Origin of the sequence: Kocuria sp. LHG3120 (genome assembly GCF_049897445.1) — a bacterium.
GTDB lineage: Bacteria > Actinomycetota > Actinomycetes > Actinomycetales > Micrococcaceae > Kocuria > Kocuria rosea.
This window is the reverse complement of sequence record NZ_JAFCWG010000005.1, coordinates 55,145-112,200: the sequence shown is the minus strand read 5'-3', so window position 1 is coordinate 112,200 and position 57,056 is coordinate 55,145. Positions and strand designations below refer to the sequence as shown.

Genomic DNA, 57,056 nt, shown 5'->3' with positions numbered 1-57,056 from the left:
GGAGAGCAGCGGCCCCCAGGAGTTCAGGTAGCCGTTCGTCCCGTTGGACACGCACCGGACCGCCGAGGACAGCACGCGGCCCGGCGGCACGGCGGGGCCGCGGCCGTGGGCGTGGTTCCTGGGGCTGGTCATCGCCCCGAATTTACCATGACGGCCACCACAGCCCCCGGCGAGGTGCTGCGGTGCCCGTGACTCCTCTGCGCGCGGTCCGGCCGCCCTTCCGGCCGGTGACGGGGTCAGCGCCGCTCCCGCAGGGGGCTCGAACCGGAGTGCGGGACGGTCGGGGTGGCGGCGGTCTCGGCGTCCGGCTCGACGGGCGCGCGGCGTGCCGGCTCCTCCGGCGGGAGCGCGTCCCCGAGGTCCTCGTCCCGGTCCTCGACGAGCTCGCCGCCGCGGTCGCCGTCGTGGGGGGCGAGGGCCGGACGACGGCGCGGGGCGTCGTTGATCTCGGTGACCGACACGGCCATCGCGTTGAGCGCGAGACCGGCGAGCACGAACAGCCACGCCGCGACGGGGTACCACGCCAGACCGAGGACCACTCCGACCACGACGAGGGCGACGGAGGTCAGGTAGGCGGGGGTCAGCACGCGCTGGACGTTGAACTTCATGGTTTCCATTCCACCACGCGCGCGTGCCGATCGACCAACGGGCCCGGGCGTTTCCCCGCACCGGCCCGGGCACCCTGGTCCGGGAGCCTCCGTGCGTATACCGTCGGCGGCATGGACGACCTCGACCCCGAACTGCTCGAGCTGGCGCGCTCCGCGCGCACCGTGACCGTGCTCTCCGGCGCCGGGATGTCGGCCGAGAGCGGGGTGCCCACCTTCCGGGACGCCGGCACCGGACTGTGGGCCCGCTGGTCCCCCGAGGAGCTGGCCACCCCCGAGGCGTGGGACGCCGACCCCGGGCTCGTCTGGTCCTGGTACCTCTGGCGGGCCCGCCAGGTGCGCCGGCTCCGCCCCAACGCCGGACACCGGGCGATCGCCCGGTGGGCGGACCGCGCCCGCGTCCACGTGGTCACCCAGAACGTCGACGACCTCCACGAGCGGGCGGGCTCCGCGGTCCTCGCCCACCTGCACGGCAGCCTGTTCGCGTTCCGCTGCTCGGGCTGCGGCGCCCCGTTCCCGGAGCGTCTCCTCCCGGGCCTGGCAGCGGAGGCCCGTCCGGAGGCACCGCCCGCTCCGCAGGAGCCCGACCGCGAGGAGCCGAGCCGCGAGCGCCCCCCGGTGTGCCCCTCCTGCGGCGGAGCGGTGCGGCCCGCGGTCGTGTGGTTCGGGGAGCAGCTGCCCGAGGGCGCCGTGGAGCGCGCCGCCGCGGCCGTGGCCGAGGCGGAGCTCGTGCTCGTGGTGGGCACGTCCGGGCTCGTGCAGCCCGCCGCCTCCCTGCCGCTGATCGCGGCCGGCCGCGGGACGCCCGTGGTCGAGATCAACCCCGAGGACACCGCGCTCACCCCGCACGCCGACCGGACCGTCCGGGCCGGCGCCGCCGAGGCGCTGCCCCGCCTCCTGCCCCCGTGGGGCGACCGGCGCCCGGCCGCCCGGCGGCCACGCGCCGACGGCTGAGCGCCCGCCGCCGGCTGCGGCCACCGTTCCCCGCCTTCCCGGGGCCTCCCGCTGCGGCTGGGCAGCGGAGGCCGATTGCTGAGAGCAGAAAGCACGCTGTCCTTCTTGTCAGCGCGCGGCGACAGCAGGAGACTGTTCGACGGACACCGGGCCCGGACGAGCTCCTCCCGGCCCTCCCTGTCAGCCCCTGGCTGTCTCCCCACGAAAGGCACGGTCCATGACGCAGTCCACGACGCAGTCCCCGACCCTCACCCTGCACGACGGCAGGACCATCCCCCAGCTCGGCTACGGCGTGTGGCAGGTCGACGCCGACATCGCCGAGGACGTGGTGGGCCAGGCCCTCGAGGCCGGCTACCGCCACATCGACACCGCCATGATCTACGGCAACGAGGAGGGCGTCGGCCGGGCGATCGCGAACAGCGGCATCCCGCGCGACGAGATCTTCGTGACCACCAAGCTGTGGAACGACGACCACGGCCACGACTCCGCGCTGAAGGCCATCGACGCCTCCCTGGAGCGTCTCGGCCTGGAGTACGTCGACCTGTACCTCATCCACTGGCCCACCCCGAAGCGCGGGAAGTACCTGGAGACCTGGAAGGCGTTCCAGGAGATCCGGGAGAGCGGCAAGGCCCGGTCCATCGGCGTCTCGAACTTCCCGCAGGAGGAGCTCCAGGAGATCATCGACGCGACGGGCGTGGTCCCCGTGGTGAACCAGGTGGAGCTGCACCCCTACTTCAACCAGTCCGCGCTGCGGGACTTCAACGCCTCGCACGGCATCCTGACCGAGGCCTGGTCCCCCCTGGGCCAGGGCGGCGACCTGCTGAAGGACCCGGTGATCGACTCGATCGCCCGCAAGCACGGCGCCACCCCGGGACAGGTCATCATCGCGTGGCACCTGGCGATCGGCAACGTGGTCTTCCCCAAGACCGTCACGCCGGAGCGGATCCGCGAGAACTACGCGGCCCTCGACGTCCGGCTCGACGACGAGGACGTCCGGGCGATCAGCGGCCTCGACAACGGCGGGCGGATCGGCTCCGACCCGAAGGACTTCAACTGAGTCCTGGCTCCTTCCCCGGCGACGCCCGGGACCGCGGTGGGTGCACCGCGGTCCCGGGCGTCGCCCGTCCCGCCGCCGGCACCGCCCACCGGGGGGTGAGCGCGACGGGGCCGCCGGCCGCGGGCGCGCACCGATTGGTGCTCGACCGCCCGGCAGGCCGATCATGGTGCGCATGACTTCCCACACCCCCCGCGCGGCGGACGGCGCCACCGGCGCCCCCGACCCGCGCGACCACCACGACAACCGCTCCGACGTCCGGTCCTTCTTCGGCCAGCCGCGCATGCTGGCGAACCTGTTCAGCGTCGAGCTGTGGGAGCGCTTCTCCTTCTACGGCATGCAGGGCATCGTCCTGCTGTACATGTACTTCGCCACCACCGAGGGCGGGCTCGGCATCGACCGCGCCACGGCCGCGGGCATCGTGGGCGCCTACGGCGGCGCCGTCTACCTGTTCGCCATCCTGGGCGGGTGGGTCGCCGACCGGCTCCTCGGCTCCGAGCGGACGATGTTCCTCAGCGGCGTTCTCATCATGGCCGGCCACGTCTCGCTGGCGCTGATCCCCGCCGTCGCGGGCCTCACGATCGGCCTCGTCCTCATCGCGATCGGGTCCGGGGGGCTCAAGGCCACGATCACCAATCTCGTGGGTGCCCTCTACGACCGCCAGGACCCGCGCCGCGACGCCGGCTTCTCGATCTTCTACATGGGCGTGAACATCGGCGGACTCCTCGGGCCGCTCCTGACCGGCTTCGCGCAGAAGACCTGGGGCTTCCACCTCGGCTTCGGCCTGGCCGCGGTGGGCATGGCCTTCGGCCTGGCCCAGTACGCCCTCGGGCGCAGGAGGCTTCCCGCAGACGTCCACCACGTGCCCAACCCCCTGCCGCGCGAGCAGTACGGGAAGTGGGCGGGGATCGCCGCGGCGGCGATCGCCGTCGTCGTGGCCGCCGCCCTCACGGGGGTGCTCAACGCGGCCAACCTCGCCGACGTCGTGGTGGGGGTGATCGTGGTGGCGGCCGTGGCGCTGTTCGTCCTCCTGCTCACCAGCAAGAAGGTCGACGACGACGAGCGCTCCCGCGTGCGGGCGTTCATCCCGCTGTTCATCGGCTCGGCCGCGTTCTGGGCGCTGTTCCAGCAGCAGTTCACGGTCATCACGATCTACTCGGACACCCGGCTGGACCGCGCGCTCGGCGACTGGACCATGCCGATCTCCTGGGTCCAGTCCTTCAACCCCTTCTTCATCATCCTGCTCGCGCCGGTGTTCGCGGTGCTGTGGACGAAGCTGGGCGACCGCCAGCCCGGCACGCCCACCAAGTTCGGCCTCGGCATCGTGCTGATGGGATCGGCGTTCCTGATCTTCCTGCCCATGGTCGGGGTGTCCTCGGTGCCGGTCCTGTGGGCCGCGCTGATCCTGCTGGTCGCCACCCTGGGCGAGCTGATGGTCTCCCCGGTGGGCCTGTCCCTGTCCACCCGGCTGGCCCCGCGGGCCTATCCCGTGCTGATGGTTGCCCTCTTCTACCTGTCGGTGGCCCTGGGCACGGCCCTGTCCGGCGCGCTGGCCGGCTACTACAGCGAGCAGACCGAGGCCGCCTACTTCGGGATCCTGGGCGCCGTGACCATCGTCGTCGGCGCCGCCCTGCTCGTGCTGTCCCCCTGGATCCGGCGGATGATGCGCGGGGTGCGCTGACGGCCGTGCCGGGCACCCGCCGTCAGGGACCGGTCGGTGCGCGGAGGATGCCGCGCACCACCTCGGCGGCGGGGACCTCCTGTGCGGCCGCGAACTGCGGACCGGCCCACAGGGCGATGGCCTCGGGGTCCCCGGCCTGCGCCGCGGCCGCCCGGATGGGCTTGGTCGTCTGATTGACCTGGGGATATGCCGCTGGGGCCATATTCGTGAAGCGGTCGAGGAAACCGTTGCGCACCCCGCGCGCCAGCCGTCCCGAGAACGCGCGGGTCACGGCGGTCTCCGTGTAGCGGCCCGAGCCGAGGGCCTCCCGGTACGCGGCGGACGTCCCCGCCTCGTGCGTGCGCAGCAGCAGCGTGCCGACCTGCACGGCGTCCGCCCCGGCGGTCAGGGCCGCGTCCGCGTCCGCCGCGGAGGCGATGCCGCCCGCGGCCACGAGTGGGACGTCCACGGCGGCGCGGACCGCGGCGACGAGCTCCACCAGGGGCTCCTCGCCCGGGACGTCCTCCGCGCGGTGGGTGCCCCGGTGCCCGCCGGCCGCCGGGCCCTGGACCGTCAGCAGGTGGGCACCGGCCCGCACGGCGGCCTGGGCCTCCGGGACCGAGGTCACCGTGACGGACGTCGTGGTGCCCACCGCCGCGAGCCGCGCCAGCACGGAGACCGCGGGGAGCCCGAAGGTGAACGAGACGACCGGGACCCGCAGCGCCTCGACGAGCTCGAGCTTGGCGGCCCACCCGTCGTCGTCGGCGGGGTCCGTGTCCGGCAGCTCCACCCCGTACCGGCGGGCCGTGTCTTCCAGCGCCTCCCGGTAGGCCGCGACCGACCGGTGCACGGCGGGGTCGACCGCCGTCCCGGGGGCCGCGGTGTTCGCCGCCTGCGGGACGAACAGGTTCACCCCGAACGGGCCGTCCGTGCGCGCCCGGACCTCCTCGACGTCCGCGCGGACGCCCGCCGCGGGACGGTTGCCGGCGGCCAGGAAGCCCAGGCCGCCGGCGGCCGTGACCGCCGCGGCCAGCGCCGGGGTCGAGGGCCCGCCGGCCATCGGGGCGCCCAGGAAGGGGAGGCGGAGTTCGGTCAGCCGGAAGCGGGGCGCTGTGCTCGTCATGGTCCCAGGCTAGGAACACGGCGGCTCGTCGTCACCACCTGGGCCGGGCGCGGGGCGTGGCATAGGCTGTGGCCACGGTCACCGCACGCCGGGGCCCGCCAGCCCGTCACCACCGATTCGAGGCATCCGATGGCCCAGTCAGCCGAATCCGGGACCCGGTCCCGCCCCCAGCCGGAGCTCAAGCGCGTCATGGGCCCCGGCCTGCTCCTGCTGTTCATCGTGGGCGACATCCTCGGCACCGGGGTGTACGCCCTCACCGGGAACATCGCCGGAGAGATCGGCGGCGCCGCCTGGGCCCCGATCCTCGTGGCGTTCCTCGTGGCGACCATCACGGCCTTCTCCTACCTCGAGCTCGTGACCAAGTACCCCGGCGCCTCGGGCGCAGCGCTGTACACGCACAAGGCCTTCGGCATCCACTTCATCACCTTCCTCGTGACGTTCGCGGTGCTCAGCTCGGGCCTGACCTCCGCCTCGACGGCGGCCTCGGCCGTGGCCTCGAACTTCGCCCGCGGCTTCGGGCTGGAGGTGGACACCACGACCATCACCGTGATCGCCGTGATCTTCATCGCGATCCTCGCCGCCATCAACATCCGCGGCGTCACCGAGGGCCTCGCGTTCAACGTGGTGCTGACGTCGATCGAGCTCACCGGCCTGCTCATCGTCATCCTCGTGGGGTTCTGGGCGGCGTTCCAGGGCCAGGCCGACTTCAGCCAGACGATGGTGTTCGAGACCTCGGAGGACAAGGGCATCTTCCTGGCCCTCACCGCGGTGACCTCGCTCGCGTTCTTCTCCTTCGTGGGCTTCGAGGACTCCGTCAACATGGTCGAGGAGACCAAGAACCCCAGCCGCGACTTCCCGCGCGTGATGCTCTTCGGCCTCGGCCTGACGGGCGTGGTCTACATCCTGGTCTCGATCTTCACCGTGGCGGTCGTCCCCATCGGCGTGCTCGGGGAGTCGACCACGCCGCTGCTGGACATGGTCCGGATCGGCGCCCCCAACATCCCCATCGACACGATCTACCCGTTCCTGACGATCTTCGCCGTGGCCAACACCGCCCTGATCAACATGCTCATGGCCTCCCGGCTGCTCTACGGCATGGCCCGCCAGGGCGTGCTGCCGGACTTCCTGGGCCACGTCCTGCAGGGCCGGCGCACCCCCTGGTCGGCCATCGTGTTCACGAGCCTTCTCGCCATGGCGCTGATCGTCGTCATCAACAACATCCTCGGCAGCGGCACGGCGAGCGCCCTCGGCGGCACCACGGCCCTTCTCCTCCTGGGCGTGTTCACCATCGTCAACGTCGCGGCGATCATCCTGCGCAAGGACCACAGCCCCACCCACGACTACTTCCACGCCCCCCGGGTCCTGCCCTACCTGGGCGCGATCACCTGCGCCTACCTCGTGGGGCCCTGGGCACAGGACCTCGTCGAGTACCAGATCGCCGTGGTCCTGCTGCTGATCGGGCTGGGCCTGTGGATCGTCAACTTCGTCTACGACCGCCTGTTCCTCGGCCGCAAGGTGCGGTTCGAGCACCCGGAGGCCCTCGCCCGCATGGAGGACGAGCCCGCGGACCAGGACCCCCACCGCGGTCCCTGACCCGTTCCGCCCCACCGTGCCGCTACCCCAGGAGAACCCGTGACCGTCGTCGTCGGATACATGCCCACCGCCCCCGGACACGCGGCGCTGGACGCCGCCATCCTCGAGGCAGAGCGCCGCGGCACCGACCTGGTGGTGGTGCAGCCGCGGCCGAGGCGCCACCAGCCGCCGGAGATCGAGGCAGACATCGACGTGGAGCGGGAGAGGCTCGCCCGTGCCGGAGTGCGCTACGAGCTGCGGGAGCCCGACCACGACAGCGACCCCGCCGACGTCATCCTCGACACCGCCCGCGAGCACGGGGCCGAGCTCATCGTGCTGGGCATCCGGCGCCGCTCCCCCGTGGGCAAGATCATCATGGCGAGCACCGCCCAGCGCGTCCTGCTCGAGAGCCCCTGCCCGGTGCTGTGCGTCAAGGCCGTCTACGACTGAGCCCGGGATTTTATTTCTGTTTTCGAAATATTAGTCTGATCCCAGACCCCGGCGCCTCCGGTTCCGCGGTGGGGTCCGTCGGTCGCCGCGGCTCCGACCTGCTCCTGCCGCTCGTGAAAGGCACGCCATGACCACCCCGGCCCCCACCGCGTCCCGTCCCGCCCCGTGGGCCGAGGCCCCCGGGTCCCCCGCACCCCCGCGGCGCTCCCGCTGGACCACGCTGCTGCGGATCCTGCTGCCGGCGCTGCTGATCGTCGGGTGGCTCGCGGTGGCCGGCGTGGGCGGGCCGTACTTCGGGAAGATCTCCGAGGTCTCGACCAACGACCAGTCCAGCTTCCTGCCCGAGTCCACCGAGTCCACGCAGGTCACCCGGCTGCTGGGCGAGTTCCGGGACTCGGAGACGATCCCCGCGATCGTCCTCCTCGCCCGGGAGGGCGGGCTGACCGCCGCCGACCGGGCGTGGGCGGAGGACGCCGCCGCGGCGGTGCAGGAGAGCGGCCTTGCCGAGGGGCAGACCTCGCCGCTGATCCCGTCCGAGGACGGGGAGGCCTTCCAGCTCGTCGTCCCCCTGCCCGACGGCGAGGTCGTCGACGACGTCGAGGCGCTCGCGGAACGGTTCGAGACGGACCGGCCGGAGGGCCTGCAGAGCTACGTGACGGGCCCCGCCGGGTTCACGGCCGATCTCGTGGCCGGTTTCGAGGGCATCGACGGGATCCTGCTGGGCGTGGCGCTGGCCGTGGTGTTCGTGATCCTCCTCGTGGTCTACCGCTCCCCCGTGCTGCCCGTCCTGGTGCTGCTGACCTCGGTCTTCGCCCTCAGCGCCGCCATCCTGGTCGTGTACTGGCTGGCGGCCAACGAGCTCGTGACCATCAGCGGCCAGGTGCAGGGCATCCTGTTCATCCTCGTGGTCGGCGCCGCCACCGACTACTCGCTGCTCTACACGGCCCGGTACCGGGACGCCCTCCTGCACCACCGGGGACGGGCGGACGCGACCCGGGCGGCCCTCAAGGGCTCGGTCGAGCCGATCGTCGCCTCCGGCGCCACCGTCATCGCGGGCCTGCTGTGCCTGTTGCTCTCGGACCTCGCCTCGAACAAGGCGCTGGGCCCGGTGGCCTCCGTCGGCATCGTGATGTCCGTCCTGGCGGCCCTGACCTTCCTGCCCGCGGTCCTCTACGCCACGGGACGGGGGGCCTTCTGGCCGTTCCGGCCCCGCTACGACGCCTCGGGCGCGGAGCGCGTGCGCGTGGTCGAGCACGGGGCCGGCACCCGCCCGACCGTCGAGGGGCGAGGCGTGTGGGCCTCGGTGGCCCGGTTCGTGGCCCGCGCCCCGCGGGCGATCTGGGTGGTGACCACTGTGGTGCTCCTCGCCCTCGCCGGGTTCAGCACCCAGTTCGAGGCCTCGGGCGTGGAGCAGAGCGAGCTCGTGCTCGGCGAGTCCCAGGCGCGGGACGGCCAGGAGGCCCTGGCCCAGCACTTCCCCGGCGGCTCCGGCAGCCCAGCGGTCCTGCTGGTCCCGACCCGTTCCCTGGACGCCGCGGTCGAGGCGGTCGAGGGCACGGAGGGCGTGGCCGGCGTCGTCGCCGTCGCCAACGACTCCCCGTCCGGCACCCTGCCCCTCGGGGAGGACGCCCCGCCCCCGGCCGGGCCCTTCGCCGGGGCCGAGCCGACGGAGGCCGAGGGCCTCTATCAGCTCCAGGCCACGCTGTCCGACGCCGCCGACTCCCCCGAGGCGGAGCAGACCGTCCGGGAGCTGCGCGAGAACCTGCGCGCGGCGGACGCGGAGATCCTCGTGGGCGGCACCACAGCGACGAACATCGACACCAACGAGACCTCGATCGCCGACCGCACGCTGATCATCCCGGTGATCCTCGTGGTCATCACCCTGATCCTCATGCTGCTGCTGCGCTCCGTCCTGGCCCCGGTGCTGCTGATCCTCACCACCGTGGTCTCGTTCTTCACGGCCCTGGGCGTCTCCGCCCTCGTGTTCAACAACGTCCTGGACCTGCCCGGTGCGGACCCCTCGGTCCCGCTCTTCGGCTTCGTCTTCCTCGTGGCGCTGGGCATCGACTACAACATCTTCCTGATGTCCCGGGTGCGGGAGGAGTCGCTGGTGCACGGCACCCGGGCTGGCATCCTCCGGGGTCTCACCCTCACCGGCGGGGTGATCACCTCGGCCGGCATCGTGCTCGCGGCCACGTTCGCGGCGCTGGCCGTCATCCCGATCATGTTCCTGGTGCAGCTGGCGTTCATCGTGGCGTTCGGCGTGCTCCTGGACGCGCTGATCGTCCGGTCGCTGCTGGTGCCGGCCCTGACCTACGACATCGGCCGGGCCATCTGGTGGCCCTTCCACCGGCGGATCGAGCCCTGAGACCCGGCGGGGCGCCCGGTGCCACGGCCGCGGGCGGCGTGTCAGGCGGCGTGGTGGTCCGTCCGCCGGGCCACGACCGGCACCCGTGCCGTGTCCGGACGAGCGTCCTCGGCGGGGCTCTCCTCGGCGGCGCGCCCCTGCTCGACGTCGTGCCACGCCGCGTCCTCCTGCTGCCAGCCGAAGCCGTAGGCGAGCGCGGGCACCAGGTGGTTGGCGAGACCGCACCCCACGGCCAGGCCCGCCCAGGCGACGGGGAACGAGGCGAGGACGTCGAGGGGGTAGTGCACGCCCAGGTAGAGCCGGGACAGCCCGACGAGCACGGCCGTGCCCAGTCCCGCGACGAGGACGGCGGAGGCGGACCTCGACCGGCGCATCGCGAGGCAGAACGCCGCCGCGATGGCCAGCGCGGCACCCGCGTGCCCGGAGGGGAAGGACGTGAGGCCGTCCACGAGGACGAGGGGTTCCGGGAACGCCGTGCTGTCCGGCCGGGGGCGGCCGACGGCGACCTTCACCATCCCGACCGCGGCCCAGCCGGAGAGCGCCGTGACGGCGAAGCCGGCGGCGTCCCAGGGCCGCCGGCGCGCCAGGGCGAGCCAGGCGGTGAGGGCGGCGATGATCGCGAACGCCCCCGGGGTGGAGAACGCGTGGTGCAGGACGAGCGCCAGCGCGTCCAGGACGCCGAGGCGCGCCGCGTCGAGCCGGTGCAGGACCTCGATCTCCTGTGCCGCGACTCCCGGGGAGTACACCAGCAGCCGCCCCACGGTCGCCGTGACGAGCACGACGATGAAGGGGACGACCACCCACTGGTGCAGCTGGGGGAGGGACCAGGTGGAGCGGGCCGGCCGGGGGGAAGAGTGCTGCGCCGGAATTGCCATGCCCACCACCATGACACACGCCACGTTCCGGGAGTCCCCGAACGCCCGGCCCGCAAGAGAGTTCGGGAAGAATTCCCCGAATCGGTACAGAGAATGACAAATCATGAAGCTTGGCGGCGGGAACGGTGCCGTCGGGGCCGCTGTGTGACGCTCCGCGTCCCCCGCGCGACACCGGCAACGCGATCAGCCGAAAAAGGCTGATGCTCGAACGAAGCCGCGCAGTTTCACGTGGAACGCCGGACATTTGCGGGAAGATCAAACCTTATTGGGCGTTCTCGAAGACGGACACCGCCACGACGGGCCTCCGCCACCCTCTTGCCATGCTTCTGCCACTTCCAGTCCCTGTCCCCTCATCGGGGGACAGCTCTTGACGTGGAACGGTCCGGATAGACTGGGCCGCCACTCCCACCCTGCCGCCCGACCCGCGAGGAGCCCCCGTGTTCAAGAAGGACAAGTCCCGCAGCCGCCGCCCGGCCGCCTCCCACGCCGAGGCCGTCCAGCACGTGGCGGAGGGCGGGGTCGCCATCTACTGGCGGCCCGGGTGCCCGTTCTGCGGCATGCTCGAGCGCGGACTCGGACCGGACGCCGAGCGCGCCATGTGGACCGACATCTGGGAGGACCGGGACGCCCTTGCCTTCGTGGAGTCCCTCAACGACGGCAACGCCACGGTGCCCACGGTGGTGACCCGCGACGAGCACTTCGTCGCGGCCTCCCCCGCCCAGGTCGCCGCCGCCAGAGGGCTGATCGCCGAGGCCGGCAAGGTCATCTGAGAGCAGGCGGGCGGAACCGCCGGCCCGCCCACCCCTGTCTTCGACCTGTGAACGCTGATTAGGATGACAGTCCTGTTCACGTTCACCGGTGAAAGAGGACGATGATGTCCGAGCCCGCGGGGTCCCCCGTTCCACCCGGTTCGCAGACGTCCCTGCGCAACGCCAACCAGCGCCGGGTGCTCGACGCGGTGCGCCGTGACGGGCACCTGACCCAGGCGCAGATCTCCCGTCGCACCGCACTGGCGCCCTCGACGGTGTCCAGCATCGTCCACCAGCTGATCGGCGCCGGCCTGCTCGTCATGGAGACGGACGGCGCCGGCCGCCGGGGTCAGCGCATCGGCTTCCGGGGCTCCGCCGGCCACGTGGTCGGCATCGACGTGGGACACCGCCACGTCACGGTGGCCGTCGCGGACCTGAACCAGAGGATCCTCGCCCAGCGGCGTCACGAGCTGCCCGCCGAGCACCGCTTCGCCGAGGACCTCGAGCTGGTCGACCGGACCCTCGACGCCCTCCTCCGGGAGCACGGCACGGCACGGTCCGGGCTGCTCGCCGCGGGCCTCACCCTCCCGGCCCCTGTGGACCTCGAGGGCCGGCTGGTCAGTGCGAGCGCGATCCTCCCGGCGTGGAGCGGGATCGACGTGCGCGAGGAGGCCGGCCGCCGGCTCGGACTGCCCGTCGTCGTCGAGAACGACGCCAACGCGGGTGCCCTGGGCGAGCACGCCTGGGGCGCCGGGCGCGGAGCGCAGCACATGGCCTACCTCAAGATCGGCCACGGCGTGGGCGCCGGTCTGATCCTCAACGGGTCCCTCTTCCGCGGCGCCACCGGGTCCGCCGGGGAGCTCGGCCACACGACCGTGGACGAGCACGGCCGGGTGTGCCGGTGCGGAAACCGCGGGTGCCTCGAGACCTACGTGTCCTCCGGGGACGTCACCGGCCTGCTGAGCGCCACGCACGGGACCGACTTGACCGTCCCCGAACTCGTGGCGGCGGCGCTCGCCGGCGACGTCGGCTGCGGGCGGGTCATCGGCGACACCGGCCGCCTGCTCGGCACGGCGGTGGCCAACCTGTGCAACACCATCAACCCGGAGCTCGTGGTCGTCGGCGGCGAGATCGCCCGGGCCGGCGAGCTGCTGCTCGGCCCGCTGCGCGAGGTCGTCTCCCGCCAGGGCGTCCGCGGCAGCGTCCGGGGCCTGCGGATCGAGACCGCCCTGCTGGGGATCGAGGCGCACGTGGCGGGCGCGGTGATCCTCGCCCTGCAGCACGCGGAGCTGCCCGTCGGGGCCCTTCCGGCAGGATGACGCGCCGGACGACACCTGTCTTCGACTAATGGACATTCAGCGCACTGAGTTTTAGTGTGGACCGCGTCACACGAACCCCACGGCGTCGGCGGGTGCGTCCGCCCCGGGGTGCGGCGGACGGCACGTCCCGAGCCCACGCCGCTTCCTCCACCAGCAGCCGATCTCCACCAGCAAGGGAGCTGTCCGATGAGCCAAGACGCCACGACCCCCAGGGTCGCGGAGCACCCGAACACCTCGGCGGTCCTCCGGATCACCATCGTCGCCGCCTTCGGCGGCTTCCTCTTCGGCTACGACTCCGCGGTCATCAACGGCGCGGTCTCGGCCATCCAGGAGGAGTTCGGGGTCGCTCCCGGACCGCTCGGCTTCGCCGTGGCCTCGGCCCTGCTCGGCGCCGCCGCAGGTGCGTTCTTCGGCGGCCGGGTCGCCGACGCCCTGGGCCGCGTCCCGGTGATGAAGATCGCCGCGGTCCTCTTCCTCGTCAGCGCGATCGGCTGCGGTGTGGTGGACAGCTTCGGCTGGCTGATCTTCTGGCGCGTCGTCGGGGGCATCGGCGTGGGTGTCGCCTCCGTCATCGCTCCCGCCTACATCGCCGAGGTCGCCCCGGCTTCCATCCGCGGCCGGCTCGGCTCGCTGCAGCAGATGGGCATCGTGCTCGGCATCTTCATCTCGCTGGCGGTGGACGCCTGGCTCGCCGCCATGGCCGGCGGCTCCACCCAGGAGCTGTGGCTCGGCCTGGAGGCCTGGCGGTGGATGTTCATGGCCGAGGCCATCCCGGCCATCGCCTATCTGATCGGCGCGTTCACGATCCCCGAGTCCCCCCGCTACCTGGTGGAGGACGGTCGCTCCGACGAGGCCGAGGCCGTGCTGGCCAATCTGCAGGGCTCCGCGTCGGCGGCCGAGCGGGTGCGCCTCATCAAGGAGACCCTCCGGATCGAGCACAAGCCCCGGCTGTCCGATCTGAAGGGACGGACGGCCGGTCTCAAGCCGATCGTGTGGGTGGGCATCGGCCTGGCCGCGCTGCAGCAGTTCGTGGGCATCAACGTGATCTTCTACTACTCGAACGTGCTCTGGCAGTCCGTGGGCTTCACCGAGGCCGACTCGTTCACCATCACGGTGATCACGTCCGTGGTCAACGTCGCCGTGACCATCGTGGCGATCGCGCTCGTCGAGAAGGTCGGCCGGCGCCGGCTCCTGCTCATCGGCTCGGCGGGCATGACCCTGTCCCTCGCCACCCTCGCCGTCCTGTTCGCCACGGCCGACGTGGTCGACGGCGCACCGGTGCTCGGCCCCACCGCCGGTCCCCTCGCCCTCGTGGCCGCCAACCTGTTCGTGGTCTTCTTCGGCGTCTCGTGGGGTCCCATGATGTGGGTCCTGCTGGGCGAGATGTTCCCGAACCGGATCCGCGGCGCCGCCCTGGCCGTGGCCGGATTCGTGCAGTGGATCGCCAACTGGCTGGTCACCGTGACCTTCCCGGCCCTGGCGGCCTTCTCCCTGGGCGTCGCGTACGGGCTCTACGCGTTCTTCGGGCTCGTCTCCCTGATCTTCACGATCAAGATGGTCCGCGAGACCACCGGCATCGAGCTCGAGGACATGCAGGACTGAGCACCGCGCAGGATCCACGACGGCGGCGGTGGTCGTCCCCTCCGGGGAGACCACCGCCGCCGTCGTCGTCGTGCCCGGGCCCGGGAGCGCACAGGGCACCGCGGGCGCTGTGCGTCCTTCTTTACTCCTCCGTGACCGCCAGGACACGGATCGCCGCCCGCATCGGGTATTTTCGGATGAACTGCGCCAGGCCCGGACCCCCGAGCCGGTTCCGGCCTGCCCAGCCCCACCGCTCCATTTTCAACGGCGAAAAGGACCCACGTTGACCCAGACCACTGCGGACCCCGCATCCCCCGCACAGACCACTGCCCGCAAGTCGGCGGGCCACGTCATCGTGGACACGCTCGTGGCGCACGGCGTGCAGCGCACCTACGTGGTGCCCGGCGAGTCCTACCTGGACGTGCTCGACGGTCTGCACCACTCGTCGATCGAGACGGTCGTCTGCCGCCACGAGGGCGGTGCGGCCTACATGGCCGAGGCCGACGGCAAGATGGGCCCCGTCCCGGGCGTGGCCATGGTGACCCGCGGCCCCGGCGCGGCCAACGCCCACGTGGGCCTGCACACCTCGTGGCAGGACTCCACCCCGATGGTGCTGTTCGTGGGCCTGATCCCGTTCGAGCACCGCGACAAGGAGGCGTTCCAGGAGTTCGACCCGCACGCGTGGTTCGACTCCGGGGCCAAGCGCGTGATGGTCCTCGACCACGCCGAGCGGGCCTCCGAGATCGTGGCCGAGGCGATGTTCGCCGCCAACTCCGGCCGCCCCGGCCCCGTGGTCGTGGGTCTGCCCGAGGACATCATCCGGGCCGAGATCGACGCGACCCTGCACCCGCCGATCCCCGTGGCCCACGGCGGGATGACGGTCAACGACTGGAAGGCGCTGCGCGACGCGCTCTCGACCGCGGAGAAGCCCCTGTTCGTGACCGGCGGCAACGACTGGACCGTCGAGGGTGCGGCCGGCCTCACGGACTGGCTCGAGGAGCACCACCTCCCGGCCGCGGCCGAGTGGCGCACCGAGGGCACCGTCCCGTTCGACTCGGACTCCTACGTGGGCCCGATCGGCTACGGCCGCCCGAAGGCGACCTTCGAGATGCTCGAGGAGACCGACCTGCTGGTCTTCGTGGGCACCGTCCCCGGCGACGTCATCACCAACGGGTTCCTGGTCCGCCAGGACTGGGAGAAGAAGAACTTCCTGGTCACCATCGACCCGTCCCTGCGCGGGCGCTCCGGGCCGGTGTCCTACCAGATCGTGGCCAAGCCCGACGTGTTCGTGCGCGACCTCGTGCGCATCGACCTGCCGGCCAAGCCGGCGTGGAAGGAGTGGACCGCCCGGCTGCGGGCGCAGCAGGTCGAGTTCTCCACCCCCGTGTCCACGGAGCCGTCCGGGGGCCGGGCCCGGATGGACACCATGATGGCCCACCTCGTGGCGGGTCTGCCCGACGACGCCATGTGCACCTTCGGCGCCGGGGAGCACACCAACTGGGCGCACCGCTACTTCCCCGCCAAGGGGTACGCGGCGATGATCTCCGCCCGCAACGGCTCCATGGGCTACTCGGTGCCCTCCGCCGTCGCGGCCTCTTTGCGCTACCCCGGCCGGCGGGTGGTGACCATCGCCGGTGACGGCGAGTTCCTGATGAACGGCCAGGAGCTGGCCACCGCCGCCCAGTACGGGGCCACGCCGCTGGTCATCGTGATGGACAACCAGGAGTACGGCACGATCCGCACCCACCAGGAGCGGGACTACCCGGACCGCGTCTCGGGCACCCAGCTCAAGAACCCCGACTTCGCCCTCATGGCCCAGGCCTTCGGCGGGTTCGGGGTGCGCGTGGAGACCGACGCCGAGATCCCCGGCGCGCTCGAGGCCGCCCTGAGGGCGATCGACGAGGAAGGGCAGTTCGCCCTGATCCACCTGATCGTGGAGCAGCGCGTCAAGGCCTACTGACCCGCGGGCCGTCCACCGCTCGTGCGGTGAGCGGAGCGGTGCCGCGTCCGGTCGGGACGCGGCACCGCCCCCGGTCCGCACGTCCCCGTCCCTGCGCCCTGTGGGGTGCAACGGCGGCGCTCAGCCGGCCAGCGGGTGCGCCAGCTCGTCCTCGCGCATCCGCCCGGCCCACAGGGCCACCAGCCCCAGCGCCGGGGTCAGCAGGGCCACGATCCAGAAGATCACCGGCAGGGGCACCACCTGGGCCACGGGTCCCGCGACCGCCATCGACACCGGCATGAGGGCGATCGAGACGAAGAAGTCGAGGCTCGAGACCCGCCCCAGCATGTGGCGCGGGACCCGGCGCTGCAGGAGAGTGCCCCACAGCACCATGCCCGCGCCGTCCCCGGCGCCCACGAAGGCCAGGCACAGCGCCATGACCCAGAACGAGTCGGTGGTCGCGACGAGACCGAAGGGCAGCGTCCCGAACCCCCACAGCACGATCATCCAGCTGAGGTAGCGCCGCGGCAGGGGCAGCGACGCGACCACCAGGGAGGCCACCGCGCTGGCCCCGCCGTAGCACGCCAGCAGGTAGCCGAACGTGGAGGCGTCCCCGCCCAGCCGGTCCCGGACCAGGAACGGGACGAGGACCTCCAGGGGACCCAGCAGCAGGAAGACCGCGAGCACCGCCCACAGCAGGGTCCACAGCAGCCACGGGGTCCGCACCGTGTAGCTCACGCCCTCCATGAGGTCCTGCCGCACGGACCGGAGGGCGCCCACCGCCTCCCGCGGCGGGGACGGCTCCCCCGCGCCTGGATCCGTGTCCGCGCCGGCGTCCGCGCCGGCGTCCGAATCGGCGTCGTGGCCGGGCACGTGCAGGCGCAGCAGCAGCACGAGCGCGGCGGCGTGGCAGAGCGCGATCAGGGCGAGCGCGCCGCCCGGGGCGACCAGCCCGATGAGCAGACCCGCCACGGCCGGTCCCGCCGCCTGCTGCAGCAGCGGGCGCGCCGTGCCCTCCACCCCGTTGGCCGCGAGCAGCTGCCGGGCGGGCAGGATCCGGGGCAGCGAGGCCGAGTAGGCCGGATAGAAGAAGCCGAGACCCGCGCCGAACACGAACGCCGCCGCGGCGAGGTGCCCCATGCCCAGCCCGTCCGCCAGGGCCAGGACGGCGAGCGTCCCCGCCGTCAGGAGGTTGGCGGTCTCGACGAGGCGCAGCACCCGGGCCAGGAGGAAGCGGTCGGCCGCGATCCCGCCCACGAGCACGAAGACGAGCATGCCGAGCGCGCCCACCGCAGTCACGGCCGAGAGGTCCACGGCCGTGCCGTCCAGCTGCAGGACCTGGTGCACGAGGGCCACCGCCCACATCCCGGCGCCGAAGACGCTGCTGAACATCGCGAAGGCGAGCACACGGTACCGGCCGAGCCGGAACGGCTCCAGCGCGCGGGGCAGGGGCATGCCCCCAGTGTCCCCCCGCGCGGGCCCCGGCGCACGGGCCGGTGCGGTGGTGGAGGCCGCGGATCCGTAGGACACTGGGGCGGTGCAGACCTTCCTCCCGTACCCGGACTTCGCCCGCTCGGCCCGCGTCCTCGACCGCAAGCGGCTCGGCAAGCAGCGGGTGGAGACCCTGCAGGTGCTGCGCGCGGCCACCGTGCCGGGCTACGGGTGGTACCGCCACCCGGCCACGGCGATGTGGGCCGGGCACGTGCCCGCCCTGGTCGCCTACGGCCGCGCGATGGTCGACGAGTGGACGGCCCGCGGCGGGGCCGACAGCACGGGGTGGCAGATCCGCGAGTTCGCCCCCGAGGCCTGGGACCGCGCCCCCGACGACGACGTGGCGCCGCCGCCGCCCTGGCTGGGCGACGAGGCGTTCCACCGCTCGCACCGGTCGAACCTGCTGCGCAAGGACGAGGAGCTCTACCGCGCGGTCTTCCCCGGCGACCCCGCCGGCCTGGACTACGTGTGGCCCGTGCCCGCGGAGGGCCGCACGCCACCCGCCGAGCCGCCGCACGGCCGGCGGGCGTGGGTCCTGGCGCCGGGCGCGCACGAGGCGGCGGGCGGCGCCGTCGTCGTGCCCTTCCGCGTCCCGGACGGCGTGCGGGAGAGCCACTGGGTGCAGGCGGTGGCCCGCGTCGAGGAGGAGCTGCGGGAGGGTGAGCCGGTGCTGCTGCTGCACGGGCCGCCCGGCCCGGAGCAGGTCGTGGAGCGGACGGTGCTGGGCGAGAACGTGCACCACGCCGTCGGCGGGTTCTCCCTCGAGCTCGAGCGCGGGGACCGGGTGCTGCGCCGCGACCTGCCCGCACCCGCCCGGCTGCAGTCCCCCCGCCCCGTCTTCGCGGTCCCCGCCGAGGCCGTCGGCGCCGATCCGGGCGCGCCGCGGGTTTAATCCGGCGTCACGCCCGTCCGCGGCACCAAACCGTGGGTAGCATGTCACCCACCGGCGCCCGGCGCGCCCGACCCCAGGAGGCGCGCATGCGAGCATCCCACGTCCCCACCACGGGCACCGTCACGGTCACCGACTGGCCCGATCCGCACGCCCGGGAACCCGGTCAGCTGGTGGTGCGCATGCTGCACGCCTCGATCTGCGGATCCGACCTGCACGCGGCCTTCCACGGGCTGCTCCACGCGGAGGGCCCGCGCCGCCCCGGCTACCCCGGCCACGAAGGGGTCGGCGTGGTGGTTGAGTCCCGCTCGGAGCGCGTCCCGGAGGGCACCCTGGTGCTGACGGTCCCCCAGGGCGAGATGGGCGGGTGCTTCGCGGAGCTCCAGCTGCTGGACGACCTGCACGTCGTGGAGCTGCCCGCCGGCACGGACCCGGGCGACTCCCTGCAGCTGCGGCGGCTCATGATGGCCCAGCAGTACGGCACGTGCCTCTACGCCATGCGCCAGTTCTGGCCCGTGGAGACGCCTGCCCGCCGGGCGCACACGTGCGTGGTGATGGGCGCGGGCTCCGCCGGGCTGTTCTTCGTGGAGGAGGCCCGCCGACTGGGCTTCGCGCACGTCGTCGCCTCCGACCTGGACACGGGCAGGCTCGAGGTCGCCCGCCGGCTGGGCGCCGTCCCCGTGCGGGTGCCGGAGGAGGACCTCGCCGCGGTCGTGGCCGAGGTCACCGGGGGCCGCGGCGCCGACCTCGTCATCGAGGCCGTGGGGCACGACGTGCTGCGCGACCAGGCCGTCGAGCTCGCGGCCGACCGGGGCATCGTCGGCTTCTTCGGCCTGCCGGAGCGGCACGGGCACACCGAGGTCCCGCTGTGGACGGCGTTCCGCAAGAACCTGCGGCTGCAGTGCTCCGTGGCGGCGCAGGCCGAGCCGGGGCTGACGTCCTTCCGCGAGGCCCTGCGGCGGATCTCCGAGGGCGAGATCGACGTGGAGCACTGTCTCGGGCCCGAGTTCCCCCTCGAGCGGATCGCGGAGGCCATGCAGCGGGCCGAGGAGCACCGGCCCGGGGACATCAAGCTGACGATCACCCCGTGACCGCCCCACCCCGCTCCGTCACCGGGTCCCCGGCCGGCGACCGTCCCGGGCCGGCGGCCCCCGCGCTGCCGTCCGTCACCGCCACGACCGGGAGCTCGCTCGCCGTGCAGGTGATGGCCGCGGTGCGCCGGGCGATCACGGCGGGCGAGATGGAGCCCGGGCGCCTCTACTCGGTGCAGCAGCTGGCCTCCGCCATGGACGTCTCCCGCAGCCCGGTGCGGGAGGGCCTGCTGCGGCTGGGCGAGGCCGGGCTGATCCGGTTCCACCGCAACCGCGGCTTCGAGATCGTCGAGGTCAGTCCCGACGACGTCGCCGAGATCTTCGCGGTGCGCACCGCCCTGGAGGTCCCGGCCGCCCGCCGGGCCGCACGTCTCGCGGCGCCCGAGGAGCTGGACCGGATCCGGGCCCGGTGGGAGGCGCTGCACGAGGCGGCCGGGACCGGGGACCTCGAGGCCACCGCCGAGGCGGACGAGGGACTGCACCGTGCGCTGCTGCTCGTCGCCGGCAACGCCCAGGCCGTCCAGCTCGTGGAGCGGCTGCGCACCACCACGTCCTTCCTGGGCGTCGCCGCCGCCACGTCGCGGCGGCCCGTCGGGGAGCTCGCGCGCGAGCACGACGCGCTGGTCCGGGCCGTGCTCGCCCGGGACGAGGCGGAGGCGGCACGCGCCATGCGCGAGCACCTCGCCTCCACCGCGCAGCGGCTCGTCGCCCAGGCCCTGCGCGCCCAGCGCACACCCGAGGAGCGCCTCGAGGAACTCACCGCGCAGGTCTGGGGCGCCGCCGCCGCCGGGTACTGAGAGCCCGGCGGGTGAGCCGCCGGAGGCCGGGGATCCCGGCCGGCGGCCCGGGGCCCCCGGTCGCGGAGCAGTCGAATGCCCCGGTCCGCCGACGGACCGGGGCATTCCGCACGGCTGCCCGGGGGTGCATCCGTGCTCGTCGGAGCGGGGTCGGGGGGCTCCCGCCGACCAGGGAGACGCTAGGCGGCCCGCGTGACGGTGCCGCCAACGGGAGGTGAACGCGAGGTGCTCAGCCCTCGCCGTCCCCGCCCTCCCGCGGGAGACGCACCTGGAAGCGGCACCGGCCCTCCGGGTCCTCGCCCGCGCCGATCGTCCCCCCGTGGGCCGCGACGATCTCCCGACTGATGGCCAGGCCCAGCCCGGATCCGCCCGTGTCCCGGGTCCGGGAGTCGTCGAGCCGCACGAACCGCTCGAAGACCCGTTCCCGGTCCTCCGGCGCGATGCGGTCGCCGTCGTTGACCACGGTCACGACCGCCTCGTCCCCCTCGGCCACCAGGGAGACGGCGATCCAGGTGTCCGCGTGCCGCTCCGCGTTGGAGAGCAGGTTGCGGACCACCTGCTGGAGCCGGCTGGCGTCCCCCCGGACCCGCACGGGGTCCACGTGCACGCGCACCTCGTGCCGCGAGGCCGGCCGCATCCGGGCGATCTCCTCCCGGACCACCTCGTCCAGGTCGGTGTCCGCGGTGCGCAGCCGCAGCCCGGCGTCGTCGACCTTGGCGAGGGTCAGGAGGTCCTCCACGAGCTGGCCCATCCGGCGGGACTGGGACCTCAGGACGGGGGCGACCTCGGACCACGTCGCCCCGGACGGGTCGGAGGCGGCCACCTCGATCGTGGTGGTGAGAGTGGCGAGCGGGCTGCGGAGCTCGTGGGAAGCGTCCGCCACGAACCGCCGCTGCGCCCGGTCGGAGGCCTGCAGCCGGTCCAGCATCCCGTTCATGGTCTCGGCGAGCGCCGCGATCTCGTCCCGGGTGGGGGGCACGTCGACCCGCTCCCCCAGGCGGGCCGTGCCGATGCGCCGGACCTGTCCGGTGATGCGGCGCACCGGGGCCAGGGAGCGGCCGACCAGGAACCACATGAGCGCGGCCCCGAGCAGCGCCAGCACCGGCCCGCCGACCAGCAGGAACAGGGACACGGTCTGGAGGGTGCCCTGCTGCAGCGCCATGGGCACGGCCACGGTGAGGGTCAGGGGCACGCCGTTGATGTACATGCCGTGAGCGACATACACGTGGTCGTCGGTCCTGAGCGCGGGCCCGTCCCCGGCCGCCGCGGAGTCGAAGGACCGCCCCGGCTCCAGGACCGGCACGGACAGGTCCGTGCCCAGCGCGCTGGCGGGGGACGCGGCCACCACCTGTCCGTCGGCGTCCTGGATTTGCACGATGACCCCCGGGCGGCCGAGCCGCAGCATCAGCTCGCCGAGCCCGGCCTGCGTGAACACGGCCGTCTCCCCCGCCGCGCCCCCGGCGCTGCGCGGACCCCACGGGAGCCCCAGGTCCTGGAGGATCTCCGTCTGCCGGGCCACGGCCTGGTCGTGGGCGGCCCCCACGGCCGCGCGGCTGAGGACCTCGAGCAGCACGGCGCCGGCCACGGCCATCACCAGGAGGATGAGCAGCGCCGCGGCGGCCGTGCTGCGCTCCCGCACGCCCCACCGGTCGAGGAGCCCCCTCCTGGCGGAGGTCACGACGCCGGCGCCCCGGGCTCGTCCGGGACCAGCCGGTAGCCCATGCCGCGGACCGTCTGCAGGGTGGAGAGGCCGAAGGGCGCGTCGATCTTCTTCCGGAGATAGCCTACGTAGACCTCGACGATGTTCTCGGAGCCCTCGAAGCCGGCGTCCCAGGCGTTGTCCATGATCTCCAGCTTCGAGACGACCTTCTCCGCGTTCTGCATCAGGTACTGGAGGATGACGTACTCCTTCGCGGTGAGCTCGAGCGCCGTCCCCCGGCGGGTCACGGTCCGGCGGACGGGATCGAGCTGCAGGGACCCGACCGTGAGCACCACGGGCCGCTCGGGCGCCCCCCGGCGGATGAGGGCGCGCAACCGCGCCACCAGCACGAGGAAGCTGAAGGGCTTGGTGAGGTAGTCGTCGGCGCCGAGGTCGAAGGCGTCGGTCTGGTCGTACTCGCCGTCCTTGGCGGTGAGCATCAGGACGGGGACCCAGTTCTCCGCGGCGCGCAGGTCCTCGAGCACCGCGTAGCCGTTCCTGCCGGGCAGCATCAGGTCCAGGACCACGACGTCGTAGGGGTTCTCGCCGGCCAGCCACCCCCCGGTGATGCCGTCGTGGGCGACGTCGACGACGAAGCCCTCGTTCGTGAGCCCGCGGCGCAGCGACTCCGCGAGGTCCACCTCGTCCTCCACCAGCAGCACGCGCACGTGTCCTCCCGTTCTCCTCCGTGGGCGCGGCGGGATCCGCACCCCTCCAGTCTTCCGCACGCCGCCTGAGGATCCGATGAGGACGGCATCCCGGCCGGCACGGTCGTGCCCCTTCTCCCCAACCGGTGCACAACGTTGTCCACAGGTGTGGAGAACTGTGTGCACAGCTCGCTCTCCACAGCGTTATTAACAGCTGTGGAAGCCGCCCCGGCCCTGTCCACACCGTTGCTCACAGGTGTGGAATTCCACCGGTGTAACTTGTCGACAGGTGGGGACAACCCCTGTGGAGAACACGGTCGTCCGCCGGCGCGCGAGTGCTCGGGGACGGGCTGCGGCCGGCGTCACCGGCGGCCGCCGGCACCCCGGCGCCGGCGGCTGGCGGCCGTGTAGCCGAAGGCGACGATGGCTCCCGTGACGAGTCCGCCGAGGTGCGCCTGCCAGGCGATGCCGGGGAAGAGGAAGCCGAAGACGACGTTCACGCCGATCAGCACCGCGATGGGCGTGATGGACTGCCCCAGGTGGCGCTGCAGCACGAACAGGGCGCCGAACAGGCCGAAGACGCCCCCGGACGCGCCGACCACGAGGCTGAGCGGGTGCGACAGGAGCAGGACGCCCACGGATCCGCCCAGGACGGAGAGCAGGAACAGCAGCAGGAACCGGCCGCGACCCAGCGCCGGCTCGAGCATCCGCCCGAACAGGTAGAGCATGTACATGTTCAGGATCAGGTGCAGCGGACTGGACATCGAGTGCAGGAAACCGCTCGTGAGCATCCGCCACGGCTCGGAGGTCGTGGTCACGGGGGCGTAGGCGAACATCTGCAGCAGGCTCACGCCCGCCGCCTGCCCGAGCCACTGCAGCGCGTAGACCACCGCGTTGACGCCGACGAGCCACCAGGTGACGAGCATCGGGGAGCCCTGGGCCGCGCGGCCGCCGAGGCTCGTGCGGACGGCGGGGCGCGAGCGCGTCGCCTCCTGCACGCAGTCGACGCAGTGGACGCCCACCGCGGCCGTGCGCTGGCACTCCGGGCACGTCGGCCGGCCGCACCGCTGGCACCGCACGTACGCCGGCCGGTCGGGGTGGCGCGGGCACACCGGGACGTCTCCCCCGGTGGACGCGCCGTACTGCGGTCGCTCGCCGCTCACTGGGACTCCTCCTGGGCCGCTTCTCCGCGGGCCCGGTTCGCTGGACGGGATGGACTGGGGCGGACGGGACGGCAACGGCGCAGGCCCGTCCGGATCGCTCCGGACGGGCCTGCGCCGCTGGTCCCCGTCCCGGCGGTGCCGGGACGGGGAGACTGCTCGGATCTAGAGCTGCTCGATGTCGATCGAGGTGACCACGCAGTCCTCGACCGGACGGTCCATGCCGCCGGTGCGGACGCTGTTCAGCTCGTCCACGACTTTCCGCGACGCGTCGTCGGCCACCTCGCCGAAGATGGTGTGCTTGCCCTGCAGCCAGGTGGTCGGGGCGGTGGTGATGAAGAACTGGGACCCGTTGGTGCCCTTGCCGTTGCGCTTGCCGGCGTTGGCCATCGCCAGGATGTAGGGCTCGTTGAAGTCGAGCTCGGGGTGGATCTCGTCGTCGAACTCGTAGCCCGGTCCGCCGATGCCCTGGCCCAGGGGGTCCCCGCCCTGGATCATGAAGTCCTTGATGATGCGGTGGAAGACCACGTCCTTGTAGAGGGGACCGGTCTGCTTCTCACCGGTGCGCGGGTCGCTCCACTCCTGGGTGCCGTCCGAGAGGCCGATGAAGTTCTTGACGGTCTTCGGGGCGTGGTTGCCGAACAGGTTCACGACGATGTCGCCGTGGTTCGTGTGGATGGTCGCCTTGGCGGTGGGGATGGCAGAAGTCATGCGCCCATTCTTGCACGGTCCCCGGAGGCCCTTCCCGGTGGGGCAGCGGGGTTCAGCGCACAGTGAAAAGGCCCGGGATTGCGCGGCGCACCCTCCTGCCCCGACGGCTCTGCCCGTATGCTGACAGTGGATTGTCACGACCCGAGGAGGGATGGATTCATGAGCTTCAAGAAGACCAAGAGCGAGAAGAAGGCCGTCGCGGCGCAGAAGGCCGCGGAGAGCAAGGTCCTGGACGCCGGCAAGTGGGCGTCCAAGGAGATCGGCGACCTCGCGCCCCGGCTCCAGCACAGCGTCGAGGCGGGCGCCGCGGCCCTCGCCGGTGGCGTCGCGACCGCCGGCCCCAAGGTCCAGGAGGGTCTGGGCCGCGCCCACGACCTCTCCGGCTCCGCCAAGCTGAAGGCCGCCGCGGTGACCGCCCCGGTCGCGGCCAAGGCCGCGAAGACCGCCGGCCCCGTGGCCGCGAAGGCCGCGGACCGGGCCTCCGAGAGCCGCGCCGCGATGCAGGCGAAGTACGCCGGTGCCGCCGCCCTGCTCGCGGGCAAGTTCGCCGACGCGGACACCCCCGAGCAGCTCGAGGCGATCGTCGCGAAGCTGACCGGTGACAAGAAGGCCGTGGCCAACGCGAAGAAGGCCGCCTCGAAGGTCGCCAAGGACTACGCCAGGCAGCAGAAGAAGGCCGAGAAGTCCCACAAGGGTCTCCTGCTGCTGGGCCTGCTCGTGGCCGGCGGTGCGGCCGGCGTGGCCGCCTGGAAGGCCTCGCGCCCGGTCGAGGACCCCTGGAAGACCCCGGCGGCCACGTCCCCGCGCGTGACCGCCTCCCCGGTGGCCCAGCAGTCCACCGTGGCCGCCGGCACCGGTGTGCAGGTCGACGACGTCAAGGACGCGACCACCCCGGCCGGTCAGTCCGGTGGTGTCTCGGAGGCCGCCGCCGAGGTCAAGGACAGCGCCAAGACCGTCGGCGAGGACGCCAAGACCACGATCCACGAGGTCAAGGAGCAGATCCAGGGCAAGAAGGACGAGAACGAGGCCTGACCCCCGCCCGTTCGGGCAGAGGCCCCCGCTCCCGGCAGGGAGCGGGGGCCTCTGCCGTTGCGGCGGCGCGCGGTGATGCGCCCGGGGATGCGGCCGGGAACGAGAAGATCCCGACCGAGCGTCTGCTCGATCGGGATCCGATGTGGTGGAGACGAGGGGACTCGAACCCCTAACCCTCTGCTTGCAAAGCAGATGCGCTACCAATTGCGCCACGTCCCCGCGGTGTACCGGGCTACTCCACCTCGTCGGTGGCGTCCGCCCAGGCATTCCTGTCGGCGTCGGCCTCCCGCAGCTTGGTGAGCACCGCGACCGACGCGCCGACCAGGGCGAGAGCCGCAGCCATCTTCCTGTTCACGCCTGCCTCCTGAGCTGCGGAAAAGGGAAACCGTGGGCGTACCAGGAATTGAACCTGGGACCTCTTCGTTATCAGCGAAGCGCTCTAACCGTCTGAGCTATACGCCCTCTCACGGCCCTTGCGGACCGAGAAGAAACGATACCGGAGTTGCCGACCCGTGCCAAATCGCCCCGGCCGGGCCGGACTCCCCGGAACCGCGCCGGATCAGTCGTCCGTGAGGGTGAGCCCGATCCCGCCCACGAGGGCCGCCGCGATGTTGTACAGCAGGGCGGCGAGCACCGACAGGGCGGTCAGCAGGATGACGTTGACCACGGACACGATGGTCGCGAAGATCGCGATCTGCCCCAAGGACAGGAAGTCCTTGATGTTCAGGGCCCCGCCCGCGCCGCCCAGCATCCCGAGCAGCTCGTTGATCCCGTCGAACAGGCCCGTGAGGTCCAGGACGATCCACAGCACGACCGCGGCGACCACGGTGATGATCCCCAGCGCGACCGACAGCAGGAACGCGAGCTTGAGCACCGACCAGGTGTCCACCTTCGAGACCACGAGCCGCGCCCGGCGCACCCGCGGCCGCGGGGCCGGGCGGACCAGGCCCTTCGTCGAGCTCGCGGGCCGGGCGCTCTTCGCCGGGCCGGAGCCGGACCGGGTGGCGCTCGGCTTCGCGGGACCCGAGCCCGACTTCGCCGGCTTCGGCGCGGTCCGGGCGCTCGTCGAGGGCCTCGCCGTCCCGGACGGCGACCCGTTCCCGGGGCGGGGTGCGGACGCCAGCGGGGAGCGTCCGGACCGGCCGGCGGTGTTGGAGCCGGAACTCGAGCTCATGCGTTACCTCCGTTGTTGTTCGGGTCCAACGCTACTTCATCGTCCGTCGTGTCCCCGGAACCGGGGACCGGACCGAGCTCGTCGGCCTCTCCGTCTGCCTCGCCCGTGTCCAGGACGTCGGCCGTCTCCATCGTCTCGTCGAGCTGGACGTCGACCTCGGCCACGGCCTCGGCGTCGACCTCCTCGGCGATCTCCCGGTCGGCGTTGCGGGCCACCCCGGTGATCGTGTCGCCCTGGGCGGGCTTCGCGAAGATCACGCCCATCGTGTCGCGGCCCTTGGCCGGGACCTCGGAGGCGCCGGTGCGCACGACCTTGCCGGACTCCATGACCACGAGGACCTCGTCCTCCTCGCCCACGATGATCCCGCCGACCAGCCGGCCGCGCTGCTCCGCGAGCTTGGCCACCTTGATGCCGATGCCGCCGCGGCCCTGCACCCGGTACTCCTCCACCTTGGTGCGCTTGGCGTAGCCGCCCTCGGTGACCACGAAGACGTAGGCGTCGTCGGTGACCACGTTGGCGGAGAGCAGCTCGTCGCCGTCCCGGAACTTCATGCCGGTGACCCCGGAGGTCGCCCGCCCCATGGGCCGCAGCACCTCGTCGCTCGCGGTGAAGCGCAGGGACATCCCGTTGCGGGAGACCAGGAGCAGGTCGTCCTGCGCGGACGCCAGCTGGGCCGAGACGAGCTCGTCGTCGTCGCGCAGGTTGATCGCGATCACCCCGGCCGTGCGGTTGGTGTCGTAGTCCATCAGCCGGGACTTCTTGATCAGGCCCCTGCGGGTGGCGAGCACCAGGTACGGGGCGTCGCTGTACGAGCGCAGCTCCATGACCTGGGCGATCCGCTCCCCCGGCTGGAAGGCCATCAGGTTCGCCACGTGCTGGCCCTTGGAGTCCCGGCCCGCCTCCAGCAGCTCGTACGCCTTGGTGCGGTAGACCCGGCCCAGGTTCGTGAAGAACAGGATCCAGTTGTGGGTGGTGGTGACGAAGAAGTGCTCCACGACGTCGTCCCCGCGCAGCTGCGCGCCCTTCACGCCCTTGCCGCCGCGCCGCTGGGAGCGGTACTGGTCGGAGCGCGTGCGCTTGACGTATCCGCCGCGGGTGATGGTCACGACCATCTCCTCCTCGGGGATCAGGTCCTCCATCGACATGTCGCCGTCGTAGCCGTACATGATCTCGGAGCGGCGGTCGTCGCCGTAGCGGCCCACGATCTCGTCGAGCTCCGAGGAGATGATGCCGCGCTGGCGCTCCTCCGAGGCGATGATCTCGGTGTACTCGGCGATGAGCCGCTCGAGCTCCGCGTGCCGGTCCTGGATCTTCTGCCGCTCGAGGGCCGCGAGCCGGCGCAGCTGCATGTTGAGGATGGCCTGCGCCTGGTCCTCGTCGATCTGCAGCAGCTCCATGAGCCCGCTGCGGGCGTCGTCGGCCGTCGGGGAGCGGCGGATGAGCGCGATGACCTCGTCGAGGGCGTCGAGCGCCTTGAGCAGACCCCGCAGGATGTGGGCCTCCGCCTCGGCCTGCCGCAGGCGGTACTCGGTGCGGCGGACGATGACGTCCATCTGGTGGGTGACCCAGTGCCGGATGAACGCGTCGAGGCTCAGTGTGCGGGGCACCCCGTCCACGAGCGCGAGCATGTTGGCGGAGAAGTTGTCCTGCAGCTGCGTGTGCTTGTAGAGGTTGTTGAGCACCACCTTGGCCACCGCGTCGCGCTTGAGCACGATCACCAGCCGCTGCCCGGTGCGCCCGGAGGTCTCGTCCCGGATGTCGGCGATGCCGGTGATGCGGCCGTCCTTGACGAGGTCCGCGATCTTCATCGCGAGGTTGTCCGGGTTCGCCTGGTAGGGCAGCTCGGTGACCACCAGGCAGGTGCGGTTGTGGATCTCCTCGACGCTGACCACGGCGCGCATGGAGATCGAGCCGCGGCCGGTGCGGTAGGCGTCCTCGATGCCCTTGTGCCCGAGGATCTGCGCGCCGGTCGGGAAGTCCGGGCCCTTGATCCGCTGCAGCAGCTCCTCGAGCAGCGTCTCGTTGGAGACGTCCGGGTGCTGGAGGTACCACTGCACGCCGTCCGCGACCTCGCGCAGGTTGTGCGGCGGGATGTTGGTGGCCATGCCCACGGCGATGCCGGACGAGCCGTTGACCAGCAGGTTGGGGAACCGGGACGGCAGCACCGACGGCTCCTGGTTCTTGCCGTCGTAGTTGTCCTGGAAGTCGACGGTCTCCTCGTGGATGTCCCGGACCATCTCCATGGCGATGGGCGCCATCTTGGTCTCGGTGTACCGCGGGGCGGCCGCGCCGTCGTTGCCCGGGGAGCCGAAGTTGCCCTGCCCCAGGGCGAGCGGATAGCGCATCACCCAGCCCTGGATCAGCCGCACGAGGGCGTCGTAGATCGCGGAGTCGCCGTGCGGGTGGTACTGGCCCATGACCTCGCCCACCACGCGGGCGCACTTGTTGAAGGAGCGGTCGGGGCGGTAGCCGCCGTCGTACATCGCGTACAGCACGCGCCGGTGCACCGGCTTGAGCCCGTCCCGGACGTCCGGCAGGGCGCGGCCCACGATGACGGCCATCGCGTAGTCGAGGTAGGACCGCTGCATCTCGGTCTGCAGGTCCACCTGCTCCACGCGGTCGGTCAGCACGGGGGTGTGCTCGAGGTCGCCGGCGAGGCCGGCGTCCTCCGGGGTCGGTCCGTCCTGGGTCTCGTCACTCATGCGGTCTTTCCGTTCTGTCTGCTCGTCCTCGTGGTCCTGCGCAGGTCCCGCCCCCGGTCATTGCATGCCGAGCGGGACATATGTCGCGGATCAGATGTCGAGGAACCGGATGTCCTTGGCGTTCTGCTGGATGAACTCGCGGCGGGACTCGACGTCCTCGCCCATGAGCACGGAGAAGATCTGGTCGGCGGCGGCCGCGTCCTCCATGGTCACCTGCAGCAGGGTGCGGTGGTCGGGGTCCATCGTGGTGTCCCACAGCTCGGTGTAGTCCATCTCGCCGAGGCCCTTGTAGCGCTGGATGCCGTTGTCCTTGGGGATGCGCTGGTTGTTGGCGAGCCCGCGCGCCAGCGCCTCGTCCCGCTCGGCGTCCGTGTAGACGTAGTCGTGCGGGGCGTTGGACCACTTGATCCGGTACAGCGGCGGCTGGGCCAGGTAGACGAAGCCGTGCTCGATCAGCGGGCGCATGAACCGGAACAGCAGCGTCAGCAGCAGCGTGGTGATGTGCTGGCCGTCCACGTCGGCGTCGGCCATCAGCACGATCTTGTGGTACCGCGCCTTCTCGATGTCGAAGTCGTCGCCGATGCCCGCGCCGAACGCGGTGATCATCGACTGCACCTCGGTGTTGGACAGCGCCCGGTCCAGCCGCGCGCGCTCCACGTTGAGGATCTTGCCGCGCAGCGGCAGGATCGCCTGGTGCGCGGGGTCCCGGCCCTGCACCGCCGAGCCGCCCGCGGAGTCACCCTCCACGATGTAGATCTCGGACAGGGAGGGGTCCTTGGAGGAGCAGTCCTTGAGCTTGCCGGGCATCCCGCCCGACTCGAGCAGGCCCTTGCGCCGGGTGGTCTCGCGCGCCTTGCGGGCCGCGAGCCGCGCCTGCGAGGCGTTGATCGCCTTGCGGATGATCTCCCGTGCCGCGGCCGGGTTGCGCTCGAGCCAGTCGCCGAACCGGTTGTTCACCTCGCGCTGGACGAAGGTCTTCGCCTCGGAGTTGCCGAGCTTCGTCTTGGTCTGGCCCTCGAACTGGGGCTCGGCGAGCTTGATCGAGATGACGGCCGTGAGGCCCTCGCGGACGTCGTCGCCGGTGAGGTTCTCGTCCTTGTCCCGGAGCAGCTTGTTCTCCCGGGCGTAGCGGTTCACGAGGGACGTCATCGCCGAGCGGAAGCCCTCCTCGTGGGTGCCGCCCTCGTGGGTGTTGATCGTGTTCGCGTACGTGTGCACGGACTCGGTGTAGGCCGTGGTCCACTGCATGGCGAGCTCGAGGGACATCTTGCGCTCCGTGTCCTCGGACTCGAGCGCGATGACGTCGTCGTGGACGAGGTCGGCCTTCTTGGACGTGTTCAGGAACGTCACGTAGTCCAGCAGGCCGTGGTCGTACTTGTAGACGACCCGGCGGTGGCCGGCGCCGTCCTCGTCCTCGTGGTTGAGCCGGGCGACGTCGGTGCCGCCGTCGCGGCCCTCGACCGGCTCGGCGTCCGCGTGGACGGCGGTGCGGTCCGAGGCGGAGCCGGCGATCTCCTCGCCGGACTCCTCCGGCGCCCGCTCGTCCGTGAGGGTGATCCGCAGGCCCTTGTTGAGGAACGCCATCTGCTGGAAGCGGGCCCGCAGCGTCTCGAAGTCGAAGTCGACGGTCTCGAAGATGTCGGGGTCCGGGTAGAAGACCTGGGTGGTGCCGGTCTCCGAGGTCTCCTCCCCCCGGACCAGCTCGCCCTGGGGCATGCCGCCGTCGGCGAAGACCATCCGCCAGACGTGGCCCTGGCGCCGCACCTCGGTCTCGACGCGCCGGGACAGCGCGTTGACCACGGAGATGCCAACGCCGTGCAGCCCGCCCGAGACGGCGTAGCCGCCGCCGCCGAACTTGCCGCCCGCGTGCAGGATCGTCATGACGACCTCGACCGTGGGCCGGCCCTCGGTCGGGTGGATGTCCACGGGGATGCCGCGGCCGTTGTCCACGACCTTGACGCCGCCGTCGGCCTGCAGGGTGATCTCGATGTGGTCGCAGTAGCCCGCCAGGGCCTCGTCGACCGAGTTGTCGACCACCTCGTACACGAGGTGGTGCAGCCCCCGCGGGCCGGTCGAGCCGATGTACATGCCGGGTCGCTTCCGGACGGCCTCGAGACCTTCCAGGACGGTGATGTCACCGGCACCGTACTCGCGCTTCTGCGGATCCTCTGTTGCCACGGGTTCCTGGCTCCTCCTGTTGGGCACACCGGTCCCGCTCCGGACGGCACAAGAGAACGCCGATGAGACGTTCGGGCGGCTCATCGGCTCGTGCGGGGTCGGAACGGGTCGACGACTCCGGGTGCCCGCGCCGCGGGCGATGTGGTCGCGATCGGCCGTGGGGGCCCGGTCCGTCGATTGCTGTCTGGAACCGATTCTATCGGAAAACCGTGGGCTCGGGGTGCTCACAGGTCCCTCTGAGCGGCCGGGAAAGGGCCTCAGGACCACTTTTCCTCCGCTCCGCCACCCCCAGGACGCCACCGGGGGGCCGCAGCGCGCCACGAGGCCGCTCAGCGGTCCGGACCACCGGCCTCAGCCGTAGGTGTCGCGGGGCCCCCGGCCCCGCACGGAGCGGCGGCCGCGCTTCCAGCTCGGGGCCGTGGGACCGAGGATCTCGATCCGGGTGACGATGCCCTCCCCCAGGTGCTCGTCGAACATGCGCAGCAGCTGCGGGACCATGAGGCGCAGGTTCGCGGCGTAGGCGGTGGAGTCGCACCGGACCCGCACCACGGTCTCGTCGAAGCTCTCCGGCCGGCAGTGCCCGGCGATGCCCGGGCCCACGAGGTCGTCCCAGCGGGCCAGCACCGAGCCCACGGCGACCGGCGCCTTCCAGCCGCGCCCGGACACGAGCCCGTCCAGCACCGTGCCGACCCCCCGGGGGTCGCGGGCGGAGCGGCCCGCCCCGGAGTACCCGCCGAGCGCCCGCGGGTCGACGTCGTTGCCGCGGCGGCCCAGGCGCTCGGCGGCCGACGCGGTGGCCGCCTCCATGGCGGCGCCGAAGCCCTTGAGGTTGCGCCGGGCGGCCGCGCCGTAGAGCCGCCCGTCCCCGCGCGCCTCCGCCGCGTGGCGCATCCGGGTGAGCAGCGCCGCCGGTGCGTCGATCTCGTCCTCGATCCGCACGACGTTCGCCTCGGGGACAGGGGGCTCCTGGGGCTCCCCGGCGGGGAGCGGGTCGTCCTCGCGCCGCGGCCCGGTCACGACGACGACGCCTCCTCCGGCTCCGGACCGGTCCCGGCGGGCGCCTGCTCGTCGTCCCGGACGGCGGTGCCGGGACCCACCCGCACCACATCGTGCGGACCGGCCACGAGCTCGGCCGGGAGGTCCTCCTCGACCGCGGCGGTCACGAGCACCTGCTCGGCGGAGGCCACGATCGCGGCGAGACGGCTGCGGCGGCGGGCGTCGAGCTCCGCGAACACGTCGTCCAGGACGAGGATCGGCGCGGCGCCCTCCGTGGGGTCGTCCGCCAGGTGGACGTACCAGGAGCCGAGGCGGAGCGCGAGGGCGTAGGACCAGGTCTCGCCGTGGGAGGCGTAGCCCCGGGCCGGCGCCGTCCCGAGCAGCAGCTCGAGCTCGTCGCGGTGCGGGCCCACGAGGGTCAGTCCCCGCTCGAGCTCCCGCTGCTCCGAGGCCTCGCACGCGTCGAGGATCAGCTGGTGCAGGTCCGCGGGCGTGAACCCGCGCAGCCGCTCGGCGTCCCCGGCCGCGCTCTCGGGCAGCACCGAGGACACGTAGCGCAGGGTCGTCTCCTTGGTCCCGTCCGTGAGCTGGCCGTAGGCGGTCGCCACCTGGGGCGCCAGGGCGTCGATGAGCTGCAGGCGCGCGTGCAGGATGCCGGCCCCGGCGCGGGCGAACTGGTCGTTCCACGCCCCCAGGGTCGACCGGTGGGTGTCCGTGAACCGGCCGCTCCGGCGGGCCGACTTCAGCAGCGCGTTGCGCTGCCGGAGCACCTTCTCGTAGTCGGCCAGGGTGCCCGCGAGGACGGGGCGCATGGACTTCGCGAGGTCGTCGAGGAAGCGCCGCCGGTGGGAGGGGTCCCCCTTCACCAGCGCCAGGTCCTCCGGCGAGAACAGGACGGTCCGCACGATGCCGAGTGCGTCCCGGGCCCGCACCGGGGAGGCCCGGTTGATGCGCACCCGGTTGGCGCGGCCGTCGTTGAGCTCGAGCTCCAGGACGGTCTGCTGCCCGCCCCGCCGCACCCGGACGCGGACGATCGCGCGGTCGGCGCCGAAGCGGATCAGCGGGCCGTCGGAGGACACCCGGTGCGAGGACAGGCCCGCCGTGTAGTCGAGGGCCTCGACGATGTTCGTCTTGCCCACGCCGTTCGGCCCGAGGAACACGGTGGTCCCGGGAGCGAGACGTATGTCCAGATGGGCATACGTCCGGTAGTCGAGCAGGGAGAGGTGGTCGACGAACACGCCGGGATCAGCAGCTTCCGGTTCCGGGCCGGCCGGTCACTGGCTGGGGAGCCGCACCGGCATCAGCAGGTACTTGTAGTCGTCCTTGTCCTCGCCCTCGGGCTCGGCCTGGGCGGAGAGCACGGCCGGCTTGGGCGGGGCGGTGAAGGAGAACCGGACGTAGTCGGAGGCGAAGGCGTGCAGGCCCTCGGAGAGGTACGTCGGGTTGAAGGCCACCGTGATGTCGTCGCCGGTGAGGTGCGCGTCGAGGACCTCGGAGGCCTGGGCGTCCTCGCCGGTCCCGGCGTCCAGGGCCACCTGCCCCTGGGTGAAGGCCAGGCGCACGGGGGTGTTGCGCTCGGCCACGAGCGAGACGCGCCGGACGGCCTCGACGAGCTCGGTGGTCCGCACCGCCGCGGTGATCGGCGTGTGCTCCGGGAACAGCGACCGGATCTTGGGGTACTCGCCGTCGATGAGCAGGCTCGTGGTGCGGCGGCCGCCGGACTCGAAGCCGACGAGCTCTGCGGAGTCGGACAGGGCGATGTTGATGTCACCGGCCGGGCCGAGGGTCTTGGCGATGTCGTTGAGGGTGCGCGCCTTGATCAGCGCGGCCGTGGAGATGTCCTGGGTGCTGGGCCGCCAGGTGAGCTCGCGCATCGCGAGCCGGTAGCGGTCCGTGGCGAGCAGCGTCATCTTCTCGCCCTCGATCTCCACGCGGACGCCGGTGAGGATGGGCAGGGTGTCGTCCTTGCTCGCGGCGATGTTCACCTGCGCCACGGCGTGGGCGAACTCGTCGCCGGCCACCACGCCGGAGACGTCCGGCAGCGCGGGCAGCTCCGGGTAGTCGCCGACCGGCATGGCCGCGAGGTTGAAGCGCGAGGAGCGGCAGGTCAGGGTGACCTTCCCCTCGTCGGCGTGCACCTCGACCGGGGCGGAGGGCAGGGAGCGGCAGATGTCCGCGAGCAGACGGCCGGAGACGAGGGTGGTGCCCTCCTCCTGGACGTCGGCGCTGATCGACAGCCGCGCGGAGATCTCGTAGTCGAAGCTCGCGATGGACAGCTGACCGCCCTCCGCACGGATGAGCAGACCGGACAGCACGGGGACCGGGGGCCGAGGAGAGAGGGACCGAGCGGTCCAGGTGACGGCCTCGGCGAGAACATCGCGTTCGACGGAGAACTTCACGAGAGGTTGCTGCCTTTCAGTCTGAGCAAGGACGGCGGAGCCACGGTCCCGGACAGGGTCCGGTGCGGGCCGCGCCGCGGGGTGCAGCGGTGCGAACAGGGTCTTCGCCCTCTGCATCGTATCGGTCCGTTTCACAGGACGGCCATTCGGCCGCTCCGTGGCGGCGTCCGGGTGATCCCGGGCCCGGGAGGTCCCGGACGGGGTCGGCGTTCCAGGATTCTTGTTGTTTGGCCAGATGTCTCTTTAAGGATGGGAGTGTTAATAACCGCTGTGGAATCTGTGGATAACTGCCCCTCGGCCAGCACCCGGGCGGTGGCGGCCTGTTGAGTTCCTGTGGTTCGGGGTCCACCGGAACGCGTGCTGCCGGTGGACGTGATCCGCGTGGTTCCGCGGGTTCCACAGCCCTCCACCGAGTTGTACCGAGGTTCTCCACCGGTCGGACGGAGAATTCCACAATTTTATCCACAGGTGTGGGTTCTGTCCTGTGCACAGGCGCTCCACAAGCGCCGACATCCTGTGCAGGAGGGTGCCCCCGGGCCCGGGATCCCGCGGGCGGAGCCTGTGGACGAACTACACGAAAAGGCCCCGGCGGTGCTCCGCCGGGGCCTTCGAGGAGGGGTGGGGCCGGGCTCAGCCCTCGCGCTGCTGCTGCTTGATCCGGTTGGTGAGCTCCGTGACCTGGTTGAAGATCTGCCGGCGCTCGGCCATCAGCGTGCGGATCTTGCGGTCGGCGTGCATCACCGTGGTGTGGTCGCGGCCGCCGAGCTCCTGGCCGATCTTCGGCAGGGACATGTCGGTGAGCTCGCGCAGCAGGTACATCGCGATCTGCCGGGCGGTGACCAGGGTGCGCGTGCGGGACTTGCTCTTGAGCTCCTCGAGGCTGATGTCGAAGTACACCGCGGTCTGGGCCAGGATCGAGGCCGCGGTGATCTCCTGCGCGCCGTCGTCGGTGATGAGGTCCTTGAGCACCAGCTCGGCCAGGGGCAGGTCCACCGACTGCTTGTTCAGGGAGGCGAACGCGGTGACCCGGATCAGGGCGCCCTCGAGCTCGCGGATGTTGGTGGAGATGTGGGAGGCGATGTACTCCAGCACGTCGTCGGGGGCGTCCATGCCCTCGCTCGTGGCCTTCTTGCGCAGGATCGCGATGCGCGTCTCCAGCTCCGGCGGCTGCACGTCGGTGATCAGGCCCCACTCGAAGCGGGACCGCATCCGCTCGGCGAAGCCGGTGAGCTGCTTGGGCGGCATGTCGGAGGTGATCACGATCTGCTTCTCGTGGTTGTGCAGCGCGTTGAAGGTGTGGAAGAACTCCTCCTGCGTGTGCTCCTTGCCCGCCAGGAACTGGATGTCGTCGATCAGCAGCATGTCCACGTTGCGGTAGATCTCCTTGAAGGAGGAGCCCTCGTCGTCGCGGATGGAGTTGATGAAGTCGTTGGTGAACTCCTCCGAGTTCACGTAGCGCACCCGCACCTGGGGGTAGAGACGCTTGGCGTAGTGGCCGATCGCGTGCAGCAGGTGCGTCTTGCCCAGCCCGGACTCCCCGTAGATGAACAGGGGGTTGTAGGCCTTGGCCGGGGTCTCGGCCACCGCGAAGGCCGCGGCGTGGGCGAACCGGTTGGACTGGCCGATCACGAAGGAGTCGAAGACGTACTTGGGGTTCAGCCGCGCGGAGCTGTCCCACTCCCCCACCACGGCGGGAGCGGTGCCGGTGTCCTGGACGGGGCGGCGGGGCGGGGCGGCCTGCGGGTCCCGCGGCGGCGGCAGGGTCCGGTCGGCCCCGCCCATCTCGGAGCGGTGTGCCGGCTCCGGGGGCGGCGCCATGAGCCCGGCGGGCTGCCGGTCGAGGCCGGCCGTCCGCCGGTCGACCTCCACCGCGTCGGCGGTGTCGGCGTGGTCGACCCGTGCGGGCAGGTCGGTGCGGTTGCGCTCCGCCTCGAGCTCGCTGATCGGGGGCAGGGCCGCGGTGGGCGTCGAGGCGCCCGCCTCCGGTGCGGGAGCGGTCTCGAGGTCGGCGTCCACCACGAACGCCACGAGCGTCTCGGGGCTGAAGGCCCGGCCCACGGAGGACCGGAGCACGGACGCCATCTGGTTCTGGAAGAACTCGCGGGTGAGCTCGTTCGGGACCGCGACGAGCAGCGTGGTGCCGATGAGGCCCTGGGGCTGGGCCAGGGAGATGAACCCCCGGTAGCGCCCCGTGGTCATCGGGTCCTCGTACATGTACTGCACGCATTCGGCCCACTGCGCGCTGAGCGCCTGATTGTCCTGCGTGCCCACGCGTACTCCTGCTGTCGTCGAGATGTCATCGAGCTGTCGTCGGGATGACGAGGCGGTGGACGAGTCGTCCCGGCCCCTCGCCGGGGATCTTGTCCACAGCGTTGTTCACAACGGTGGAAAAGCTGTCGGGGGCCAGCCGCGAGTGCCAGCCTAGAACATGCGCCGAACGTGTTCATAGCCGTTTTCCGGGGGCTCCGGGAACTACAGACGTGTAGTTCGACCCCCGATCCGCGTGGTTCCGCGGCTCCGGCCGGGCAGGTTTTCCACAGGATGTGATGAAGATCCGTGCACAGCTGTGGGTAGGATGTGAACTGCACAGCGGCACCGGGTCTCCCGGTGCCCGGTCCAGCACTCGACCACCGTTCGATCCGGTTCCGCCCCGGCCGCCCCGCTCCTGCGCCGGCGGCACCGGGGCCCTCGGCCACCCGTCGCTGATTTGACCACCCCCTGCCCGTTGTCTAGGGTGAAGTAGTCTTTTGTGTCCACTGTCATGCCCATCCGCATGCTCGGACGCATCCACCAGCACCGCTGTGACCGTCCCTCTCCTCCGCGCCGAACCCGGTGCGGTGAGCCCGAGGACGGGCGCACACCCTGACGCCTTTGGAGTAACCAGTGAGCAAGCGGACTTTTCAGCCGAATAACCGCCGTCGCGCCAAGAAGCACGGCTTCCGTGCCCGGATGCGCACCCGCGCCGGCCGCGCCATCCTCGCCGCCCGCCGCAGCAAGGGCCGCACCGAGCTCTCCGCCTGAGCCGGTCCGTGTCGGCGCCGGCGCTTCCGAGGACCGCCCCGCGACGGGCGCTCCTCGTCGTGCCGGAGCCGCCCGAGCCGCCGACCGTGCAGGAGCGGGACCGTGCTGCCTGAACAGCACCGGATCCGGACCTCGGCCCAGTTCTCGGCCACCACGCGTTCCGGCGCCCGCAACGGGCGCCGGAACGTCGTCGTCTATGTGCGTCCCACCGGCGAGGAGCACCCGGCCCGGTTCGGCTTCGTCGTCTCGAAGGCCGTGGGCAACGCCGTGCGCCGCAACAAGGTGAAGCGACGCCTCCGGGAACTCGCCCAGACCACGGTCAGGCAGGCCCCGTACGGTTACGACGTCGTGGTGCGCGCGCTGCCGCCCGCCTCCCGCGCGGACTGGACGGAGCTGGCCGCCGACTACGCGAAGGCGTGGCGGACGGCGTCCGCGCGGGCCGGGGCTCCCGGGACCGCCGGGACGACGACCACCGCAGCAGACCGACGACCCGCACGGGAGGAGCCGGAGTCATGAGCGAGCACGCTCACGCGCCCGAGGACCTCCTCGCGGCGGCCCCCCACGAGTTCGTCCGCCCGGCGTCCGCGTGGCAGGTCCTGTGGTTCCTGCCCCAGAACGCGCTCATCGCGGGTCTCAAGCTCTACCGGACCATCGTCTCCCCCCTGTACGGGGACGTCTGCCGGTACTTCCCCTCCTGCTCGGCCTACGCCCTCGAGTCCGTCACGGTGCACGGCGCCGTGCGCGGCCTGGGCCTCAGCGTCCGCAGGCTCCTCCGCTGCCACCCCTGGGCGGCGGGTGGGATCGACAGGGTCCCGGACGGGGGCCGGGTCTTCCCCGACTTCGCGTCCCTTCCCCGGATCGTCCTGCTGAACCATCCCACCCTTGCTGAGCGCCACCAGCACCACCCCGCCGGGGCCACCGGTCCCGCGGCCCAAGGAGAGCCTTCCCCATGAACCTGTTCGAAATGATCCTCTTCCCCTTCAGGTGGGTCGTCTCCGCCGTGCTGTGGGTGTTCCACGAGATGCTGACGGCCCTCGGGATGGACCCCGCCGCGGGCATCACCTGGGTGCTGTGCATCGTAGGCCTGACCCTGGTCATGCGCACGCTGACCATCCCGCTGTTCCTCAAGCAGATCAAGTCCATGCGCGGCATGCAGGAGCTGCAGCCGGAGATGGCCAAGCTCCAGGCCAAGTACAAGGGCAAGAAGGACCAGCTGTCCCGGCAGGCCATGGCCCAGGAGCAGATGGAGCTGTACAAGAGCCACGGCTCCAACCCGTTCTCCGCCTGCCTGCCCATCCTGGTGCAGATGCCCATCTTCTTCGGGCTGTTCCAGGTCCTCAACGGCGTGCCCGGGTCCGCGGCCGCCGGCGAGGGCGTGCACGTCCTGAACGCGGCCACCGTGCAGTCCTTCAACGAGGCCACGTTCTTCGGCGCCCCGCTGTTCTCCACGCTGCTCAACCCCGGCGACGGCAACCACGTGGCCACGATCCTCCTGGCGATCGTGATGATCGTCGCGATGTCCGCCTCGCAGTTCTTCACCCAGAAGCAGCTGACGGCCAAGAACATGAGCGAGGCCGCGAAGGCCTCCCCGATGTACCGCCAGCAGCAGATGATGCTGTACCTGTTCCCCCTGGTCTTCGCGATCGGCGGCATCAACTTCCCCATCGGCGTCCTCATCTACTGGACCGTCTCCAACGTCTGGTCCATGGGCCAGCAGTGGTGGGTCATCCGCAACAACCCGACCCCGGGCTCGCAGGCCGAGCAGGAGCTCAACGAGCGCCGCGCCGCCAAGGGGCTCCCCCCGGTCGGCAAGACCGTGGAGGAGCACGAGGCCGACATCGAGGAGCAGCGTGCCCGCGCCGCCGCCGGGCAGCGTCAGCAGCCGGTCGGCAAGAAGCGCCAGAGGCAGCAGGCGAAGCGGAAACAGGCGCGATGACCGCGGCCGGCCGACCCGGCTCGACCCCCTCCCCGCACGGGGCCGGCGCGCCCGGCCCCGTGCTTCCACGGCCCCAGGAGACGACATGACCGACATCCGGCAGACCACCCAGGACGCCGACGACGTGCAGCCCCCCGCGCCGCGCGCCGACGCCGACCGCGGCGCCGGGGCGGGAGCCCCCGCCGCGGAGACCCCGGCCGCAGAGACCGCCGCCGCAGAGACCGCCGCCGTCGATCCGCTCGAGGAGGAGGGCGAGATCGCGGCCGACTACCTCGAGGAGCTGCTGGACACGGCGGACCTCGACGGCGACATCGACATCGAGGTCCGCGACGGTCGCACCTACCTGTCGGTCGTCGCCGACGGGGACGACGTCGAAGGCCTGTCGGCGCTGGTCGGCGAGGACGGCGAGGTCCTGGAGGCCCTCCAGGAGCTCCTGCGCCTCTCCGTGCTGGCCGCCACTGACCGGCGCTCCCGCCTGGTGCTCGACATCGGCGGCTACCGGCTCCGCCGGGCCGGTCAGCTCCAGGACCTGGCCCTGGCGGCCGTGCGAGAGGCACAGGAGACCGGGGAGCGCGTGCACCTCGACCCCCTGTCCGCCTACGAGCGCAAGATCGTGCACGACGTGGTCGCCGAGCAGGGTCTCGTCAGCGAGTCCGAGGGCGAAGGGGCGGCACGGCACATCGTCGTGTCCGTTCCGCAGGGCTGATGGCCGAGGAGCCGCGCCCCTCCCCCGCTCCGCAGGACCCGCCGGTCCCGGACGAGCAGGAGCGGCGCGCCGCCGAGCGGCTGTTCGGCGAGCGGCTGCCGCTGGCGGAGCGCTACGTGGCGCACCTGGCGTCATCCGGCATCGTCCGGGGGCTCATCGGCCCGCGGGAGGTGCCCCGGCTGTGGAGCCGGCACGTGCTCAACTGCGCCGTGGTCGAGGAGCTCATCGCGACCGGCGCCCGCGTGGCCGACGTCGGATCGGGCGCAGGTCTGCCCGGGCTGTGCCTCGCCCTGGCCCGGCCCGACCTGCAGATCACGCTCATCGAGCCGCTGGAGCGGCGCGTGCAGTGGCTGGACGAGGTCGTGGCCGACCTCGGGCTCACGAACGTGCGTGTGCTTCGGGCCCGGGCGGAGCAGGCCCGGGACGATGTCGGAGAGGTGGACGTGGTCACCGCCCGCGCGGTCTCGGCCCTGGTGGGCCTCGTGGACATCACCCTGCCGCTGCTGCGCGGCACCGGAGAGCTGCTCGCCCTCAAGGGCCGTTCCGCGGCGGACGAGGTGCGCAAGGCGCAGAAGAAGCTGAACCGGCTCGGCGCCCGGTCCACCGAGATCGTCCCGGCCGGGGCCGACCTGCTCGAGGAGCCCACCACGGTGGTGCGGGTCCGGCTCTGAGCACCGCCGCCTGCTCCGCGCGGTGTCGGCGGTAGGCTGGGAGGAGTGTGCCACGGTCGGTGCGCCGAGCTCGGCCACGGGTCGACGGCAACCTGACCTGCGGCGCGGTCCCAGGCACCCCTCCCCCGCGGGAGGCGTGCTCCGACGGAACGAGTTCGAGACGAACCGGGAAGGTGCGCAGTCAGATGCCGATCGACGACGGCGCGGGAAGTCCGCGAGGCTTCGACGCCGAGTTCCCCCCCGATCCGCTTGATCAATCGATCAAGGTTGTTCCTGATCGGGGTACTCGTGTTTCACGTGAAACGGACGGACAGCTGCCCAAAATGACCACAACGATGGCGGAGGACACGCCGCTGGGGAGGAAGCTCGTGGAGGAGACCAGGCGACGCGCCAGGCTGAAGAAGGTCCAGCTGGAGAAGCCCGCCGCAACGCGGATCTTCACGATCAGCAACCAGAAGGGCGGCGTGGGCAAGACGAGCACGTCGGTGAACATCGCGGTGGCCCTCGCCCGACAGGGGCAGAACGTCCTCGTCATCGACAACGATCCCCAGGGCAACGCGTCGACGGCCCTCGGCGTGGAGCACCACTCCGAGGTCGACAGCACCTACGACGTGCTCATCGACGAGATGCCCATCGCTGACGCGGTGAAGCCGTCCGCCGAGGCGGACAACCTCTGGGTCGTCCCGGCCACCATAGATCTGGCCGGCGCGGAGATCGAGCTCGTGTCCATGGTGGCGCGCGAGCACCGGCTCCGCCGGGCGCTCGAGGCGTACGCGAAGCAGCGCGAGGCCGACGGTCTGGAGCGGCTCGACTACGTCTTCATCGACTGCCCGCCGAGTCTCGGGCTGCTGACCCTCAACGCGTTCGTCGCGGCCACCGAGGTCCTGATCCCCATCCAGTGCGAGTACTACGCGCTCGAGGGGCTCAGTCAGCTGCTCAAGAACATCGAGATGATCCAGAAGCACCTGAACCCCGAGCTGTCGGTGTCGACGATCCTGCTCACCATGTACGACGGTCGCACCAACCTCGCGTCGCAGGTGGCCGAAGAGGTGCGCAACCACTTCCCCGCCGAGGTCCTGGAGACCATGATCCCCCGCTCCGTGCGCATCTCGGAGGCGCCGAGCTACCAGCAGAGCGTCATCAGCTACGACCCCAGTTCCACGGGGGCGCTGTCCTACCTGGAGGCGGCGGCCGAGATCGCCCAGCGCGCCCAGCGCTGACGGAGCGGCCCCGGGCCATTCCTCGGCCACTCCCCCGCCCGACGCCCGTCTCCTTCTGGAGGCGGGCGTCCTGCTGTTTCCGTCCCGCGCGGCGCGCAAGGGACCCACCGTTCCACGTGAAACGGTACGTCGGAACGCGCGGCTCGGCTAGAATTGTCCGGATTGCCGGGCGAGGGAGAGGAACATCGTGAGCGAACGACGACGTGGACTGGGTCGAGGTCTGGGGGCGCTCATTCCGAGTGCACCCGCTGCCGAGGCCCCGGTGAAGGAGGAACAGGGCGCGGACGTCGGCCCGGCTCCGGTGCCGTCGACGAGCGCGGAGGACACGTCCCGGAAGGACGCGGCCCGCACGGATGTTTCACGTGAAACGACGTTCGCCGAAGCCGCACCCGCACGTGCTGAGAATTCGATCGACCAGCCGGACGCAGCAACTGGTACTTCGACGCAGCGGCCCTCAGCCGGCGGAAAGCCAGCCACCAGGACCCGGACCACGTCGAAGGCCGCCACGCGTCCCGCTGGCGGGACCGCAGAAGCAGACGACGTCCCCGAGCAGCCCGGGTCCGCCGAGCCGGCGAAGCGGTCGGCTGCCGGGGGGCGGAGCAGGACTGTCAGCCCTGCGGCGCGGCAGAAGGCCATGAAAGCGCGGATGGACATGGGCGAGGCCCTGCGCAATACGACACTCGTCAGCCGGCCCTCCGACATGTTCTTCCTGCCATCGGCCGGTGCCCCGGACGCCGCGCCGGCGTCTGACTCCGGGGAGACGTCGTCGACGACGACGGAACCCGGTCCAGGGAACCGGGCCGGCGTTTCACGTGAAACATCGAATCCGAAGGAGGCTCGCCCGTCCGAGGAGGACGTCGAGGCCCCGTCCGGGGGGCGCAGCCGAACCGCGGCGGGGCCGGAGCAGCAGCGACTCGATGTCTCCCCGGTCGGCCCCGCCGCCGCGGGCGATGCGCCGGAGGTGACAGGTGATTCCGGCGCAGGAGAGGCGACCGAGGCGACCGCCGTGACGGACCGTCCCGCTTCCGGTACGTCCGCGGGCGATGTTTCACGTGAAACGGACGCGGCGGTCGAGGAGTTGGCGGCGGTGCCCGGCGCCACGTTCGCCGAGATCCCGGTCGCGGCCATCCACCCCAACCGCAAGCAGCCCCGTCAGGTGTTCGACGAGGAGGAGCTCGTAGAGCTCGCGTACTCGATCGGCGAGCTCGGTGTGCTGCAGCCAATCGTGGTGCGACCCACCCGCGAGGAGGGGGAGCAGTCGTACGAACTGGTCATGGGCGAGCGGCGGTGGCGTGCCACCCAGCGCGCCGGGCTGCCGACCATCCCGGCGATCGTCCGCGAGACGGCGGACGACGACCTGCTCCGGGACGCCCTGCTCGAGAACCTGCACCGCAGCCAGCTGAACCCGCTCGAGGAGGCCGCGGCCTACCAGCAGCTGCTGGAGGAGTTCGGCGCCACGCAGGAGGAGCTGTCCCGGCGCATCGGCCGATCCCGCCCCCAGATCAGCAACACGATCCGTCTGCTCCGGCTGCCGCCGCTCGTCCAGCGCCGTGTGGCCGCCGGCGTGCTTTCCTCGGGGCACGCCCGCGCCCTGCTGTCCCTGGCCGATCCCGCGCAGATGGAACGACTCGCGCAGCGGATCGTGGCGGAGGGGCTCTCGGTCCGGGCCACGGAGGAGGCCGTGCAGCTGACGGAGACGGGGGAGCGCAAGCCGCAGCGGGCGGCCGCCCCGGCCGGGCGCAACAAGGAGCGGCTCGACTACATCGCGGAGGCGTTCTCCGACCGCCTGGACACGAGCGTGCGGATCGCCCTGGGCGCCCGCAAGGGCAAGATGACCATCGAGTTCGCCTCGGTGGAGGACCTGAATCGCATCATCGAGGTGCTGGACCCCGGGATGGACCGCACCTAGACCACCGATCGCACGGAAGAGCCCCGGTGTTTCACGTGAAACACCGGGGCTCTTCCGTGCGCCGGGTCTGCCCGGCGGGGCGGTTCAGCGTCCGTTGTACTTGGCGACGTCGTCGACGCTCATGGTGCCCGTGGGCACGTCGTCCTCCGCGAGCAGGAACATGCGCTGCAGACCGAAGACGACGGCCTCGGCCAGGTGGTTCCGGTGCTCGGGATCGGCGAGGGCGGCCCGGTCGGCAGGGCTGGACAGGTAGCCGAGGTCGAGCCAGATGGTCGGCGCGTCCTGGGAGCGCAACAGGTCCCACTGCCGGGCGTGGGTGCCGAGATCGAGCGCCCCGGTCCGGGCGACCATCTCCTTGAGCACGAGCACCGCGGCCCGTTCGCCGATGGGGGAGTAGATCTCGGAGCGGTCCTGCTCGCCCCAGTAGTAGGAGGCGACACCGCCGGCGGCGGGGGAGGCGTTCCAGTCGCAGTGCAGGGTGACCACCACGGAGTCCGTCCGGCTCCCGGCGACGGCCTCCCGGGTGGAGTCTGCGGTCCGCACGGGCACGCCGCGGCGGTCGTGGAGCTTCCGCCCGGGCGAGACCACCGAGGGGTCGGCACCGATCTCGTGCAGCAGCTCGGAGGCGCGGACGGCGACGTCCCGGGTCACCTCGTCGGCGCGGTCGCGGAAGTCCGGCGCCGCCGAGGCCGGCGGCTGCTGACCCGCTGCCCCGGACGGGACCAGCACCACGGAGCGGCCGCGCAGGGCCGAGGTAGCCCGTTCCAGGCGGTGGTACTCGCGCAGCGAGAAGGCCTTGGAGGACGTGATGTTCTTGTTGATCCGGGCGAGCGCGGCGATGGTCTCGCGGTCCACCACTCCGGTGGCCCCGAGACCCAGACTCTGCTGGAGCTCCATGACCGCGTGGTGCGTGCTGCTGCCGAACACCCCGTTCAAGTGTCCGTAGTAGAAACCCAACCGCGAGAGGTTGTGCTGCAGCATGCTGACGTCGTCGCCCCGGAGCGGGTGGTCGTCGTCGGCGTAGAGCGGGCGGTCACCGAGGGCGTACTGCGCCTCGTTGAGGCACCGGTCCGTCTCCGGGCCCACCAGACCGTCCACGATGAGCCCGCGCTCCTGCTGGAAGGCGCGCACGGCGGCGTCGACGTGGTCGTCGAAGTAGGAGGGGTTGTTGACGTCCTGCGGGGCGAGGTAGGCCACGGTGACGCCGGCCCGGAGCAGCCGCTCCCGCAGGCTGACCACCCGGCGGCTCGTCATGGTCCGGCGCAGCATCGGTTCGGTGTCGTCGTTGTTCACGGGTGTCCCACGGGTCGGAGGGGTCGGCGTGGCGCCAGGACAGCGGCTCGTCCGCCCCTCCCCGACGGGGGAGGGGCGGACGAGCCCGGGGTGTCGCGGATGTCGGGGGTCCGCTCAGTTCCCGGGAACGAGGTAGTCGGCGAACTCCTTCTCGAGGGCGCTCTTCGGCTTCGCACCGATGGCCTTCTTGACCACCTCGCCGCCGGAGAAGAGGTAGATGGCGGGGATGGACGTGATGCCGTACTGGGACGCCACGGCGGGGTTCTCGTCCACGTTCAGCTTCACGACCTCGACGGCGTCGGCGTGCTCGGCGGCGATCGCGTCGAGGACCGGGCCGACCATGCGGCAGGGGCCGCACCACTCGGCCCAGAAGTCCACGATGACGGGCTTGTCCGATTCGAGGACCTCGGTGCGGAAGTCGGCGTCGGTGACGTTCTTGGCGGCGCTCATGTTTCTCCTTGTCCGGGTGCCGGGCGCGCGGTCGGCGTGCCCGGACCGCTCTGGGTGACGTGGTGCGGAAGGCGGATCTGGTTCGATTATGGCCCATGCCGGTCCGGGCGCCGGCGGCGCCCGGACCGGGACGGCTCAGCTGTGCAGGACCGAGCGGTCGTGCAGGGCGGCGAGGTAGTGCTCGGTGTCGACGGCGGCGACGCATCCGGAGCCCGCCGCCGTGATGGCCTGGCGGTAGGTGGCGTCCACGACGTCGCCCGCCGCGAAGACCCCGGCGAGGCTCGTGGTGGAGCTACGGCCGTCCACGGCGATGGTGCCGTCCACGGTGAGCTCGAGCTGGTCCTTGACCAGGGCGGTGCGGGGATCGGAGCCGATGGCGACGAACAGCCCCGTCACGGGCAGCTCCGAGGTCTGGTGGGACTCCGTGTCACGGACGGTGACGGAGCGGACCTTGTCCTCGCCGTTGATGCCCACGACCTCGGCGTTCCACAGGACCTCGATCTTGGGGTCGTCGAAGGCGCGCTGCTGCATGATCTCGGAGGCGCGGAAGCTGTCCCGGCGGTGGATGATCGTGACCTTGGAGGCGAAGCGGGAGAGGAACGTGGCCTCCTCGAGGGCGGAGTCGCCGCCGCCGACCACCGCGATGTGCTGCTCCTTGAAGAAGAAGCCGTCGCAGGTGGCGCACCAGCTCACCCCGTGGCCGGAGAGCCGCTTCTCGTCCGGCAGGCCGAGCTCCCGGTACGCGGAGCCGGTCGCGAGGATCACGGCGTGGGCGCGGTGCACGGAGCCGTCCTCGAGGGTCACGGTCTTCACCTCGCCCTCGAGCTCGAGGGCGACGACGTCCTCGTAGCGGATGTCGGCGCCGAAGCGCTCCGCCTGCTGCTGCATGTTGGACATCAGCTCCGGGCCCTGGATCCCGTCGATGAACCCGGGGTAGTTCTCCACCTCGGTCGTGTTCATCAGCTCACCGCCCGCGGTCACGGACCCGGCGAAGACGATGGGGTGGAGGTTGGCGCGCGCCGCATAGACGGCCGCGGTGTACCCGGCGGGGCCGGATCCCACGATGATCACCTCGTGGACGGTCTCGTCGTCCGCGCCGGCCTTCGGCTCGCCGGTCGAGGGGACGAGGTTGAGGGCGTTGATCACGGGACCGAAGTCGGGGCTCACTGTTCTGCAGACCTTCCGTACAGGGAGCGGCCGGGCACGCCGACCGCAGGGACCACTGGCACAACGGGGCGCGCGCGGCGGATATTCCGGTGCCGGACCCGCCCCGGCGGGTCCGGCGGGGGGAGCGGGGCCCTCAGTCGAGCTGGATCTCGCCGATCCGCAGGCCGTGGTTGAACCCGGCGATGGGGTTCGTCAGCTGCGGCAGCTGCGTCCAGTTCACGATCACGTACTGCTGGTCCTCGTCCTGGGCGGCCGCGGCGAGCGGAACCGTGATCTCCGGGCCCGTGAAGGAGCCGGAGGCCACCTGGTCGGCGCCGTCCAGGCTCGGGGTGTCGTTGACGTACACGTCGAACATCCCGCCCGAGCCGGCCGACTGGCTGAGCCTGAGCGTCTCCACGGGCGCGGGCTCCTCGAGCTGCACGGCGAGGCCGACGCTCGGCGTCCGGTTGCCGAAGTTCGGGTCGGAGAACCCGTAGCTGATCCAGTAGGTGGACGGGTTGCCGTCGACGATCTGGCCCAGCTGCGCGTCCTGGTCGGCCATGAAGCCCGGGTCGGTGGGCACCACCCGGGTGACGGCGCGGGGCTCCGGCTCGGCGGCCGGGGCCTCCGGCTCGGGGCTGGGCTGCACCTGCTCCGCCCCGGCCTGCTCCTCGGCCGGCGCGCTCACGGCGGGCTCAGGGCTCTCCGAGCCGGCGAAGAGTCCGCCCAGCCGGTCGAAGCTGAACACCACGGCACCGATCAGCAGGGCCAGGAGCAGGAGCAGGAGCAGCAGCAGGCCCCGGCCGCCCTTCTGCGGCCGGTCCGCGGTCGCCTCCCGGCGCGGCGGCGCGGCCGCGGCCGCCTCCTCCGGCCCGTGGGGCGTGTCCGGGTGCCCGTCGTCGTAGTCGTCGTAGCTGTCGTAGCGGTTGTCGCCGTCGTAGCCCGGGTCGATGTCCGTCCCGGCCGTGCGGACGGCCGAGGCCGCCGTGCCGCTCGCCGCCGCGCGGTCGAAGAGGGTCGAGCGGGTCGAGGTGGCGCTGACCCGCACCGGCCGGCCGAGACGGGTGCGCACCGAGGGGGCGGGCGCGGCGTCGTCGTACGAGTCGTCGTCCCGCCACCGGGTGACCTTGGGCTGGGGGGCCGCGCCGCCGAGGTCGTCGGAGGCCTCGGTCGCGACCACGGGGGTCGGGCTGGTGGGGTCCGGCTCGTCGTACACGTAGGACCCGGGGCCGCTGCCGCGCGGGGCGCCGAAGATGTCGTCGCTGAGGGACTCGTCCTCGACGTCGTCCGGCTCCACGAGCAGGGAGTCCAGCATGTCCGCGGCCGGGGTGTGCGAGGTCACGAGGTAGGTGTGCGCCTCCGCCTGGCCCAGGTCCAGGATCTGGAAGGGGGCGCCGATGCTGCCGTTGGCCATGGAGCGGGCGTTCTCCACGAGCAGGGACGTGTGCCGCTCCGCGGGCAGCAGGATCGACACGCGGCGGCCGAGGATCTGGTCCTGTCCCTCGAGCACGCGGTCGCCCTCGGCGGTGGCCAGCACGTCGGTGACGACCTTGTAGCGGCCGCCGAGGACGGAACCGAGCTTCATCGGTGCGGGCACGTTGGCTCCCTGGGGGTCGGGAATCCGCGGCGGGGGCCGGAATTCGCGGGCGGGGGTGGCCGGCGGGGCAGAAGGGGTGTTCCTGACCCACGTCACCGACCACTCAGCACTTTACCGGTCCCGGCCTCCCGCGGCCGAGAGCCTCGTCACACGGCCGGTCCGAGCGCTCGGTCCGGGCGCCCGGTCCGCCCGGTCGGGGCGGTCAGCGGCCGAGGCGCGCGAGGAGCGGGCGCACGAGGCTGTCGAGCTCCCGGACGCGGCAGAGCTTGAGGGCGCCCAGGTAGGCGATCCCCATGACGGTCCCGCCCGCGGCGACGGTCGCGATCGCCGTCAGCTGGTTGGTCCAGGGGAAGCCGGCGGGGTCGTATCCGCCGAGCAGGACCAGGGCCACGGCACCCACCGCGCCGGCGAGCAGGGACGCCACGAGGATCCGGGCGTGGGAGTCCACGATCCGGGCCACGTCGTAGTCCCCGATCCGGCGGACCAGGACCACGTGGTAGATCAGCGCGCTCAGGACGTTCTGGGCCGCGTAGCACGCGGCGACCGCGAAGACGATGAGGTCCGGCGGGACGAACGACCAGATCAGCAGCGCCGAGACCACGGTGAAGAGGGCGACGCCGACCTGCACGAGGAACGGGGTGCGGGCGTCCTCCTGCGCGTAGAACGCCCGGCCGAGCATGAAGGACACCGACATGAAGGGCGCGCCGATCGCGATCACCGTGATCACCTGGCCGACCACGGCCCCCGCGGAGGGGACGCCGCCGCTGAAGAGCATGCCGAGGGGGCCGGCGAAGACCACGAGGGCGACGGTGGCGAAGACCGTCGCCACCCCGGTGATGCGCAGGCTCGAGGACAGGGACGCGACCATCCCGGCCCGGTCCCCGTCCGTCGAGGCGGCGGCCATCCGGTTGAACAGCACCGTGGCGATGGACAGCCCGATCACCCCGTGCGGGAGGGAGTACAGCATCGAGGCCTGGTTGAGGGCCGCCACGCCCGCGATCTGCTGCGGCGGGTCCATCGCGAGGTACTCCGGGCGGTAGCCGGTGGGGATCGCCGCGACCTTGGTCAGGGTCAGGAACGCCAGGTTGGCGAGGACCCCGGTGGCGAGGGTCCAGCCCGCGAGCCGCGCCGCGGTGGAGAGGCCGATGCCGCGCCAGCCGAACTTCGGGCGCAGTCCCAGCCCGAGCCGGCGCAGCGGCCAGAACAGCACGAGGGCCTGGGCCGCGACGCCCACCGTGGCCATGGCCGCCAGCCAGAAGGTCTTGGCCGGGGACCAGTTCTCGAGGGTGTGCACCGTCTCGGCGTACGCCCCGAACTGCTGGACGAACACGAGCAGCGCGGCGATGGCCACCACGTTGTTGACCACCGGCGCCCACATGTACCAGCCGAAGGCGCCGCGGGCGTTCAGGACCTGCCCCACCACGGTGTAGAGGCCGTAGAAGAAGATCTGCGGGAACGTGAACAGCGCGAACGTCAGCCCGAGCGAGAGCTGCTCCTCGGTCCAGTCGGTGCCCATGGTCCGGATGATGGGTCCCGCCAGCAGCACCACGACCGCCGTCACCCCCAGCAGGGCGAGCACGGCGAGGGTGAGCAGGCGGGCGATGTAGTCGGCCCCGCCGTCGTCGGCGGTCCTGGAGGCCTTGATGATCTGCGGCACCAGGACGGCGTTGAAGATGCCGCCCGCCACGAGGACGTAGATCAGGTTCGGCAGCGTGTTCGCGAGCTCGAAGACGTCGGAGACGGTCGTGATGGAGCCGATCGCCACCGTGATGAGGACCGTCTTGACGAACCCCAGCGCGCGGGAGACGAGCGTGCCCGAGGCCATGATGGCGCTGGAGGCCGCGCCCGAGCGGCGGGCCGGGGCCGCCGGGGTGCCCTTCCCGGCCGGCCCGGAGGGCTCCGCGGTCTCAGAGCTGGTGGATGATGTATTCACGGGCGATGTCGGCGATGCGCCGTTCGTTGGGGAAGGAGAGCTTCCGGCCGAGGTCGTCGATGTTCACCCAGGCGACGTCCACGGCCTCGTGGTCGGGGTCGTTGTCCGTGGTGAGGTGACCGCCCGTGGCGCGCAGCAGGAAGTGGTGCACCGTCTTGTGCACGCGGTGCCCGGAGACCGTGAACCAGTAGTCGATGCTGCCCAGCGGGCTCAGCACCTCACCGGCGATGCCGGTCTCCTCCTCGATCTCGCGGATCGCGGCTTCCTCGTTGGACTCCTCGCCCTCGGGGTGGCCCTTGGGCAGGCACCACTCGAGGCGCCCGCCGCGGTTGATCCGGGCGATGATGGCCACCGGGTGGGAGGGCGCGCCGAGGTCGACGACGATCCCGCCGGCGGAGACTTCCTCGACCGTGGGCAGCGCAGCGGCCGGCGCGGTCGGCCGCTTCTTCGGTGCGCTGGGTACGGGGAAAGCCATGTCTCCTACCTTGCCACAATCGCCCGGGCTCCCGCCGGAGCGGGGGAGGGGCTCCGGCGGTCGGTTCCGGCGGGGCCGCGGCGGCCGGGTCCGCGCCCCGGGGTCTGGAACAATGGGCGGCACCATGACGCAGCTCCCCGACGCCCACGCGATCCACCCCGCCGCCCTCGACCTGGGGCGGCGGTTCTCCGCCGCCGGCCACGAGCTCTCCCTCGTGGGCGGGCCCGTGCGGGACCTCTTCCTCGGCCGGCCCTCCCTGGACCTGGACTTCACCACCGACGCGACTCCCGAGGAGACGCTCGCCGTGGTCACGGGGTGGGCGGACGCGGTGTGGGAGATCGGCCGCGCCTTCGGGACCATCGGGATGCGCCGCGGCGACGTCCAGCTGGAGGTGACCACCTACCGGGCCGAGGCCTACGACGCGGACTCCCGCAAGCCGCAGGTGGCCTTCGGCGACTCCCTCGAGGACGACCTGTTCCGCCGCGACTTCACCATCAACGCCATGGCGCTGCGGCTGCCCGGCCTGGAGCTCGTGGACCCGCACGGCGGGATCAAGGACCTGCACGCCCGGGCGCTGCGCACCCCGGGCGCCCCGGAGGACTCCTTCTCGGACGACCCCCTGCGCATGATGCGCGCCGCCCGCTTCGCGTCCCAGCTCGACGTCGAGGTGGCGCCCGAGGTGCGCGCGGCCATGACCGGCATGGCGGAGCGCATCGCGATCGTCTCGGCCGAGCGCGTGCGGGAGGAGCTCGTCAAGCTGGTCTGCGGGCGCCGGCCCCGCCGCGGCATCGACCTCCTGGTGAGCACGGGGCTCGCCGAGGTCGTGCTGCCCGAGGTGCCCGCGCTCCAGCTCGAGACGGACGAGCACCACCGGCACAAGGACGTCTACCAGCACTCCCTGACCGTCATGGAGCAGGCCGCGGCCCTGGAGTCCGGTCCGGACGGCCCCGTGCCCGGGCCCGACTTCGCGCTGCGCTTCGCCGCGCTCATGCACGACGTCGGCAAGCCCGCGACCCGGCGCTTCGAGGAGTCCGGTGCCGTGAGCTTCCGCCACCACGAGGTGGTGGGCGCGAAGCTCACGGCCAAGCGGATGCGGGCCCTGCGCTTCGACAACGACACGATCAGGACGGTGGGCCGGCTGGTCGAGCTGCACATGCGCTTCTACGGCTACGGGGACGCCGAGTGGACCGACTCCGCCGTGCGCCGCTACGTCCGGGACGCCGGGGAGTGCCTGGAGCGGCTGCACCGGCTCACACGGGCGGACGTGACCTCCCGGAACCGGCGGAAGGTGGCACGGCTCGCCGCCGCCTACGACGACCTCGAGGCGCGGATCGAGGAGCTCTCCGCGCGCGAGGAGCTCGACGCCGTGCGACCGGAGCTGGACGGCGAGCGGATCATGGCGGTGCTCGGCATCCCGCCGGGGCCGGCGGTGGGCCGGGCCTACAAGTTCCTGCTGGACCTGCGCCTGGACGAGGGGGAGCTGGGGCCGGAGGAGGCCGAGCGGCGGCTGCGGGCCTGGGCCACGGACACCCTGTGAGCCCCCGGTCCGGCGCCGGCGCCGCCGGGAACACCCTCTGCTGCCCCTGGAGTGCATATATCGGTCGAGGTATATCTTCCGACCCCGCCGCGGTCCTCCTGGCCGGGGTCGGGGTCGCGGCGGGTGTGCTGCGCGGACGGCGGGAGGGGCCGTGAGCCCCCTGGGCGGGTCCCGGGGCGGCCACCGGGCGCTGCTCGTCGGCCTGAGCCTCTACGCGGTCATGACGGCCTGGCTGCTGCGGCTGCCCTGCCGGGTGCCCGGCTGGGGCGCCGCGGAGAGCCTGCCCGCGCTGTGCGCCTCCGAGATCGCGGCCGGCGAGGCGTCCGGGGCGGGCGGGTTCTTCACGGGCGGGCCCGCGGGGGACCAGCCCGCCCTGGTCGGGATGATCACCACGGTGGTCGGCTGGTTCGCGGCCCACCTCTCCGCGCTGTTCGGGACGGACGTGGACCGGGGCGTGTTCGCCGACCTCTCCGTGCTGCTGCTGGCCCTGGTGTGGATCGGCACGGTGGCCGCGGTCTCCGCGCTCTCCGGCAGGCGCGGCGCGGACGCGTTCGTGCTGGCGCTCGCACCGGTGGCGGTCCTGGTGGGCTTCGGCACGTGGGACCTGTGGGCCGTGCTGCTCATGATGCTGGCGCTGCTGTTCCACGTCCGGGGCAGCCCCGTGCCGGCGGGGATCCTGCTGGGGCTCGCGGCGTCCGTGGCGCTGTTCCCCCTGGTGGTCCTCCTGGCCGTGCTGCTCCTGGCCGTGCGGTACCGGCAGTTCCGGGACTTCGCAGTGGTCCTGGCCGGGACGCTGCTCACCTGGGCGCTGGTCAACGGGCCGTTCCTGCTCTCCGCCCCGGACCGGTGGGTCCGGCAGCTCCGCCTGCCCTGGGACGGGCCCGTGGAGGGCTCCTCCTCCTGGGGCGTCTGGGCCCGGGTGGAGCAGGCGCGCACGGGTGCGGACCCGGCGGGGGCGGGGCAGTGGGTCCTCCTGGCCCTCGTGCTGGGTCTCGTGGCGGTGCTCGTGCTGACCCTGCTCACCCGGCAGGAGCCCAGCGTCGTCCAGATCGCGTTCCTCCTGCTGGCCGTGCTCGTGCTCTCCGGCCCCGCCTACTCCCTCGTCCACGTGCTCTGGCTGGCGCCCCTCGTGGTGCTCAGCCGGCGCAACTGGCTCGAGTTCGCCGCCTGGCAGCTCGTCGAGGTCCTGTGGTGGACCACCCTGGTCCTGCCCGAGCCGACCTGGCCGGTGCTGCCCGGGCTCGGCCTGATCGGCTGGGACGCGCAGGACCTGCTCGCGGCGGTGCGCGTGCTGCTCCTCGTCCTCCTGGTGGTCGCGGTCGCGGTCGACGTCCTGCGGGGCGGTCAGGCGCGGCGGATCGGGCTCTCCGAGGCCGGCTGAGCGTCCCGGCTCCGCCGGGAGGGGGAGGCCGGCGGCCGCCACGCCCGCACGGGTTCATCCTGACGGCGGTGCCGTCCCGCGCCGGCTCTCCCGTAGGTTGGTGGCGGAGAAGAACCGACGAGTGCTCGGAAGGAGCGCCGGTGATCGAGATCGAGAACCTGACGAAGACCTACGGCGGCAAGACGGCGGTGGACGACGTCAGCTTCACCGTCCGCCCCGGCCGGGTGACCGGGTTCCTGGGGCCCAACGGGGCCGGCAAGTCGACCACGATGCGCCTCGTCGTCGGGCTGGAGTCCGCGACCCGGGGCCACACCCGCGTCAACGGCAGGCCGTACGCCCAGCACCGGGCGCCGCTCGCGGAGGTCGGGGTGCTGCTGGACGCGAAGGCGGTCCACCCCCGGCGCACCGCGCGCGCGCACCTCTCGGCGCTCGCCGCGACCCACGGCATCGCCAAGTCCCGCGTCCAGGAGGTCGTGGACCTCACGGGGCTCGGGGCCGCGGCCGACAAGCGGGTGGGAGGCTTCTCCCTCGGCATGGGCCAGCGCCTCGGGATCGCCGCGGCGCTGATCGGCGACCCGCACACCGTGATCCTCGACGAGCCCGTCAACGGACTGGACCCCGAGGGCGTGGTGTGGGTGCGCCACCTCGCCAAGTTCCTCGCCTCGGAGGGCCGCACGGTCTTCCTGTCCTCCCACCTCATGTCCGAGATGGCGCAGACCGCCGACCACCTCGTGGTGATCGGCCGGGGCCGGATCCTCGCGGACGCGCCGATCCAGCAGATCCTCGCCGGGGGCCGCACGCGCACCCGGCTGCGCGCCACCGACCGGGAGGCGATGCGCCGCGCCCTGCAGGGCACGGACGCCGGCATCACGGAGTTCGACGACGACGGACTCCTGGTCACGGGGCCGGAGCCGCGGCGCATCGCCGAGGCCGCCCTCTCCCACGGGGTGCTGGTCCACGAGCTCACCCCCCTCACGGAAACCCTCGAGGACGTGTACATGGCCATGACCCAGAACGAGGTCGAGTACCGCTCCGGCGGCGCTCCCGCACCGACCGACCCGGCGCCCTGGGCGGGCGCCGACGCACGAACCGGAGACCGAGCATGAGCACCAGCACCTCGACCGCCCCCCACCCGCAGACCGGTACCCCGGAGCGCACCGGGCCGTCCGACCCCGCGTCCCGGGTGCGGCTGGGCTTCGGCCGGGTCCTGCACTCCGAGTGGATCAAGTTCCGCTCCCTGCGCTCGCACTGGATCCTGCTCGGCGTCGCCCTGCTCCTCTCCCTCGGCTTCGCAGCGCTGGGCGCCTGGAGCACCACGTCGCTGCAGAGCTTCAACGAGCAGGCCGCGCAGGAGCAGGTCGACGAGTCACTGGACGGACGGTCCCCGGAGGAGCTCGGGCTCACCGAGGAGGAGGTCCAGCAGCAGCAGGACGCGTTCGCCGCCGAGTCGGACCAGCAGATCGCCGCGCAGTCCGACATTGCCCTGCCGGACGGGATGGGCTTCAGCGAGTACCTGGCCATGACCAGCGCCAACAGCGGCCTGCAGCTCGTCATGCTGCTCCTGGGAGCGCTGGCCGTGCTGTTCATCGGCTCCGAGTACGCCACCGGCGCCATCCGCACCACCATGACGGCGGTGCCGCGGCGCACCCCGGTGATGCTCGCCAAGACCGTGGTGCTCTCCGTGGTCGCGTTCCTCTTCGGGGTGCTCAGCGGGCTCCTGTGCCACCTCGTCGTCCAGCCGGTCCTGGCGGGCGGGGACCTCGGCTACGACGTGTGGCAGGAGCCCGTCCTGCTCAACGTCCTGGCGGTGGGCGTCTTCTACATGGTCACCGCGTGGCTGGGCTTCGGGCTCGGGGCCCTGCTGAAGTCCACGACGTGGGGGATCGTGGTGCTCGTGGTGCTGGTGATGGTCCTGGAGATCGTGCTGTTCGCGCTGTCCTTCGAGTGGCTCGAGGACGTCAAGCCGTACTCCCCGGGGGCGGCCGGCACCCAGCTGACCACGATGTACCAGTCCGCCGACCCGGTGCTCACCCACGTGGAGTCCGGCCTCGTCTACGGCGCCTGGGGCCTGGTGCTCGTCGCGGCCGGGATCCTGGCCACCCGGAGGCGCGCGCTCTAGCGGTTCTTCCGTCCCGGCGGCGACGCCGGCCCTACGATGTGAGCTGGTGGGCCGGGACGCGGCCCGCACCGTCCGGGCCGAGTGCCGGACGGACCCCTGGGGAACGGGAGCTGCGGTGTCGGTGTCACGGGAGCGGGAGGCCGGCGAGGCCCTCTCCGCGGTCGACGCCCGGGGCCTGCGGCGGACCCTGCTGCACTGGCTGACGGTCGTGGTGGTCCTCGTGACCGTGTTCAGCTCCGTGGTCAACTGGGTCTTCGTGGACCGGGAGCCGCAGGACCCGGTGGCCACGTGGCTCGGCGGGCTCGAGAACGGGCGCTCGCGGCAGCTGCTGTCCCGCACCGAGGCCGTCGTGGCGGACCCCACCCTGAACATCTTCTCGAACCGCGTGTACCGCAACGCCGCGGGGCGGATCGGCGGCTACGAGATCCTGGGCGTGGACCGCCGCGG

50 protein-coding genes and 2 tRNA genes (2 of these 52 running past the window's edge) are annotated in these 57,056 nt (G+C 72.2%); 27 read left to right on the top strand and 25 right to left on the bottom strand.

All coding sequences use genetic code 11. The features are described from left to right. Positions 1-132 carry the 5' portion of a hypothetical protein gene (locus ACP7CD_RS11355; protein ID WP_154676753.1) on the bottom strand. It extends 21 nt beyond the left edge of the window, so the window shows 132 of its 153 coding nt (coding positions 1-132); it begins with the start codon at positions 130-132; its stop codon lies beyond the left edge, outside the window. Positions 133-236: 104 nt separating this feature from the next. Then, a complete protein-coding gene (locus tag ACP7CD_RS11350; protein ID WP_426120224.1) occupies positions 237-608 on the bottom strand; it encodes a hypothetical protein in 372 nt (123 codons plus the stop codon). A gap of 111 nt (positions 609-719) precedes the next feature. Between ACP7CD_RS11350 and ACP7CD_RS11345 the strand changes: the two genes are divergently transcribed. From ACP7CD_RS11345 to ACP7CD_RS11335, 3 genes are all read left to right on the top strand, one after another. After that, entirely contained in the window at positions 720-1,559 is an 840-nt protein-coding gene (locus ACP7CD_RS11345; RefSeq protein ID WP_426120223.1) for an SIR2 family NAD-dependent protein deacylase, read from the top strand. Between the two features lie 217 nt (positions 1,560-1,776). Continuing rightward, positions 1,777-2,616 (top strand): aldo/keto reductase, encoded by an 840-nt coding sequence (locus tag ACP7CD_RS11340; protein ID WP_017835099.1) that lies wholly within the window; start codon positions 1,777-1,779, stop codon positions 2,614-2,616. Between the two features lie 172 nt (positions 2,617-2,788). Further along, positions 2,789-4,294, top strand: a complete 1,506-nt coding sequence (locus tag ACP7CD_RS11335; protein ID WP_426120222.1) for a peptide MFS transporter — start codon at positions 2,789-2,791, stop codon at positions 4,292-4,294. Between the two features lie 22 nt (positions 4,295-4,316). On the opposite strand, the gene ACP7CD_RS11330 is transcribed toward ACP7CD_RS11335, so the two are convergent. Beyond that, complete coding sequence (locus ACP7CD_RS11330) at positions 4,317-5,396, bottom strand: nitronate monooxygenase (protein ID WP_426120221.1); 1,080 nt, start codon at positions 5,394-5,396, stop codon at positions 4,317-4,319. 129 nt (positions 5,397-5,525) lie between these two features. Between ACP7CD_RS11330 and ACP7CD_RS11325 the strand changes: the two genes are divergently transcribed. The 3 genes from ACP7CD_RS11325 to ACP7CD_RS11315 all read left to right on the top strand — a co-directional run bounded on the left by ACP7CD_RS11325 (position 5,526) and on the right by ACP7CD_RS11315 (position 9,786). Next, the gene (locus ACP7CD_RS11325; protein WP_051063846.1) at positions 5,526-6,989 is read left to right on the top strand and encodes an APC family permease; all 1,464 of its coding nucleotides are present in this window, start codon (positions 5,526-5,528) and stop codon (positions 6,987-6,989) included. Between the two features lie 39 nt (positions 6,990-7,028). Beyond that, positions 7,029-7,418, top strand: a complete 390-nt coding sequence (locus tag ACP7CD_RS11320) for a universal stress protein (protein ID WP_017835095.1) — start codon at positions 7,029-7,031, stop codon at positions 7,416-7,418. Between the two features lie 127 nt (positions 7,419-7,545). Further along, positions 7,546-9,786 (top strand): MMPL family transporter, encoded by a 2,241-nt coding sequence (locus tag ACP7CD_RS11315; RefSeq protein ID WP_109268887.1) that lies wholly within the window; start codon positions 7,546-7,548, stop codon positions 9,784-9,786. A 41-nt stretch (positions 9,787-9,827) separates the two neighbouring features. On the opposite strand, the gene ACP7CD_RS11310 is transcribed toward ACP7CD_RS11315, so the two are convergent. Next, the gene (locus ACP7CD_RS11310; protein ID WP_244296610.1) at positions 9,828-10,661 is read right to left on the bottom strand and encodes a phosphatase PAP2 family protein; all 834 of its coding nucleotides are present in this window, start codon (positions 10,659-10,661) and stop codon (positions 9,828-9,830) included. 437 nt (positions 10,662-11,098) lie between these two features. Between ACP7CD_RS11310 and ACP7CD_RS11305 the strand changes: the two genes are divergently transcribed. The 4 genes from ACP7CD_RS11305 to ACP7CD_RS11290 all read left to right on the top strand — a co-directional run bounded on the left by ACP7CD_RS11305 (position 11,099) and on the right by ACP7CD_RS11290 (position 16,270). Continuing rightward, positions 11,099-11,431, top strand: coding sequence for a glutaredoxin domain-containing protein (locus tag ACP7CD_RS11305; RefSeq protein WP_186374839.1), 333 nt, complete (start codon positions 11,099-11,101; stop codon positions 11,429-11,431). 104 nt (positions 11,432-11,535) lie between these two features. Then, entirely contained in the window at positions 11,536-12,729 is a 1,194-nt protein-coding gene (locus ACP7CD_RS11300; RefSeq protein ID WP_017835091.1) for an ROK family transcriptional regulator, read from the top strand. 186 nt (positions 12,730-12,915) lie between these two features. After that, the gene (locus ACP7CD_RS11295; RefSeq protein WP_017835090.1) at positions 12,916-14,331 is read left to right on the top strand and encodes a sugar porter family MFS transporter; all 1,416 of its coding nucleotides are present in this window, start codon (positions 12,916-12,918) and stop codon (positions 14,329-14,331) included. Positions 14,332-14,593: 262 nt separating this feature from the next. Beyond that, positions 14,594-16,270: a thiamine pyrophosphate-dependent enzyme gene (locus ACP7CD_RS11290; RefSeq protein WP_095650034.1), complete on the top strand. Its 1,677-nt coding sequence runs from the start codon at positions 14,594-14,596 to the stop codon at positions 16,268-16,270. A gap of 120 nt (positions 16,271-16,390) precedes the next feature. On the opposite strand, the gene ACP7CD_RS11285 is transcribed toward ACP7CD_RS11290, so the two are convergent. Beyond that, positions 16,391-17,704, bottom strand: a complete 1,314-nt coding sequence (locus ACP7CD_RS11285; RefSeq protein ID WP_426120220.1) for an MFS transporter — start codon at positions 17,702-17,704, stop codon at positions 16,391-16,393. An 82-nt stretch (positions 17,705-17,786) separates the two neighbouring features. On the opposite strand from ACP7CD_RS11285, the gene ACP7CD_RS11280 reads away from it, so the two are divergent. From ACP7CD_RS11280 to ACP7CD_RS11270, 3 genes are all read left to right on the top strand, one after another. Continuing rightward, positions 17,787-18,632 carry an MSMEG_6728 family protein gene (locus tag ACP7CD_RS11280; protein WP_017835087.1) on the top strand — a complete coding sequence of 282 codons (846 nt, stop codon included), beginning with the start codon at positions 17,787-17,789 and terminating at the stop codon, positions 18,630-18,632. Between the two features lie 86 nt (positions 18,633-18,718). Next, a complete protein-coding gene (locus ACP7CD_RS11275; RefSeq protein WP_017835086.1) occupies positions 18,719-19,720 on the top strand; it encodes a zinc-binding dehydrogenase in 1,002 nt (333 codons plus the stop codon). Then, positions 19,717-20,517 carry a GntR family transcriptional regulator gene (locus ACP7CD_RS11270; RefSeq protein WP_426120219.1) on the top strand — a complete coding sequence of 267 codons (801 nt, stop codon included), beginning with the start codon at positions 19,717-19,719 and terminating at the stop codon, positions 20,515-20,517. Before ACP7CD_RS11275 ends, ACP7CD_RS11270 begins: the two co-directional genes overlap by 4 nt. 229 nt (positions 20,518-20,746) lie before the next feature. Here ACP7CD_RS11270 and ACP7CD_RS11265 read toward each other — a convergent pair whose 3' ends face one another. From ACP7CD_RS11265 to ACP7CD_RS11250, 4 genes are all read right to left on the bottom strand, one after another. Then, complete coding sequence (locus ACP7CD_RS11265; RefSeq protein ID WP_426120218.1) at positions 20,747-22,195, bottom strand: ATP-binding protein; 1,449 nt, start codon at positions 22,193-22,195, stop codon at positions 20,747-20,749. Beyond that, positions 22,192-22,884 (bottom strand): response regulator transcription factor, encoded by a 693-nt coding sequence (locus ACP7CD_RS11260; protein ID WP_095650038.1) that lies wholly within the window; start codon positions 22,882-22,884, stop codon positions 22,192-22,194. Before ACP7CD_RS11260 ends, ACP7CD_RS11265 begins: the two co-directional genes overlap by 4 nt. Positions 22,885-23,225: 341 nt before the next feature. Continuing rightward, positions 23,226-24,026, bottom strand: a complete 801-nt coding sequence (locus ACP7CD_RS11255) for a rhomboid family intramembrane serine protease (protein ID WP_136341119.1) — start codon at positions 24,024-24,026, stop codon at positions 23,226-23,228. Positions 24,027-24,188: 162 nt separating this feature from the next. Continuing rightward, positions 24,189-24,734, bottom strand: a complete 546-nt coding sequence (locus tag ACP7CD_RS11250; RefSeq protein WP_017835081.1) for a peptidylprolyl isomerase — start codon at positions 24,732-24,734, stop codon at positions 24,189-24,191. A 159-nt stretch (positions 24,735-24,893) separates the two neighbouring features. Here ACP7CD_RS11250 and ACP7CD_RS11245 point away from each other — a divergent pair, with 159 nt between their 5' ends. Next, positions 24,894-25,766, top strand: a complete 873-nt coding sequence (locus tag ACP7CD_RS11245; protein WP_126349597.1) for a hypothetical protein — start codon at positions 24,894-24,896, stop codon at positions 25,764-25,766. Positions 25,767-25,909: 143 nt separating this feature from the next. On the opposite strand, the gene ACP7CD_RS11240 is transcribed toward ACP7CD_RS11245, so the two are convergent. The 10 genes from ACP7CD_RS11240 to dnaA form a co-directional block, all read right to left on the bottom strand. Then, positions 25,910-25,985 (bottom strand) — tRNA-Ala (locus tag ACP7CD_RS11240). Positions 25,986-25,998: 13 nt separating this feature from the next. Continuing rightward, a complete protein-coding gene (locus ACP7CD_RS11235; RefSeq protein ID WP_255219369.1) occupies positions 25,999-26,121 on the bottom strand; it encodes a hypothetical protein in 123 nt (40 codons plus the stop codon). Positions 26,122-26,154: 33 nt separating this feature from the next. Continuing rightward, positions 26,155-26,228, bottom strand: a tRNA-Ile gene (locus ACP7CD_RS11230). A gap of 97 nt (positions 26,229-26,325) precedes the next feature. After that, entirely contained in the window at positions 26,326-26,940 is a 615-nt protein-coding gene (locus tag ACP7CD_RS11225; RefSeq protein WP_136341121.1) for a DUF3566 domain-containing protein, read from the bottom strand. Beyond that, complete coding sequence (gene gyrA / locus ACP7CD_RS11220; protein ID WP_017835077.1) at positions 26,937-29,642, bottom strand: DNA gyrase subunit A; 2,706 nt, start codon at positions 29,640-29,642, stop codon at positions 26,937-26,939. The genes ACP7CD_RS11225 and gyrA overlap by 4 nt, the downstream gene beginning before the upstream one ends. A 90-nt stretch (positions 29,643-29,732) precedes the next feature. Further along, a complete protein-coding gene (gene gyrB / locus ACP7CD_RS11215) occupies positions 29,733-31,820 on the bottom strand; it encodes a DNA topoisomerase (ATP-hydrolyzing) subunit B (RefSeq protein WP_017835076.1) in 2,088 nt (695 codons plus the stop codon). Between the two features lie 351 nt (positions 31,821-32,171). After that, on the bottom strand, positions 32,172-32,837 hold the full coding sequence (locus tag ACP7CD_RS11210) for a DUF721 domain-containing protein (protein ID WP_426120217.1): 666 nt from the start codon (positions 32,835-32,837) through the stop codon (positions 32,172-32,174). Continuing rightward, a complete protein-coding gene (recF, locus tag ACP7CD_RS11205) occupies positions 32,834-34,054 on the bottom strand; it encodes a DNA replication/repair protein RecF (protein WP_426120216.1) in 1,221 nt (406 codons plus the stop codon). The genes ACP7CD_RS11210 and recF overlap by 4 nt, the downstream gene beginning before the upstream one ends. Before the next feature lie 36 nt (positions 34,055-34,090). Further along, entirely contained in the window at positions 34,091-35,215 is a 1,125-nt protein-coding gene (dnaN, locus tag ACP7CD_RS11200; protein WP_035924354.1) for a DNA polymerase III subunit beta, read from the bottom strand. Between the two features lie 630 nt (positions 35,216-35,845). After that, positions 35,846-37,429, bottom strand: a complete 1,584-nt coding sequence (dnaA, locus tag ACP7CD_RS11195) for a chromosomal replication initiator protein DnaA (protein ID WP_051063853.1) — start codon at positions 37,427-37,429, stop codon at positions 35,846-35,848. A 669-nt stretch (positions 37,430-38,098) separates the two neighbouring features. Between dnaA and rpmH the strand changes: the two genes are divergently transcribed. The 8 genes from rpmH to ACP7CD_RS11155 all read left to right on the top strand — a co-directional run bounded on the left by rpmH (position 38,099) and on the right by ACP7CD_RS11155 (position 44,678). Continuing rightward, complete coding sequence (rpmH, locus tag ACP7CD_RS11190) at positions 38,099-38,236, top strand: 50S ribosomal protein L34 (RefSeq protein ID WP_019181680.1); 138 nt, start codon at positions 38,099-38,101, stop codon at positions 38,234-38,236. 102 nt (positions 38,237-38,338) lie between these two features. Beyond that, positions 38,339-38,752 (top strand): ribonuclease P protein component, encoded by a 414-nt coding sequence (gene rnpA, locus ACP7CD_RS11185; protein ID WP_095650041.1) that lies wholly within the window; start codon positions 38,339-38,341, stop codon positions 38,750-38,752. Beyond that, positions 38,749-39,189, top strand: a complete 441-nt coding sequence (gene yidD, locus ACP7CD_RS11180; protein ID WP_035924359.1) for a membrane protein insertion efficiency factor YidD — start codon at positions 38,749-38,751, stop codon at positions 39,187-39,189. The genes rnpA and yidD overlap by 4 nt, the downstream gene beginning before the upstream one ends. Then, on the top strand, positions 39,186-40,172 hold the full coding sequence (gene yidC, locus ACP7CD_RS11175) for a membrane protein insertase YidC (protein ID WP_035924361.1): 987 nt from the start codon (positions 39,186-39,188) through the stop codon (positions 40,170-40,172). Before yidD ends, yidC begins: the two co-directional genes overlap by 4 nt. A gap of 85 nt (positions 40,173-40,257) precedes the next feature. Continuing rightward, the gene (locus tag ACP7CD_RS11170) at positions 40,258-40,878 is read left to right on the top strand and encodes a protein jag (RefSeq protein WP_017835068.1); all 621 of its coding nucleotides are present in this window, start codon (positions 40,258-40,260) and stop codon (positions 40,876-40,878) included. After that, complete coding sequence (gene rsmG, locus ACP7CD_RS11165) at positions 40,878-41,549, top strand: 16S rRNA (guanine(527)-N(7))-methyltransferase RsmG (RefSeq protein ID WP_336650545.1); 672 nt, start codon at positions 40,878-40,880, stop codon at positions 41,547-41,549. The genes ACP7CD_RS11170 and rsmG overlap by 1 nt, the downstream gene beginning before the upstream one ends. Before the next feature lie 323 nt (positions 41,550-41,872). Next, a complete protein-coding gene (locus tag ACP7CD_RS11160; protein ID WP_109268899.1) occupies positions 41,873-42,769 on the top strand; it encodes a ParA family protein in 897 nt (298 codons plus the stop codon). A gap of 700 nt (positions 42,770-43,469) precedes the next feature. Then, the gene (locus ACP7CD_RS11155) at positions 43,470-44,678 is read left to right on the top strand and encodes a ParB/RepB/Spo0J family partition protein (protein WP_419720447.1); all 1,209 of its coding nucleotides are present in this window, start codon (positions 43,470-43,472) and stop codon (positions 44,676-44,678) included. Positions 44,679-44,762: 84 nt separating this feature from the next. On the opposite strand, the gene ACP7CD_RS11150 is transcribed toward ACP7CD_RS11155, so the two are convergent. The 6 genes from ACP7CD_RS11150 to ACP7CD_RS11125 all read right to left on the bottom strand — a co-directional run bounded on the left by ACP7CD_RS11150 (position 44,763) and on the right by ACP7CD_RS11125 (position 51,572). Further along, a complete protein-coding gene (locus ACP7CD_RS11150) occupies positions 44,763-45,971 on the bottom strand; it encodes a peptidoglycan-binding protein (RefSeq protein ID WP_323632756.1) in 1,209 nt (402 codons plus the stop codon). Positions 45,972-46,085: 114 nt separating this feature from the next. Next, positions 46,086-46,421, bottom strand: a complete 336-nt coding sequence (trxA, locus tag ACP7CD_RS11145) for a thioredoxin (protein ID WP_017835063.1) — start codon at positions 46,419-46,421, stop codon at positions 46,086-46,088. A 135-nt stretch (positions 46,422-46,556) separates the two neighbouring features. Then, positions 46,557-47,588, bottom strand: a complete 1,032-nt coding sequence (trxB, locus tag ACP7CD_RS11140) for a thioredoxin-disulfide reductase (RefSeq protein ID WP_017835062.1) — start codon at positions 47,586-47,588, stop codon at positions 46,557-46,559. Positions 47,589-47,721: 133 nt separating this feature from the next. Next, positions 47,722-49,164: a hypothetical protein gene (locus tag ACP7CD_RS11135; protein ID WP_109221580.1), complete on the bottom strand. Its 1,443-nt coding sequence runs from the start codon at positions 49,162-49,164 to the stop codon at positions 47,722-47,724. 202 nt (positions 49,165-49,366) lie between these two features. Further along, positions 49,367-50,989, bottom strand: a complete 1,623-nt coding sequence (gene murJ / locus ACP7CD_RS11130) for a murein biosynthesis integral membrane protein MurJ (RefSeq protein ID WP_426120302.1) — start codon at positions 50,987-50,989, stop codon at positions 49,367-49,369. 82 nt (positions 50,990-51,071) lie between these two features. Then, complete coding sequence (locus ACP7CD_RS11125) at positions 51,072-51,572, bottom strand: NUDIX domain-containing protein (RefSeq protein ID WP_017835060.1); 501 nt, start codon at positions 51,570-51,572, stop codon at positions 51,072-51,074. 124 nt (positions 51,573-51,696) lie between these two features. Here ACP7CD_RS11125 and ACP7CD_RS11120 point away from each other — a divergent pair, with 124 nt between their 5' ends. The 5 genes from ACP7CD_RS11120 to ACP7CD_RS11100 form a co-directional block, all read left to right on the top strand. Continuing rightward, on the top strand, positions 51,697-53,109 hold the full coding sequence (locus tag ACP7CD_RS11120; RefSeq protein ID WP_426120215.1) for a CCA tRNA nucleotidyltransferase: 1,413 nt from the start codon (positions 51,697-51,699) through the stop codon (positions 53,107-53,109). A gap of 151 nt (positions 53,110-53,260) precedes the next feature. Next, positions 53,261-54,490: a glycosyltransferase 87 family protein gene (locus ACP7CD_RS11115; protein ID WP_426120214.1), complete on the top strand. Its 1,230-nt coding sequence runs from the start codon at positions 53,261-53,263 to the stop codon at positions 54,488-54,490. Between the two features lie 140 nt (positions 54,491-54,630). Then, complete coding sequence (locus ACP7CD_RS11110; protein ID WP_115163287.1) at positions 54,631-55,596, top strand: ABC transporter ATP-binding protein; 966 nt, start codon at positions 54,631-54,633, stop codon at positions 55,594-55,596. Next, positions 55,593-56,609: an ABC transporter permease subunit gene (locus tag ACP7CD_RS11105; protein WP_017835056.1), complete on the top strand. Its 1,017-nt coding sequence runs from the start codon at positions 55,593-55,595 to the stop codon at positions 56,607-56,609. Before ACP7CD_RS11110 ends, ACP7CD_RS11105 begins: the two co-directional genes overlap by 4 nt. A 115-nt stretch (positions 56,610-56,724) precedes the next feature. Then, positions 56,725-57,056: the 5' portion of a hypothetical protein gene (locus tag ACP7CD_RS11100; RefSeq protein ID WP_035924381.1), read on the top strand. 790 nt of this gene lie beyond the right edge of the window; only the first 332 of its 1,122 coding nucleotides appear in the window; its start codon is at positions 56,725-56,727; its stop codon lies off the right edge, out of view.

What these genes read in the sequence shown, in the direction of transcription:
- ACP7CD_RS11285 (WP_426120220.1), bottom strand. Translation starts at nt 17,704, where the DNA reads ATGCCCCTGCCCCGCGCGCTGGAGCCGTTCCGGCTCGGCCGGTACCGT.
- ACP7CD_RS11350 (WP_426120224.1), bottom strand. Translation starts at nt 608, where the DNA reads ATGAAGTTCAACGTCCAGCGCGTGCTGACCCCCGCCTACCTGACCTCC.
- ACP7CD_RS11155 (WP_419720447.1), top strand. Translation starts at nt 43,470, where the DNA reads ATGTTCTTCCTGCCATCGGCCGGTGCCCCGGACGCCGCGCCGGCGTCT.
- ACP7CD_RS11295 (WP_017835090.1), top strand. Translation starts at nt 12,916, where the DNA reads ATGAGCCAAGACGCCACGACCCCCAGGGTCGCGGAGCACCCGAACACC.
- ACP7CD_RS11250 (WP_017835081.1), bottom strand. Translation starts at nt 24,734, where the DNA reads ATGACTTCTGCCATCCCCACCGCCAAGGCGACCATCCACACGAACCAC.
- ACP7CD_RS11335 (WP_426120222.1), top strand. Translation starts at nt 2,789, where the DNA reads ATGACTTCCCACACCCCCCGCGCGGCGGACGGCGCCACCGGCGCCCCC.
- rsmG (WP_336650545.1), top strand. Translation starts at nt 40,878, where the DNA reads ATGGCCGAGGAGCCGCGCCCCTCCCCCGCTCCGCAGGACCCGCCGGTC.
- murJ (WP_426120302.1), bottom strand. Translation starts at nt 50,989, where the DNA reads ATGGCCTCGGGCACGCTCGTCTCCCGCGCGCTGGGGTTCGTCAAGACG.
- yidC (WP_035924361.1), top strand. Translation starts at nt 39,186, where the DNA reads ATGAACCTGTTCGAAATGATCCTCTTCCCCTTCAGGTGGGTCGTCTCC.
- ACP7CD_RS11105 (WP_017835056.1), top strand. Translation starts at nt 55,593, where the DNA reads ATGAGCACCAGCACCTCGACCGCCCCCCACCCGCAGACCGGTACCCCG.
- ACP7CD_RS11245 (WP_126349597.1), top strand. Translation starts at nt 24,894, where the DNA reads ATGAGCTTCAAGAAGACCAAGAGCGAGAAGAAGGCCGTCGCGGCGCAG.
- ACP7CD_RS11345 (WP_426120223.1), top strand. Translation starts at nt 720, where the DNA reads ATGGACGACCTCGACCCCGAACTGCTCGAGCTGGCGCGCTCCGCGCGC.
- ACP7CD_RS11160 (WP_109268899.1), top strand. Translation starts at nt 41,873, where the DNA reads ATGACCACAACGATGGCGGAGGACACGCCGCTGGGGAGGAAGCTCGTG.
- ACP7CD_RS11225 (WP_136341121.1), bottom strand. Translation starts at nt 26,940, where the DNA reads ATGAGCTCGAGTTCCGGCTCCAACACCGCCGGCCGGTCCGGACGCTCC.
- ACP7CD_RS11120 (WP_426120215.1), top strand. Translation starts at nt 51,697, where the DNA reads ATGACGCAGCTCCCCGACGCCCACGCGATCCACCCCGCCGCCCTCGAC.
- ACP7CD_RS11275 (WP_017835086.1), top strand. Translation starts at nt 18,719, where the DNA reads ATGCGAGCATCCCACGTCCCCACCACGGGCACCGTCACGGTCACCGAC.
- dnaA (WP_051063853.1), bottom strand. Translation starts at nt 37,429, where the DNA reads ATGTACGAGGACCCGATGACCACGGGGCGCTACCGGGGGTTCATCTCC.
- ACP7CD_RS11170 (WP_017835068.1), top strand. Translation starts at nt 40,258, where the DNA reads ATGACCGACATCCGGCAGACCACCCAGGACGCCGACGACGTGCAGCCC.
- ACP7CD_RS11325 (WP_051063846.1), top strand. Translation starts at nt 5,526, where the DNA reads ATGGCCCAGTCAGCCGAATCCGGGACCCGGTCCCGCCCCCAGCCGGAG.
- ACP7CD_RS11300 (WP_017835091.1), top strand. Translation starts at nt 11,536, where the DNA reads ATGTCCGAGCCCGCGGGGTCCCCCGTTCCACCCGGTTCGCAGACGTCC.
- ACP7CD_RS11310 (WP_244296610.1), bottom strand. Translation starts at nt 10,661, where the DNA reads ATGGCAATTCCGGCGCAGCACTCTTCCCCCCGGCCGGCCCGCTCCACC.
- gyrA (WP_017835077.1), bottom strand. Translation starts at nt 29,642, where the DNA reads ATGAGTGACGAGACCCAGGACGGACCGACCCCGGAGGACGCCGGCCTC.
- ACP7CD_RS11315 (WP_109268887.1), top strand. Translation starts at nt 7,546, where the DNA reads ATGACCACCCCGGCCCCCACCGCGTCCCGTCCCGCCCCGTGGGCCGAG.
- yidD (WP_035924359.1), top strand. Translation starts at nt 38,749, where the DNA reads ATGAGCGAGCACGCTCACGCGCCCGAGGACCTCCTCGCGGCGGCCCCC.
- trxA (WP_017835063.1), bottom strand. Translation starts at nt 46,421, where the DNA reads ATGAGCGCCGCCAAGAACGTCACCGACGCCGACTTCCGCACCGAGGTC.
- ACP7CD_RS11330 (WP_426120221.1), bottom strand. Translation starts at nt 5,396, where the DNA reads ATGACGAGCACAGCGCCCCGCTTCCGGCTGACCGAACTCCGCCTCCCC.
- ACP7CD_RS11125 (WP_017835060.1), bottom strand. Translation starts at nt 51,572, where the DNA reads ATGGCTTTCCCCGTACCCAGCGCACCGAAGAAGCGGCCGACCGCGCCG.
- ACP7CD_RS11340 (WP_017835099.1), top strand. Translation starts at nt 1,777, where the DNA reads ATGACGCAGTCCACGACGCAGTCCCCGACCCTCACCCTGCACGACGGC.